This is a genomic window from Actinomadura opuntiae, assembly GCF_030283205.1.
Classification (GTDB): Bacteria; Actinomycetota; Actinomycetes; order Streptosporangiales; family Streptosporangiaceae; genus Spirillospora.
Genome location: NZ_JASNWF010000007.1, coordinates 1 through 56,784, shown reverse-complemented (window position 1 = coordinate 56,784; position 56,784 = coordinate 1). Strand labels below are relative to the sequence as shown.

At 71.7% G+C, this 56,784-nt stretch carries 49 protein-coding genes and 1 rRNA gene (1 of these 50 only partly in view); 18 read left to right on the top strand and 32 right to left on the bottom strand.

Annotated elements, in window-relative coordinates; all coding sequences use genetic code 11:
* The 4 genes from QP089_RS16280 to QP089_RS16265 all read right to left on the bottom strand — a co-directional run.
* Positions 1-420, bottom strand: the 5' portion of a protein-coding gene (locus QP089_RS16280; RefSeq protein ID WP_285912453.1) for an alpha/beta hydrolase. It extends 744 nt beyond the left edge of the window; only the first 420 of its 1,164 coding nucleotides appear in the window; the start codon lies at positions 418-420; its stop codon lies off the left edge, out of view.
* A gap of 110 nt (positions 421-530) precedes the next feature.
* The gene (locus QP089_RS16275; RefSeq protein ID WP_285912452.1) at positions 531-1,433 is read right to left on the bottom strand and encodes a LysR family transcriptional regulator; all 903 of its coding nucleotides are present in this window, start codon (positions 1,431-1,433) and stop codon (positions 531-533) included.
* A gap of 28 nt (positions 1,434-1,461) precedes the next feature.
* Entirely contained in the window at positions 1,462-1,932 is a 471-nt protein-coding gene (locus tag QP089_RS16270) for an OsmC family protein (protein WP_285912451.1), read from the bottom strand.
* 15 nt (positions 1,933-1,947) lie between these two features.
* Positions 1,948-2,574 carry a GntR family transcriptional regulator gene (locus tag QP089_RS16265; RefSeq protein WP_285912450.1) on the bottom strand — a complete coding sequence of 209 codons (627 nt, stop codon included), beginning with the start codon at positions 2,572-2,574 and terminating at the stop codon, positions 1,948-1,950.
* 110 nt (positions 2,575-2,684) lie between these two features.
* On the opposite strand from QP089_RS16265, the gene QP089_RS16260 reads away from it, so the two are divergent.
* Positions 2,685-3,602 carry a serine hydrolase gene (locus QP089_RS16260; RefSeq protein ID WP_285912449.1) on the top strand — a complete coding sequence of 306 codons (918 nt, stop codon included), beginning with the start codon at positions 2,685-2,687 and terminating at the stop codon, positions 3,600-3,602.
* A gap of 5 nt (positions 3,603-3,607) precedes the next feature.
* Here the strand turns inward: QP089_RS16260 and QP089_RS16255 are convergent, their stop codons facing one another.
* Entirely contained in the window at positions 3,608-4,318 is a 711-nt protein-coding gene (locus QP089_RS16255) for a hypothetical protein (RefSeq protein ID WP_285912448.1), read from the bottom strand.
* A gap of 81 nt (positions 4,319-4,399) precedes the next feature.
* Between QP089_RS16255 and QP089_RS16250 the strand changes: the two genes are divergently transcribed.
* On the top strand, positions 4,400-4,900 hold the full coding sequence (locus tag QP089_RS16250; RefSeq protein WP_285912447.1) for a MarR family winged helix-turn-helix transcriptional regulator: 501 nt from the start codon (positions 4,400-4,402) through the stop codon (positions 4,898-4,900).
* Positions 4,901-5,052: 152 nt separating this feature from the next.
* Here QP089_RS16250 and QP089_RS16245 read toward each other — a convergent pair whose 3' ends face one another.
* The 3 genes from QP089_RS16245 to QP089_RS16235 form a co-directional block, all read right to left on the bottom strand.
* A complete protein-coding gene (locus tag QP089_RS16245; RefSeq protein ID WP_285912446.1) occupies positions 5,053-7,857 on the bottom strand; it encodes a vitamin B12-dependent ribonucleotide reductase in 2,805 nt (934 codons plus the stop codon).
* A 119-nt stretch (positions 7,858-7,976) separates the two neighbouring features.
* The gene (gene nrdR / locus QP089_RS16240) at positions 7,977-8,450 is read right to left on the bottom strand and encodes a transcriptional regulator NrdR (protein ID WP_285912445.1); all 474 of its coding nucleotides are present in this window, start codon (positions 8,448-8,450) and stop codon (positions 7,977-7,979) included.
* Positions 8,451-8,720: 270 nt separating this feature from the next.
* Complete coding sequence (locus tag QP089_RS16235; protein WP_285912444.1) at positions 8,721-9,056, bottom strand: LysM peptidoglycan-binding domain-containing protein; 336 nt, start codon at positions 9,054-9,056, stop codon at positions 8,721-8,723.
* Between the two features lie 175 nt (positions 9,057-9,231).
* On the opposite strand from QP089_RS16235, the gene lexA reads away from it, so the two are divergent.
* Positions 9,232-9,930, top strand: a complete 699-nt coding sequence (gene lexA / locus QP089_RS16230; protein ID WP_285912443.1) for a transcriptional repressor LexA — start codon at positions 9,232-9,234, stop codon at positions 9,928-9,930.
* Between the two features lie 135 nt (positions 9,931-10,065).
* On the opposite strand, the gene leuS is transcribed toward lexA, so the two are convergent.
* On the bottom strand, positions 10,066-12,528 hold the full coding sequence (leuS, locus tag QP089_RS16225) for a leucine--tRNA ligase (RefSeq protein ID WP_285912809.1): 2,463 nt from the start codon (positions 12,526-12,528) through the stop codon (positions 10,066-10,068).
* Between the two features lie 381 nt (positions 12,529-12,909).
* On the opposite strand from leuS, the gene QP089_RS16220 reads away from it, so the two are divergent.
* Both QP089_RS16220 and QP089_RS16215 read left to right on the top strand, forming a co-directional pair.
* Positions 12,910-13,497, top strand: coding sequence for a lytic polysaccharide monooxygenase (locus QP089_RS16220; RefSeq protein ID WP_285912442.1), 588 nt, complete (start codon positions 12,910-12,912; stop codon positions 13,495-13,497).
* A gap of 162 nt (positions 13,498-13,659) precedes the next feature.
* Complete coding sequence (locus QP089_RS16215) at positions 13,660-15,204, top strand: long-chain-fatty-acid--CoA ligase (protein ID WP_285912441.1); 1,545 nt, start codon at positions 13,660-13,662, stop codon at positions 15,202-15,204.
* Between the two features lie 63 nt (positions 15,205-15,267).
* Here QP089_RS16215 and QP089_RS16210 read toward each other — a convergent pair whose 3' ends face one another.
* Positions 15,268-15,807 (bottom strand): MmyB family transcriptional regulator, encoded by a 540-nt coding sequence (locus tag QP089_RS16210; RefSeq protein WP_285912440.1) that lies wholly within the window; start codon positions 15,805-15,807, stop codon positions 15,268-15,270.
* On the opposite strand from QP089_RS16210, the gene QP089_RS16205 reads away from it, so the two are divergent.
* Complete coding sequence (locus QP089_RS16205) at positions 15,787-16,593, top strand: SDR family oxidoreductase (RefSeq protein WP_285912439.1); 807 nt, start codon at positions 15,787-15,789, stop codon at positions 16,591-16,593. The two genes, QP089_RS16210 and QP089_RS16205, sit on opposite strands and share 21 nt — an antisense overlap.
* Positions 16,594-16,598: 5 nt before the next feature.
* Here the strand turns inward: QP089_RS16205 and QP089_RS16200 are convergent, their stop codons facing one another.
* The 3 genes from QP089_RS16200 to QP089_RS16190 all read right to left on the bottom strand — a co-directional run bounded on the left by QP089_RS16200 (position 16,599) and on the right by QP089_RS16190 (position 20,757).
* Positions 16,599-17,858 carry a cytochrome P450 gene (locus QP089_RS16200; protein WP_285912438.1) on the bottom strand — a complete coding sequence of 420 codons (1,260 nt, stop codon included), beginning with the start codon at positions 17,856-17,858 and terminating at the stop codon, positions 16,599-16,601.
* A gap of 94 nt (positions 17,859-17,952) precedes the next feature.
* Positions 17,953-19,197, bottom strand: a complete 1,245-nt coding sequence (locus QP089_RS16195) for a cytochrome P450 (protein WP_285912436.1) — start codon at positions 19,195-19,197, stop codon at positions 17,953-17,955.
* Positions 19,198-19,365: 168 nt separating this feature from the next.
* Positions 19,366-20,757, bottom strand: coding sequence for an aspartate aminotransferase family protein (locus QP089_RS16190; protein ID WP_285912435.1), 1,392 nt, complete (start codon positions 20,755-20,757; stop codon positions 19,366-19,368).
* Positions 20,758-20,963: 206 nt separating this feature from the next.
* On the opposite strand from QP089_RS16190, the gene QP089_RS16185 reads away from it, so the two are divergent.
* Entirely contained in the window at positions 20,964-21,857 is an 894-nt protein-coding gene (locus tag QP089_RS16185; protein ID WP_285912434.1) for an alpha/beta fold hydrolase, read from the top strand.
* A gap of 38 nt (positions 21,858-21,895) precedes the next feature.
* Here QP089_RS16185 and QP089_RS16180 read toward each other — a convergent pair whose 3' ends face one another.
* Positions 21,896-22,774, bottom strand: a complete 879-nt coding sequence (locus QP089_RS16180) for an alpha/beta fold hydrolase (RefSeq protein ID WP_285912433.1) — start codon at positions 22,772-22,774, stop codon at positions 21,896-21,898.
* A 112-nt stretch (positions 22,775-22,886) separates the two neighbouring features.
* Between QP089_RS16180 and QP089_RS16175 the strand changes: the two genes are divergently transcribed.
* Positions 22,887-24,866: an AfsR/SARP family transcriptional regulator gene (locus QP089_RS16175; RefSeq protein WP_285912432.1), complete on the top strand. Its 1,980-nt coding sequence runs from the start codon at positions 22,887-22,889 to the stop codon at positions 24,864-24,866.
* An 8-nt stretch (positions 24,867-24,874) separates the two neighbouring features.
* Here the strand turns inward: QP089_RS16175 and QP089_RS16170 are convergent, their stop codons facing one another.
* The 5 genes from QP089_RS16170 to QP089_RS16150 form a co-directional block, all read right to left on the bottom strand.
* Positions 24,875-26,467 carry a RecQ family ATP-dependent DNA helicase gene (locus QP089_RS16170; protein ID WP_285912431.1) on the bottom strand — a complete coding sequence of 531 codons (1,593 nt, stop codon included), beginning with the start codon at positions 26,465-26,467 and terminating at the stop codon, positions 24,875-24,877.
* Positions 26,468-26,616: 149 nt separating this feature from the next.
* Positions 26,617-27,882 (bottom strand): SAM-dependent methyltransferase, encoded by a 1,266-nt coding sequence (locus tag QP089_RS16165; protein WP_285912430.1) that lies wholly within the window; start codon positions 27,880-27,882, stop codon positions 26,617-26,619.
* 91 nt (positions 27,883-27,973) lie between these two features.
* Positions 27,974-29,341 carry an FAD-binding oxidoreductase gene (locus tag QP089_RS16160; protein WP_285912429.1) on the bottom strand — a complete coding sequence of 456 codons (1,368 nt, stop codon included), beginning with the start codon at positions 29,339-29,341 and terminating at the stop codon, positions 27,974-27,976.
* Between the two features lie 217 nt (positions 29,342-29,558).
* Positions 29,559-30,071, bottom strand: a complete 513-nt coding sequence (locus QP089_RS16155; RefSeq protein ID WP_285912428.1) for a DUF1707 and DUF4870 domain-containing protein — start codon at positions 30,069-30,071, stop codon at positions 29,559-29,561.
* A 36-nt stretch (positions 30,072-30,107) separates the two neighbouring features.
* Positions 30,108-30,923, bottom strand: coding sequence for a polysaccharide deacetylase family protein (locus tag QP089_RS16150; RefSeq protein ID WP_285912427.1), 816 nt, complete (start codon positions 30,921-30,923; stop codon positions 30,108-30,110).
* A gap of 179 nt (positions 30,924-31,102) precedes the next feature.
* On the opposite strand from QP089_RS16150, the gene QP089_RS16145 reads away from it, so the two are divergent.
* The gene (locus QP089_RS16145; protein WP_285912426.1) at positions 31,103-31,474 is read left to right on the top strand and encodes a hypothetical protein; all 372 of its coding nucleotides are present in this window, start codon (positions 31,103-31,105) and stop codon (positions 31,472-31,474) included.
* Between the two features lie 630 nt (positions 31,475-32,104).
* Here QP089_RS16145 and QP089_RS16140 read toward each other — a convergent pair.
* From QP089_RS16140 to QP089_RS16130, 3 genes are all read right to left on the bottom strand, one after another.
* Complete coding sequence (locus tag QP089_RS16140) at positions 32,105-32,683, bottom strand: TetR/AcrR family transcriptional regulator (protein WP_285912425.1); 579 nt, start codon at positions 32,681-32,683, stop codon at positions 32,105-32,107.
* A 332-nt stretch (positions 32,684-33,015) separates the two neighbouring features.
* Entirely contained in the window at positions 33,016-34,023 is a 1,008-nt protein-coding gene (locus QP089_RS16135) for a DUF4192 domain-containing protein (RefSeq protein WP_285912424.1), read from the bottom strand.
* A gap of 66 nt (positions 34,024-34,089) precedes the next feature.
* Positions 34,090-34,587, bottom strand: coding sequence for a phosphoribosyltransferase (locus QP089_RS16130; protein ID WP_285912423.1), 498 nt, complete (start codon positions 34,585-34,587; stop codon positions 34,090-34,092).
* A 209-nt stretch (positions 34,588-34,796) separates the two neighbouring features.
* On the opposite strand from QP089_RS16130, the gene QP089_RS16125 reads away from it, so the two are divergent.
* Positions 34,797-36,857 (top strand): ATP-dependent DNA helicase, encoded by a 2,061-nt coding sequence (locus QP089_RS16125; RefSeq protein WP_285912808.1) that lies wholly within the window; start codon positions 34,797-34,799, stop codon positions 36,855-36,857.
* Between the two features lie 7 nt (positions 36,858-36,864).
* On the opposite strand, the gene QP089_RS16120 is transcribed toward QP089_RS16125, so the two are convergent.
* The 3 genes from QP089_RS16120 to QP089_RS16110 all read right to left on the bottom strand — a co-directional run bounded on the left by QP089_RS16120 (position 36,865) and on the right by QP089_RS16110 (position 41,452).
* Positions 36,865-38,076 carry a pyridoxal phosphate-dependent aminotransferase gene (locus QP089_RS16120; protein ID WP_285912422.1) on the bottom strand — a complete coding sequence of 404 codons (1,212 nt, stop codon included), beginning with the start codon at positions 38,074-38,076 and terminating at the stop codon, positions 36,865-36,867.
* 98 nt (positions 38,077-38,174) lie between these two features.
* Positions 38,175-40,685 (bottom strand): ABC transporter permease, encoded by a 2,511-nt coding sequence (locus tag QP089_RS16115; RefSeq protein WP_285912421.1) that lies wholly within the window; start codon positions 40,683-40,685, stop codon positions 38,175-38,177.
* Positions 40,682-41,452: an ABC transporter ATP-binding protein gene (locus QP089_RS16110; protein ID WP_285912420.1), complete on the bottom strand. Its 771-nt coding sequence runs from the start codon at positions 41,450-41,452 to the stop codon at positions 40,682-40,684. The genes QP089_RS16115 and QP089_RS16110 overlap by 4 nt, the downstream gene beginning before the upstream one ends.
* A 240-nt stretch (positions 41,453-41,692) precedes the next feature.
* Between QP089_RS16110 and QP089_RS16105 the strand changes: the two genes are divergently transcribed.
* The 4 genes from QP089_RS16105 to QP089_RS16090 all read left to right on the top strand — a co-directional run bounded on the left by QP089_RS16105 (position 41,693) and on the right by QP089_RS16090 (position 46,033).
* Positions 41,693-42,463, top strand: a complete 771-nt coding sequence (locus QP089_RS16105; protein ID WP_285912419.1) for a TetR/AcrR family transcriptional regulator — start codon at positions 41,693-41,695, stop codon at positions 42,461-42,463.
* 90 nt (positions 42,464-42,553) lie between these two features.
* Complete coding sequence (locus QP089_RS16100) at positions 42,554-43,555, top strand: AurF N-oxygenase family protein (RefSeq protein WP_285912418.1); 1,002 nt, start codon at positions 42,554-42,556, stop codon at positions 43,553-43,555.
* Positions 43,556-43,557: 2 nt separating this feature from the next.
* Positions 43,558-45,102: a flavin-containing monooxygenase gene (locus QP089_RS16095; RefSeq protein ID WP_285912417.1), complete on the top strand. Its 1,545-nt coding sequence runs from the start codon at positions 43,558-43,560 to the stop codon at positions 45,100-45,102.
* 118 nt (positions 45,103-45,220) lie between these two features.
* Complete coding sequence (locus tag QP089_RS16090) at positions 45,221-46,033, top strand: SDR family NAD(P)-dependent oxidoreductase (RefSeq protein WP_285912416.1); 813 nt, start codon at positions 45,221-45,223, stop codon at positions 46,031-46,033.
* Between the two features lie 48 nt (positions 46,034-46,081).
* Here QP089_RS16090 and QP089_RS16085 read toward each other — a convergent pair whose 3' ends face one another.
* The 4 genes from QP089_RS16085 to QP089_RS16070 all read right to left on the bottom strand — a co-directional run bounded on the left by QP089_RS16085 (position 46,082) and on the right by QP089_RS16070 (position 50,849).
* On the bottom strand, positions 46,082-46,789 hold the full coding sequence (locus QP089_RS16085; protein ID WP_285912415.1) for an SAM-dependent methyltransferase: 708 nt from the start codon (positions 46,787-46,789) through the stop codon (positions 46,082-46,084).
* 10 nt (positions 46,790-46,799) lie between these two features.
* Positions 46,800-48,467: an aa3-type cytochrome oxidase subunit I gene (gene ctaD / locus QP089_RS16080; RefSeq protein WP_285912414.1), complete on the bottom strand. Its 1,668-nt coding sequence runs from the start codon at positions 48,465-48,467 to the stop codon at positions 46,800-46,802.
* Positions 48,468-48,557: 90 nt separating this feature from the next.
* Positions 48,558-49,550: an NAD(+)/NADH kinase gene (locus QP089_RS16075; protein ID WP_285912413.1), complete on the bottom strand. Its 993-nt coding sequence runs from the start codon at positions 49,548-49,550 to the stop codon at positions 48,558-48,560.
* 66 nt (positions 49,551-49,616) lie between these two features.
* Positions 49,617-50,849, bottom strand: a complete 1,233-nt coding sequence (locus QP089_RS16070; protein WP_285912412.1) for an acetyl-CoA hydrolase/transferase family protein — start codon at positions 50,847-50,849, stop codon at positions 49,617-49,619.
* A 486-nt stretch (positions 50,850-51,335) separates the two neighbouring features.
* Here QP089_RS16070 and QP089_RS16065 point away from each other — a divergent pair, with 486 nt between their 5' ends.
* Entirely contained in the window at positions 51,336-52,535 is a 1,200-nt protein-coding gene (locus QP089_RS16065; protein WP_285912411.1) for a cytochrome P450, read from the top strand.
* 13 nt (positions 52,536-52,548) lie between these two features.
* The gene (locus tag QP089_RS16060; RefSeq protein ID WP_285912410.1) at positions 52,549-53,046 is read left to right on the top strand and encodes a 2-thiouracil desulfurase family protein; all 498 of its coding nucleotides are present in this window, start codon (positions 52,549-52,551) and stop codon (positions 53,044-53,046) included.
* Here the strand turns inward: QP089_RS16060 and QP089_RS16055 are convergent, their stop codons facing one another.
* Positions 53,047-53,685: a TetR/AcrR family transcriptional regulator gene (locus QP089_RS16055; RefSeq protein WP_285912409.1), complete on the bottom strand. Its 639-nt coding sequence runs from the start codon at positions 53,683-53,685 to the stop codon at positions 53,047-53,049. It abuts the gene before it with no gap.
* A 79-nt stretch (positions 53,686-53,764) separates the two neighbouring features.
* On the opposite strand from QP089_RS16055, the gene QP089_RS16050 reads away from it, so the two are divergent.
* Positions 53,765-54,478, top strand: coding sequence for an SDR family NAD(P)-dependent oxidoreductase (locus QP089_RS16050; RefSeq protein ID WP_285912408.1), 714 nt, complete (start codon positions 53,765-53,767; stop codon positions 54,476-54,478).
* A gap of 35 nt (positions 54,479-54,513) precedes the next feature.
* On the opposite strand, the gene QP089_RS16045 is transcribed toward QP089_RS16050, so the two are convergent.
* Entirely contained in the window at positions 54,514-55,458 is a 945-nt protein-coding gene (locus QP089_RS16045) for an AraC family transcriptional regulator (protein ID WP_285912407.1), read from the bottom strand.
* An 83-nt stretch (positions 55,459-55,541) separates the two neighbouring features.
* Between QP089_RS16045 and QP089_RS16040 the strand changes: the two genes are divergently transcribed.
* Entirely contained in the window at positions 55,542-56,378 is an 837-nt protein-coding gene (locus QP089_RS16040) for an NAD(P)H-binding protein (RefSeq protein WP_285912406.1), read from the top strand.
* A gap of 89 nt (positions 56,379-56,467) precedes the next feature.
* Here QP089_RS16040 and rrf read toward each other — a convergent pair.
* Positions 56,468-56,584: ribosomal RNA gene (gene rrf, locus QP089_RS16035) — 5S ribosomal RNA — on the bottom strand.
* Positions 56,585-56,784 lie beyond the last annotated feature (200 nt).

The following is a 56,784-nucleotide window of genomic DNA, read 5'->3' as shown; positions in this document are numbered from 1 at the left end:
GACCGTTTCGTGGTCGTCCAACTGGACGCGGTGCAGCACCGGCTGGTCGGGGGCGCCCGCCTCCCGGAGCACCTCGTCGACCACGTCCAGCGCGTTCAACGCGCGCGGGAACCCCGCGTAGACCGCGACGTGCTCGGCCAGCGCGAGCAGTTCGTGCGGCGCGACTCCCTGGTGGAGCGCCCCGCGCACATGGCTGGCCAGGCGCCGGTCGGCCCCGCCGAGGGCCGCCACGATCGCCGCGCTCGCCAGCTCCCGCTCCCGGCGGCTCAGCTCGGAACGCGCCAGCGGACCGCCGAACGCCCCTTCCAGCACCGTCTCGTACATCTGCGGAGAAACGCGGCGCACATCGGCGAACGCCTCCTCCGCCGGCACGCCGATCAAGCCCTCGTACGTCCTGCGCGCACGCTCGTCACGGTTCATCGTGAAGCTCCTCGTCCCAGTAGCCCCGCGCTGTGCGGAACACGTTGATCGTCGCGCGTCGGCTCATCAGATGTCCAAGACATAAAAGAGCTGTCGGTCAGATCTAGAACTTATGAACCGACGGACGCGAGTTCCGGATGGCGCTCCATGAAGGCGATGAAGGCCGCCAGCGCCGGGCCCGGCCGGCGCCCCGCCGGCCAGGCAAGCGACGGCGCCCAGGTCGGCTCGGGGTCGAGCCGGACGACACCGATCGGCAGCCCGGGCTCCTCGGCGACCGAGCGCGGCATGACGGCCGCGGCGAGCCCCACGCTCGCCATGGCCCGCGCGGTGCTGTACTCGCGGGTCTCGAACCGGATCCGCGCCGCCGCCCCGGCGTCCGCGAGGGCCGACAGCACGATCTCCCGGATCACCGACCCCTGCGGGTAGCAGACGAGGTCGATGCCGTCCAGGGCCGAGACCGGCACGCGGTAGCGGCCCGCCAGGGGCGCCGACTCCGCCGTGACGAGGACGAGCGGCTCCTCGCCGAGCGGCAGCGACGCGAGCCGGCGACCCTCCTCCTGCGGGGGCAGCCGGACGAGGGTCGCCGCGTCCAGCCGCCCTCCGTGCAGGCCCGCGACCATCTCCCCGGTGTTCATCTCGAGCAGTTCGACGACGACGCCGGGGAACTCGGCGGAGAACGCGGCCAGCAGTCGGGCCAGCCGCGCCGTCAGCCCGCGCGCGCCGCCCAGCCGGATGCGGCCGCGCGTCCCTCCGGCCCAGCCGCGCATCTCCTCGTCCACCGCCGCGATGTCGGCGAGGATCCGCTCGGCGTGCTCCAGCAGGGCCGCGCCCGCCGGAGTCAGTTCCACGCGGTGGTTGTTGCGCTCGAACAGGGCGACGCCGAGTTGCCGTTCGAGCTTGCGGATCTGCTGGGACAGCGCGGGCTGCGCTATCCGCAGCGCCTCGGCGGCGCGGGTGAAGTGCAGCTCGCGTGCGACGGCCCGGAAGTACTCGAGCTGGCGGGATCCGATCATCTCGCCAGCATCTCATCAGTCGGCCGCGTCAGACCGTCACCGTCTCGGGTTCGTGCCGGACCGGGAAGTTCATCGAGTTGGCGATGAAGCACATCTCGTGGGCCCGTGCGTGCACCTTCGCCACGTCAGCGACCCGCGCCTGATCCGCCAGCGTCACCTTGGGACGCAGCACGACCTCCTCGAACCGGCCCGATCCGTCCGGCGTCTCGACCATCGTTCCGTGCGGGCGGTCGGTGTAGCCCGTGACCACGATGCCGTCCTGCGCGCAGAGGGCGAGGAACCACAGCATGTGGCACTGCGACAGCGATGCGACGAGCAGTTCCTCCGGGTTCCATTTGGCCGGGTCGCCGCGGAAGGCGGGGTCGGCGCTGCCCGCTATCGGCGGCTTGCCGTCGGCCTCCACGTCATGGGACCTGTCGTAGGCGCGATAGGAACTCGTCCCGGAACCGGTGTCGCCCGTCCAGGTCACCGTCACCTCGTAGTGGTGGGTCTTCGGCATCGCACATCCTCCCTGTCAGACGAAAGCCGCGCCGGTGGCGCGGGCGTGCTCCGCGGCGATGCGCCCGGCGAGCTCCCGGTCGCCCGCCTCGATCGCGCGCAGCAGGCGGCGATGCCCGCCGGCGACCGTCTCCGGGCGGTCCGGAGCGGTGAGCGACTCGCGGGTGGAGACGATGATCCGATCCCACAGCCGGTCGAGGGTCTCCAGCGCGATCGGGTTGCCGGCCAGCTCGGCGATCCCGCGGTGGAACTCCCGGTTGAGCGCGACCGCCCGGTCGAGGTCGCCGGCCGCCGTGACCTCCTCGAGCAGCAGCGCGTCCCGCTCCAGATCGGCCAGCTCGGCGGGCGGGACGCGGCCGGCCCGCTGCCGGTCGGCGGCGAGTTCGGCGGTGAGCGCCTCGAGCGCGGCGCGCACCTCGTAGGCGTGCCCGAGCCGCTCCGCGCCCAGCGCGTTCACCACGACGCCCCGCCCGGTCCCCTGGACGAGCCCGTCGCTCTGGAGCCGGCGGAGCGCCTCGCGGACCGGCGTCCGGCTCACCTCCAGCGCCGCGCTCACCGACAGCTCGGTGAGCCGCTCCCCCGGCATGTACCGCCCCGCGACGATCAGGTCGCGGAGCCGCCGGTACACCACATCAGCCTGCACGGCACGCATTGTATGCAATGGATGCAGTGCATGCAATTCGGTTAACGGCAAGGCAACGGCCGGCTCAGAAGACTCGCGATCATGGATTCCGACGTCCCGTCCCCGCCGCCATGAGGCCGATCGCGCTCCTGGTCGCGGCGATCGCCGGCGCCGCCGCCATACTGGCGGCAGGCTCATCCGTCGTCGTCCGGGAGACGGTCCCGTCCCGCGCGCCGGCACCATCGCCCACCGGAAGTCCGATGCCCGCACCGTCCAGCCCTCCCGCGTTCGGCCGGTCGGAGCGCGCGGCCCTGACCCGCGCACTCGACCGCTACCTCGACCGCATGCCCGGCGACCTGTCGGTATCGGTCCGCGAAGTCGGCTCCGGCCTCGGCTACACCTACAACGGCGACCTGCGGACGGCGACCGCCAGCATCGTCAAGGTCGACATCGTCATCGCCCTGCTCCTGCGCGCACAGCGGGAGAAGCGCGTCCTCACCGCAGCGGAGCGGATGCTCGCCGAGAAGGCGATCAGGATCAGCGACAATGACGCGGCCAGCGCGCTGTGGAACGAGATCGGCGGGGCGTCCGGGCTGGCGGCCGCCAACCGAAGGATCGGCCTGCGCGACACGACCCCCGGTACGGGCGGGGCCTGGGGATCGACCACGACCGGCGCCGCCGACCAGGTCCGCCTGCTGGCCTCGCTCGTGTCCGGCCGCTCTCCCCTGCACGCGTCAGCCCGCCGCTACCTGCGGAAGCTGATGGCGGACGTGACGTCCGAGCAGGCATGGGGGGTGAGCGCCGCGGCCGGGGACGGGGCGGAGGTCGCGCTCAAGAACGGCTGGCTGCCCCGCGAGATCCACGGCGGGCGCTGGACGGTCAACAGCATCGGCCTGGTCCGCGACGCCGGCCGGCTGTTCCTGGTCGCGGCCGTCTCCGAGCGCGACCCGACGCTGGAGAAGGGAATCGCGGCCGTCGAGCACGCGTGCGCGAGCGTCGTCGCCGCCCTCGCCCGCGCGACCTCGTCCGGCCGCGCCTCCCAGCGGTAGCCCGGTCACGCCGGCGCCGACTCGTCCCGGGACCGCACCTCGTGGCGGGTGCGTGGCATCAGCGCGGCCGCGGCGATCAGCCACAGCAGGCCACCGAAGCGCACGACGGGGACGAGGAACGCGAATCCGGAACCCACCAGCGTCAGCGTCCCGACCATGCCGGCCAGGGCGATCGCCAGCCCGATCCACGCGACCGGCCGCGGCAGCAGTCCGGCCAGCAGTCCCGTCACCGACAGACCCGCGATGAGCAGCGCGAACGCCGCCGCGTAGCCGGGGCCGCCGGACAGGAACGACAGATCGGCCAGGGCCCGTGCGAGCGCCGGGCTCGCGTCCGCGGGCAGCCGGCCGCCGGCCCATCCGAACATCGCGCTGAGCGCGAGCATGGCGGCCGCGAGGATGCCGCCGGCCAGGGTGATCGCCGATCCCGGCGCGGTGATGCCCAGCGCGCGCAGACGCCGGTAGAGCGTCCCGGCGGCAACGATGAGCGGGAACGCGGAGCCGAGCAGCAGGAAGGTGCCCGCCTTGATGGCGGTGCCATGGTCCTGGGCGTACTTGAGCACCTCGGCGCCGGAGGCGTCGGGATGGGGCGTGGACCGGTTGGCCACCACGTAGGCGATGGTCAGCGCGGTGAAGACGAGGACGGGCAGCAGCAGCGGCGGCCCGGACTGCGGACGGCGGCCGGGTCGCGCGCCCGGCCGGACGGTCTCGGTGGTCATGGTCTCTCTCCCTCTCGACAGTTCGTATACGCTCGATAATGATTACAAAGTAGAACGATGTCAAGAGGCTACGATGTCGCCATGACCGCGAGCGCACCCGCGCCCCGGACGGGGGTCGCCTTCCTGCTGGCCCAGCTCGGAGCGCACGCCGCCGGCCTGTTCGCCGAACGGGTCGCCGGCCTCGACCTGACCCCCGCGCAGGCCGGACTGCTGCGCATGCTGGCCACCGTCCCCGGCCGCAGCCAGCGCGAACTCGCCGACGCCCTGGGCATGCCGCCGAGCCGGTTCGTCCCGTTCGCCGACGAGCTGGAGGAGCGCGGCCTGATCGAGCGCCGCCGGAACCCGGCCGACCGCCGGATCTACGCGCTGCACCTCACCGAAAAGGGCGAAGCGCTCCTGGCCGAACTCGCCCAGGTCGGCATGACCCATGAACAGCGGCTCTGCGAGGCCCTGACCCCGGAGGAGCACGACCAGCTCCTCGGGCTGCTGCGCCGCGTCGCCGACCAGCAGGGCCTGCGCCCCGACGTCCACCCCGGCTACCGCCGCCTGCAGCCCAAGCCGAAGAACAAGGCCAAGCCCTGACGCCGCCCTGAAACACCCGAGGGGACCCGGTCACCGACCAGGTCCCCTCGCACAACGGCGGTCATGCCGCCGGAAAGCCGAAGCGGGGAAGCCGGCGCAACGCCGACTCCCCCGCTCCGATCCGCCGATTCACGCCCCAAAGGCGTCCGGCGTCAGCTGCAGCCGCTGGTGGAGCCGCAGCCTTCGCAGACGTAGCAGCTGCCCGCCGGGCGCATCTTGGTGCCGCAGGTCAGGCAGAGCGGCGCGTCGGCGGTGCGGCCCTGGCGGCTCTCGATGACCTCCATCGAGGAGCGCGCCTCGGTCGCGGGCGCCGGGGCCGCCGGACGGGTGATCTCCGCCGACTGGGCGAGGGTCTCGTGCTCGATCGCCTCGTCCGCGTGCAGGGTCGCCGGGTCCTCGCCGTTGGCCTGCATCGCCCGCTCCTCGGCGGTGAAGATGCCGAGGCCCGCGCGCTCCTCGAAGGGCAGGTGGTCCAGCGCCAGGCGGCGGAAGATGTAGTCCATCACCGAGGTGGCCATGCGGATGTCGGGGTCGTCGGTCATCCCGGCGGGCTCGAACCGCATGTTGGTGAACTTCTCCACCCAGGTCTCCAGCGGCACGCCGTACTGGAGGCTGATGGAGATGGCCATGGAGAAGGCGTCCATCACGCCGGCGAGGGTGGAGCCCTGCTTGCCGAGCTTGAGGAAGACCTCGCCGACGCCGTCGTCCGGGTAGGACGAGGCGGTCATGTAGCCCTCGGCGCCCGCGACGGAGAAGCGGGTGACGGTGGCGGGCCGCTGCTTGGGCAGCCGCCGGCGGACGGGCCGGACCTCGGCCGGCGCGGCCTCGGCCTTGGGCTCCTCCTTCTTGCCAGCGGCCGACAGCGGCTGGCCGACCTTGCAGTTGTCGCGGTAGATCGCCAGGGCCTTCAGGCCGAGCCGCCAGCCCTCGAAGTACACCTTCTCGATGTCCTCGACGGTCGCCTGCTCGGGCATGTTGACGGTCTTGGAGATCGCGCCGGACAGGAACGGCTGGACGGCCGCCATCATCCGGACGTGCCCCATCGGGCTGATCGCCCGCTCGCCCATCGCGCAGTCGAACACCTCGTAGTGCTCGGGCCGCAGGCCCGGGGCGTCCACGACGTGGCCGTTCTCGCCGATGTACTCGACGATCGCCTCGATCTGCTCCTGCTGGTAGCCGAGCTTGCGCAGGGCGCGCGGCACCGTCTGGTTGACGATCTGCATCGAGCCGCCGCCGACGAGCTTCTTGAACTTCACCAGCGCCAGGTCGGGCTCGATGCCGGTGGTGTCGCAGTCCATCATCAGGCCGATGGTGCCGGTCGGGGCGAGCAGCGACGCCTGCGCGTTGCGGTAGCCGTGCTTCTCGCCGGCCTTCAGGCACTCCTGCCACTGCTTGGCGGCGGCGGCGTGGATCGACTTGTCCATGTCGTCGAGGCCGCGGATGCCGTCGTTGGCGGCGGCGTGCTTGCGCATGACCCGCTTGTGGCCCTCGGCGTTGCGGGCGTAGCCCGCGTACGGGCCGACGACGCCGGCCATCTCGGCGGAGCGGCGGTAGGCGACGCCGGTCATCAGCGAGGTGATCGCGGCGGCGAGGGACCGGCCGCCCTCGGAGTCGTAGGCGTGGCCGGTCGCCATCAGCAGCGCGCCGAGGTTGGCGTAGCCGATGCCGAGCTGGCGGTAGTCGCGGGTGGTCTGCGCGATCTTCTCGGTCGGGAAGTCGGCGAAGGTGATGGAGATGTCCATCGCCGTGATGATCAGCTCGGTGAGCTTGACGAACTTCGCGACGTCGAAGGTGCCCTCGCCGGTGAGGAACTTCAGCAGGTTGATGCTGGCGAGGTTGCAGGAGGAGTTGTCCAGCGACATGTACTCCGAGCACGGGTTGGACGCGGTGATCCGGCCCGACTCGGGGTTGGTGTGCCAGTCGTTGATCGTGTCGTCGTACTGGATGCCGGGGTCGGCGCACTCCCAGGCGGCCTGGGCCATGAGCCGGAACAGCTCCTTGGCCTTGACCGTCTCGACGACCTCGCCGGTCATCCGGGCGCGCAGCCCGAACTCGCCGTCGGACTCCACGGCGTGCATGAACTCGTCGGAGACGCGGACGGAGTTGTTGGCGTTCTGGTACTGGACGCTGCCGATGTCCTTGCCGCCGAGGTCCATGTCGAACCCGGCGTCGCGCAGCGCGCGGATCTTGTTCTCCTCGCGCGCCTTGGTCTCGATGAACTCGGCGACGTCGGGGTGGTCGACGTCCAGCACGACCATCTTGGCGGCCCGGCGGGTGGCGCCGCCCGACTTGATCGTCCCGGCGGACGCGTCGGCGCCGCGCATGAACGACACGGGGCCGCTGGCGGTGCCGCCGGAGGACAGCAGCTCCTTGCTGGAGCGGATCCGCGACAGGTTCAGGCCGGCGCCGGAGCCGCCCTTGAAGATGACGCCCTCCTCCTTGTACCAGTCGAGGATCGACTCCATCGTGTCGTCCACGGACAGGATGAAGCAGGCCGACACCTGCTGCGGCGACTTGGTCCCGACGTTGAACCAGACCGGCGAGTTGAAGCTGAACAGCTGGTGGACCAGCGCGTACTTCAGCTCGTGGTCGAAGATCTCGGCGTCCTGCTCGGTGGCGAAGTAGCCGTTGGCGAGCCCCGTCTCGACGTACCGGCCGACGACGCGGTCGACGAGCTGCTTGAGGCTCCACTCGCGCTGCGGCGTGCCGACGGCGCCGCGGAAGTACTTGGACGTGACGATGTTGACGGCGTTCAGCGACCAGAAGTCGGGGAACTCCACACCGCGCTGCTCGAAGTTGACCGAGCCGTCGCGCCAGTTGGTCATGACGACGTCGCGGCGTTCCCAGCGCAGCTCGTCGTACGGGTGCACGCCGGCCGTGGTGAAGATGCGCTCCACCTTCAGGCCCTTGCGCCCCCCCTTGCCGCGCCGTGCCGGGCCGCTGACCGTCTCCGTCATGACTTCCCCCTCCCGGGCCCTCCCGCCGGGCCCTGTCCAGGAACAACTCCGCCGCCGCCCGGGGCATGCCCGTGCGGTGGCGCCTTCACAATGTGTTCTCGTTTTTCCGGAAACCGCCCCTACCGGGGCGGGCCGGGCTCCCCCGAGGAACCGGCCTTCCGCAGCGCCTCGATCTCCTTGGCGAAGTCGTCCAGCGACTCGAAGCTCCGGTAGACCGAGGCGAATCGCAGATAGGCGACCTCATCGAGTTCACGGAGCGGCCCCAGGATGGCGAGGCCGACTTCGTGCGAGGGGATTTCCGCGGATCCCGACGATCTGATCGCCTCTTCGACCCGCTGCCCCAGCTTCGCGAGCGCATCCTCGTCCACCGGGCGGCCCTGGCAGGCCCTGCGCACCCCGGCGATGATCTTTTCCCGGGAGAACGGCTCGGTGACCCCGCTGCGCTTGGCCACCATCACGAGCACATTCTCCTGCGTGGTGAATCGCTTGCCGCATTCGGCGCACGCGCGCCGGCGCCGAATGGCGCCGCCGTCGTCGGTCGAACGGCTGTCGATCACTTTGGTGTCAGGGTTGCGGCAGAACGGGCAGTGCACGCCTTGTCCCTCCCCTGACGGAAACGAGTGACACCGACTGGTCGCCATATATAGGTGACTTACATCGGTGTGACTACTAGATGTTGTGGTCAACCGTACGGCTCGGCGCAGGACTGCGCAACCTGGTCCGGGGCCCCGGGAGCGGACGCGCGTCACATCCGGCGCGTAGATCCAGGTCACGTCGGACGATCGGATTCCGGGCCCGGGCGTGTCGCGGCGCCGGCGCCGGGGCGGCCCCCGCGCCGGCGCCGGAGAGGCGGGGCGGGCGGTTCAGCCGGCGGGCAGGACGAGCCGCTGGCCCGGCTGCACGGTGGGGTCGCCGCCCAGCCCGTTGAGGTCGATGATCCGCTGGACGGTGACGCGCGGGTCGGCGCCGGGGTCACAGTCCGTGGCGATGCGCCAGAGCGTGTCGCCGGGCTCGACGACGGCGGTCCGGACGTGCCCGGGACGCCCGTGGTGGGCGGTGCGGCCGCCCGCGAAGGCGCCCGTGCCGCCGTCCAGCCAGAGGGCGGCGAGCGTGAAGGCGGCGGCGAGGACGACGAGGACCGCGCGCCCGCGGCGGGTGAGTCGCAGCGGAGCGCGTTCCCCGGACGGCGAATCGGGCATCTCACCCTCCTGGACTTCGAATGAATTTTCGATCGAACGCCTGTACGATGTTGTACCGCAGCCCACCCGCGAAACGCGAGCACATCTTCGAACAATTGTTTGATCATTTCGTCCGGACGCGATAGCGTTCATTGACAAGGAGTGACGGATCGAGGCGCCCGGGAGGCGACGAGCGATGAGCAAGGTCCGGGAGCTGCCCGACGGGCCCATGGACGAGACGGGCCTGACCCAGCGGCAGCGCATGGTGCTGGAGGTGATCCGCGACTCCGTCCAGCGCCGGGGGTACCCGCCCTCGATGCGCGAGATCGGCGAGGCGGTCGGCCTGACCAGCACCTCCAGCGTGTCGCACCAGCTCCGGACCCTGCAGCGCAAGGGGTTCCTGCGGCGCGACCCGAACCGCCCGCGCGCGGTCGAGGTGCGGGTCCCCGGCGCGACGCCGGTGCGCACCGAGCCCGACTCCTACGAGGCGGTGGGCGGCCAGGAGACCGCGACGCGGCCCGCGCCGGCCTACGTCCCGCTCGTCGGCCGGATCGCCGCCGGCGGCCCGATCCTGGCCGAGGAGGCGGTGGAGGACGTGTTCACGCTGCCCAAGCAGCTCGTCGGCGAGGGCACGCACTTCCTGCTGAAGGTCACCGGCGACTCGATGATCGAGGCGGCGATCGCGGACGGCGACTGGGTCGTGGTCCGCCAGCAGCCGGTCGCCGAGCAGGGCGACATCGTCGCCGCCATGATCGACGGCGAGGCGACGGTGAAGACGTTCAAGCGCAGGGACGGCCACATCTGGCTGATGCCGCAGAACTCCGCCTACGAGCCGATCCCCGGTGACGAGGCGTCCGTGCTCGGCCGCGTCGTGGCGGTCCTGCGCAAGATGTAGCGCGCGGCGCGCCCGGCGCGATCACGGCGCGCCGTGCCGCGCGTCCGCCGTGCCGCGGGGACGGCGCGCGGACGGCACCGAGAGGCGGCCGCGGGGCTGGTCCCCGCGGCCGCCTCGGCGCGTCCCAGGCCGCCGCTAGCGCTTCGGGACGATGTTCACGATCTTCGGCGCGCGGACGATGATCTTGGCGATCTCCGCGCCGCCCAGCGCGTCCCGGACCTTCGCCGAGTCCAGCGCCAGCCGCTCCAGCTCCTCGCCGGCGATGCCGGGCGGCACCTCCAGCCGGTCGCGGACCTTGCCGGCCACCTGCACGACGCAGGTCACCGACTCCTCCACCAGCAGCGCCGGGTCGGCCTGCGGCCAGCCCGCGCGGATCACCGGCGCGGTGCGTCCCAGCAGCTCCCACGCCTCGTCGGCGGTGTAGGGCGCGAACAGCGACAGCAGCACCGCGATGGCCTCGGCGGCCTCGCGGACGGCCGGGTCGGCGGCGCCGGGCCCGGAGTCGATCGCCCGGCGGGTCGCGGTGACCAGCTCCATGATCCGCGCGATCGCCACGTTGAACCGCTGCGTCTCGACCATCTTCGTGGCCTCGTCGACGGTGCGGGCGGTGGCGCGGCGCAGCCCGGTGTCGCCGGACGCCGGGTCGGCGCCCGGCCGCGAGGAGACCTCGGCGGCGATGCGGTGCACCCGGGTCAGGAACTTGGACATGCCGTGCGGGGACACGTCGGCCCAGTCGATGTCGTCCTCGGGCGGGCCGGAGAACAGCATCGCCAGCCGGACCACGTCCACGCCGAACTCGCCGATCTGGTCGCCCAGGTCGACCAGGTTGCCGGTCGACTTGGACATCCCGCTGCCGTTCAGGATCACCTGGCCCTGGTTCAGCAGCCGGCTGAACGGCTCGGTGAAGTCGACCATGCCCATGTCGTACAGGACCTTGGTGAAGAACCGGCTGTACAGCAGGTGCAGGATCGCGTGCTCGACGCCGCCGGTGTACTGGTCGACCGGCATCCACTTGCGGACCTGCTCGACGTCGAACGGGCCGCCCTCGTAGCCGGGCGAGCAGTACCGGAAGTAGTACCAGGACGAGTCGACGAAGGTGTCCATGGTGTCGGTGTCGCGCTTGGCGGCGCCGCCGCACTTGGGGCAGTCGACGTCGACCCAGTCGGACGCGGCGGCCAGCGGCGAGGTGCCCTTGGGCGCCAGGTCGGCGCCGCGCAGGTTCTCCGGCAGCCGGACGGGCAGTTGGTCGTCGGGGACGGGGACCTCGCCGCACGCCTCGCAGTGCACGATCGGGATCGGGCAGCCCCAGAACCGCTGCCGGGACACCAGCCAGTCGCGCAGCCGGAAGTTGACGGAGGCGCGTCCGGTTCCGCGCTCGTCCAGCACCTCGATGATCTTCTCGATGCCGTCGGCCTTGCCCAGCCCGTCGATCGGGCCGGAGTTGACCAGCCGGCCGTCGCCGGGGGTGGCGATGCCGGTCTCGGCGGGGTCGGGCAGCCCGGTCTCCACCACGACGCGGACCGGCAGCCCGAACTTCAGCGCGAAGTCCAGGTCGCGCTGGTCGTGCGCGGGCACCGCCATGATCGCGCCGTGCCCGTACTCGGCCAGCACGTAGTCCGACGCCCAGACCGGCAGCCGCTCGCCGTTGACCGGGTTGACCGCGTAGCGGCCCAGGAACACGCCGGTCTTCTCGCGCTCGGTGGACAGCCGCTCGATCTCGCTCTCCCGGGAGACCTCCTCGCGGTAGGCCTCGAACGCGGCGCGCTGGTCGGGGTGGCAGACCTCCTCGGCCAGCGCGGCGTCGGCGGCGACGACCATGAAGGTGGCGCCGAACAGGGTGTCGGGACGGGTGGTGTAGACGGTGACGGGCTCGTCCCGGCCCTCGATCACGAAGTCGACGTCGGCGCCGGTGGAGCGGCCGATCCAGTTGCGCTGCATCAGCAGGACGCGCTCGGGCCACTTGCCCTCCAGCTGCGCCATGTCGTCCAGCAGCCGGTCGGCGTAGTCGGTGATCTTGAAGTACCACTGGGTCAGCACGCGCTTTTCGACCAGCGCGCCGCAGCGCTCGCAGTGCCCGCCGACGACCTGCTCGTTGGCCAGGACGGTCTGGTCCTTCGGGCACCAGTTGACGTGGCCGCCCTTGCGGTAGGCCAGGCCCCGCTCGTAGAAGCGCAGGAACAGCCACTGCGTCCACCGGTAGTACTCGGGGTCGGAGGTGTGCAGGCGGCGCGTCCAGTCGAAGGACGGGGCGTAGCGGCGGAACGAGGCGGCCTGCGTGTCGATGTTGGCGTAGGTCCACTCGGCGGGGTGCGAGTCGCGCTTGATCGCGGCGTTCTCGGCGGGCAGGCCGAAGGAGTCCCAGCCGATGGGGTGCAGCACGTTGTACCCGCGCTGGAACCAGTAGCGGGCGACGACGTCGCCGATGGCGAACGCCTCGGCGTGACCCATGTGCAGGTCACCGCTGGGGTAGGGGAACATGTCCAGCGCGTAGCGCCGTTCGCGGCCGTCGTCCTTCTCCTCCGCCGCGAAGGGGTCGAGCTCCGCCCACCGGGCCTGCCACTTGTCCTGAACCGCCCGTGGGTCGTACGTCTCGGTCAGGGGGGACGCCCCCCCTGTACCCCCCGCGGCTCCGCGGGTGGGGTCGTCGCTGCTCACGCTTCCGCTCCGGTCTCCATCTGGGGTTCACAGGGCCAACGGGCTCTCCGTCACATGAAACGGCCCCTCGCGCAGGAGGGGCCACCACGTCGACGTCGATGCGTCAACGTGGTCGTCGAAGGAGCAGCCTGGCCGACATACATCAAGAGTAGCGCAACCGCAAGCCTCGCGCCGGGGGCCTGCCGGGCCGGCGGGGGGTTGACGCGGCGGCGCCGATCGCCCATCCTCTCCAAAAGGAAAGTTTCCTATTTAATGGAGGCTCCGGCCGAGGCTCGCTCCCCGTCCCCTCACCCAGAGGGGACCACCCCCGCCAAGGAGACGCGCATGCCACGCAAGTCCACCCTCGCCATCGCCGCCGCCGCGGGCGCCGGCGCCACGCTCCTCACCGCCGCTCCCGCGCTCGCCCACGGCTACACCAACAGCCCGCCCAGCCGGGCGCTGCTGTGCAAGCAGGGCACCGTGAAGAACTGCGGGCCCATCCAGTGGGAACCGCAGAGCACGGAGGGCCCGAAGGGCTTCCCCCAGTCCGGCCCCGCCGACGGCACCCTCTGCGCGGCGGGCGACAGCCGCTGGGCCCCGCTCGACGACCAGCGCGGCGGCACCTGGCCCGCCACGAAGGTGGCCGCCGGGCCGTACACCTTCACCTGGCACCTCACCGCCGCCCACGCCACCACCTCGTTCCGCTACTTCATCACCCGCGACGGCTGGAACCCCACCCGGCCGCTCACCCGCGCGCAGCTCGACCTGACGCCGTTCCTGCAGGTCAACTACGGCGGCCAGCGGCCGGCGTACGACGTCAGCCACAGCGGGACGCTGCCCGCCAAGCACGGCCGGCACATGATCCTCGCCGTCTGGGACATCGCCGACACCGGCAACGCCTTCTACCAGTGCTCGGACGTCGACTTCGGCTGATCTGCGCGACGGCCGGACGGCCGTGACCGGCCACCCCCGCGGGCCGCCCCGCTCCAGGCGCCCGCACCCGTGGCCGGGCGGGACCGCGCGTCCCGCCTGGCCACCTGGTCATAGACTCCTCGGTGACAAACCGGCCGGTCACCGTTCCGCGCGAGGAGTGCCATGCTCAACCTGTCCGTGCTGCTGGAGGACGCCGCCAGGGAGACGCCCGACCGCGACGCCGTCGTGTTCGGCGACCTGCGGCTCTCCTACTCCTTCGTCGACCAGGTCGCGAACCAGGTCGCGAACCTGCTGCGGGCGCGCGGCATCGGACCCGGCGACAAGGTCGCGCTGTCCAGCCCCAACCTGCCGTACTTCCCGATGGTCTACTTCGGGGCGCTGAAGGCGGGCGCGGTGGTCGTGCCGCTGAACGTGCTGCTCAAGCCGCGGGAGATCGCCTACCACCTGGCCGACTCCGAGGCCAAGGCGTTCTTCTGCTTCGATGGGACGCCGCAGCTGCCGCTCGGCGAGACCGGCCACGCCGGGTTCCAGAACGCCCCCGGCTGCGAGCACTTCTTCCTGCTGCCGGCGAACCCGGCCGCGGCCGAGTCGCCGATCGAGGGCGCCGAACTGTTCTGGGCGGCCCTCACCGGCCAGTCCGGCACGTTCGAGACCGAGCGGACCGAGGGCACCGACACCGCGGTGATCATCTACACCAGCGGGACGACCGGGCAGCCGAAGGGCGCCGAACTGACGCACGGCAACCTGCTGATGAACGCGATGGTGGACGACACGCTGTTCGCGCGGACGCTGCACGACACCTCGCTGGTCACGCTGCCGCTCTTCCACATCTTCGGGCAGACGTGCGTGATGAACGTCGGGTTCTACCGGCGCGGCACGCTCGTCATGCAGCCGCGGTTCGACGCCAAGGAGGCGGTCGAGCTGATGGTGAAGGAGAAGGTGACCATCTTCGCCGGCGTCCCGACGATGTACTGGGCGCTGCTCAGCGACGACACCTCCGCCGAGGACGTCGCGGCGATCCGGGAGAACCTGCGGGTCGCGGTGTCGGGCGGCGCGGCGCTGCCGATGGAGGTCATCAAGGGCGTCCGGGACAAGTTCGGGATGAACGTCCTGGAGGGCTACGGGCTGTCGGAGACCTCGCCGGTCTGCTCGTTCAACCGCCCCGACCGGCCGACCAAGCCCGGCTCGATCGGGCTGCCGGTCTGGGGCGTGGAGATGAAGCTCGTCGACGACGGCTGGAAGGAGGTCGAGGGCGAGGGGCCCGGCGAGATCGCGGTGCGCGGCCACAACGTCATGAAGGGCTACTACAACCGGCCCGAGGCGACCGCCGAGGCGGTCAAGGACGGCTGGTTCCGCACCGGCGACGTCGCCCGCCGCGACGAGGACGGCTACTACTACATCATCGACCGCTCCAAGGACATGATCATCCGGGGCGGCTACAACGTGTACCCGCGGGAGCTGGAGGAGGTCCTGATGACCCATCCGGACGTCTCGCTGGCCGCCGTGGTGGGCGTCCCGCACCCGAGCCACGGCGAGGAGGTCAAGGCGTACGTGATCCGCAAGCCCGGCGCCGCGGTCACCGAGGACGAGCTCGTCGCGTGGGGCAGGGAGCAGTTCGCCAACTACAAGTACCCGCGGATCGTCGAGTTCCGCGACGAGCTGCCGATGACCGCCACCGGCAAGATCCTCAAGCGCGAGCTGCGCTGACCCGACGCACCGGAGGAGCCGGCCGCGTCCGGCGCGGCCGGGACGTCCGGCGCGACCGGCGTGTCAGTGCGCCACGAGCGCGACGGGGGCGGACTCCCGGAGCCGTTTGAGCGCCTCGTGGGACGGCGTGCCGGGGGCGGTGGTGTAGAGCACGACGCGCTGGTCGCGTTCCGGGACGTACAGGACGTCGCAGTGCAGGTCCAGCGGGCCGACCAGCGGATGGACCATGCGCTTGCGGCTGCTGCGCCTGATCCCGACCTCGCCGGCGTCCCACAGGCGGGCGAACAGCGGGCTGCGCTGCGACACCTCGGCGACCAGGGCGGCGATGCCGGCGTCGCCGGGGTAGCGTCCGGCCGCGGCGCGCAGGTCCGCGACCGACTCGCCCGCCAGTTCCGCCACGTACTCGTCGCTGCCGTACCGGTCGGCGACGGGGCCGGTGAACAGCCACCGGATCACGTTGCGCTCCCCGGGCGGCAGGGCGGCGAAGTCCGTCATCAGCGCCGCCGCCAAGGGGTTCCAGGCGAGGATGTCGTGGCGGGCGTTCAGCACGTAGGCGGGGGTGTCGTCGAGCCGTTCCAGCAGGTGCAGGATGCCGGGCGGCACCTCCTGGGACGGCGCGGCCGGAAGCTCCGGCGGCTCGCCCGCGAGATGGTGGAGGTGGCCGCGCTCATCACCGGCGCGAACAAGGGAATCGGGTTCGAGACGGCGCGCATTCTCGGTTCGGGTGGCAGGACCGTACTGATCGGTGCGCGTTCCGCAGAACGCGGCGAGAAGGCCGCGGCCGAGCTGGCGGGCGAGGGCATCGATGCCCGTTTCGTCCGCGTCGACGTCACCGACCAGGCGACCGTCCAGGCGGCCGCGGAATGGATCGACGCCGAGTACGGACGGCTGGACATCCTGGTCAACAACGCCGGGATCACCTCGACGGACGCCGCCGACCACGGCCGTTCGACGCCGCCGAGCCGGACGACGGTGGAACAGGTCCGGGAGACGTTCGAGACGAACGTGTTCGGGGTCGTCGCCGTGACGAACGCGATGCTGCCGCTGCTGCGCCGCTCCCCCGCCGGACGCGTCGTCAACGTCTCCAGCGAACTGGGGTCGCTGGCGCTGCACAGCGATCCGTCCGCGCCCGTCTACGGCACGAACCTGCTCCCCTACAACACGTCCAAGAGCGCGCTGAACGCGGTGACGGTCGCCTATGCGAAGGAACTGGCCGGCACGTCGGTCACGGTGGTCGCGGCGGCGCCCGGCTACTGCGCGACCGACCTGAACGGGCACACCGGTTTCCGCACGCCCGTCCAGGGCGCGACCGTGATCGCCGGAGCGGCGGCGGGCGGGGACGCCCCGAACGGCGCGTTCGTCGCCGAGGCCGGGCCCGTGCCCTGGTAGCGGGCTCAGAACTCGCAGGGCAGGTGCTTGATGCCATTGATGAAGCTGGAGTAGAGCCGTTCCGGCGGCGCGGTCGAGCGGATGTCCGGGAGCCGCCGGAACAGCTCGCGGAACATCACCGTGATCTCCTGCCGGGCCAGGTGCGCGCCGAGGCAGAAGTGCGGGCCCGCGGCGCCGAAGCCGAGGTGCGGGTTGGGGCTGCGGGTGATGTCGAAGGCGTCCGGGTCGGCGAAGACGGCCTCGTCGCGGTTGGCCGAGCAGTAGTACATGAGGACCTTGTCGCCGTCCTTGAACCGCTGCCCGTTCAGCTCGTGGTCGCGGGTGACCGTCCGGCGCATGAAGGTGACGGGGCTGGCCAGGCGGACGATCTCCTCGACCGCCGTCGGGGCGTACCGGTCGAAGTCGGACTTCCAGCGGTCGCGCTGCTCCGGGTTGAGAGTGAGCAGCTTCAGGCCGTGCGCGATGGCGTTGCGGGTGGTCTCGTTGCCGGCGACGACCAGCAGGATGAAGAACGACCCCAGCTCCTGGTCGGTCAGCGACTCCCCGTCGACGTTGCCGTGGACGAGGGCGGAGGTGAGGTCGTCGGCGGGCCGCTCGGCCCGCTCGGCGGCCAGGTCGCGGACCATGCCGCGCAGTTCCTCGGCGGCGCCGAGGACCGCCGCGGCGACCTCGGCGAAGTCCGGCACGTACTCGGGGTCGAAGGCGCCGATCACGGTGTTGGACAGGTCGAAGACCCGCCGGTACCGCTCCTCGGGGACGCCCATCAGATCGCAGATGATCGTCAGCGGCAGGCGGGCGGCGACCCCGGTGACGAAGTCGCCGCCGCCGGACGGCCGGAACTCCTCGATGATCCGCACGGCGGCCCGGACGATGTCGTCCTCGATCTTGGCGATCATCCGGTGCGTGAACGCGCGCGAGACGATCCGGCGCAACCGGGCGTGCCGCGGGTCGTCCATGTTGATCATCGAGCCGAAATACTCGAGGAACTCCGGCGGCGGGTCGAAGGTGCCCGCGATGTTGCCGCGCGAGGAGCAGAACACCTGCGGCGTCCGGCTGGCCTCGACGATGTCGGCGTGCCGCACCAGCGCGTAGTAGCCGGGCCCGGGCTCGGCGCCGATGAACGACATGTCCGGTTCGGCGAAGAACGGCGGCCGCTCCAGCGAGCGCAGCGCGGCGAACGCCGCGTTGCGCTCGCTCAGCGGCCGCGCCCAGAACTCCAGGTCGGACAGGTCGACGTCCTCGGGGCGGACGGTGCCGGTCGCCATGTGTCGCCTCCCGCGCCGGGCCGCCCCGCGTGGCGGCCCTCGCCGCCATCGTGACAAAGCGGGCACCGGCGTCAAGGGGGTCCGGCCCGCGGGCTCAGATCGTGTAGGGCAGCCGCTTGATCCCGTTGATGAAGTTGGACTCCAGCCGGTCGGGCTCGCCGGCCTTGATCCCGGGGACCTTGCCCAGCAGCTCGCGGAACATCACGGTGACCTCCCGCCGCGCCAGGTGGGCGCCGAGGCAGAAGTGCGGGCCGGGGCCGCCGAACCCGACGTGCGGGTTGGGGTCGCGCAGGATGTCGAACCTCTCCGGGTCGGTGAAGACCGACTCGTCCCGGTTCGCCGACCAGTAGTAGAGGACGAGCTTGTCGCCCTCCTTGATCTCGTGGTCGTTCAGCGTGGTGTCGCGGGTCGCGGTGCGGCGCATCCAGATGACCGGCGAGACGTACCGCACGATCTCCTCGACGGCGCCGGCGATGCGCCCCTCGAAGTCCTCGGTGAGCAGGGCGCGCTGGTCGGGGTTGCGGGTGAGCAGGTCCAGGCCGTGCGCGATGGCGTTGCGGGTGGTCTCGTTGCCGGCCACGACGAGCAGGATGAAGAACGACCCCAGCTCCTGGTCGGTCAGCGACTCCCCGTCGATGTTCGCGTTCACCAGCGCGGACGTCAGGTCGTCGGTGGGATCCTCGCGGCGGCGCCGGCCGAGCTCCTCGACCAGGCCGCGCAGCGTCTCGCCGGCGGTGAGCAGGGCGAGGGCGAGCTGCTCGGGGTCGCCGGAGGGGACGAACTCGGCGTCGTTGCCGGCGAGGATGACGTTGGTCGCGTCCAGGACGGTCTGGTACTGGTCCTCGGCGATCCCCATCATGTCGCAGATGATCTTCAGGGGCAGCCGGGCGGCCACGTCCGCGACGAAGTCGCCGCTGCCGTCGCCCGCGGCCACGCTGCCGACGATCTCGGCGGCGACCGCCTCGACCCGGTCCTCGAACCGCTGGATCATCCGCGGCGAGAAGGCCCGGGACACGATCCGGCGGATCTTGGCGTGCCGCGGGTCGTCCATGCTGATCATCGAGCCGAAGTACTCGTGCATGTCGCCGGGCATGTCCGGGATGCTGATCGCGCCGCGGCCCGAGCAGAAGTCCTGCGGGCGGCGGGACGCCTCGACGACGTCGGCGTGCCGGGTGAGGGCGTAGTAGCCCGGCCCCTGCGGCGCGATGATGATGTCCGGCTCCTCGAACCTGACGAGCTCGGGGTGCCACCGCAGCGCCTTGAACGCCTCGTGCCGCTGGTCGTGCGGGCGGCGCCAGAACTCCCAGTCCGTCAGGTTGATGTCCTCGACCCTGAGCACGTGCTATCACCTCGTCCGAACGTGATTCGGTTTACAAGCACTGTCTCAAAGTAAAGCGCGCGGGCGACACCGGACGGCGCGGTGACCCGCGTCACATCGCCGTGCCCGAGCCCCGACCGTACCGGACGTCCGGGCGCGCCCGCACCGCACCGGGCGCGCCCGGAAGGATCACAACCGCGCCCACGCCTCCGTCAGGACCGACCGCAGGATCTGCTCGATCTCGTCGAAGTGCGACTGGTCGCAGGTCAGCGGCGGCGCGAGCTGGACGACCGGGTCGCCGCGGTCGTCGGCGCGGCAGTACAGGCCCGCCTCGTACAGCGCCTTGTCGAGGAAGCCGCGCAGCAGCCGCTCCGACTCGTCCTCGTCGAAGGTCTCCCGGGTGTCCCCGTCCTTGACCAGCTCGATGCCGTAGAAGTAGCCGTCGCCGCGGACGTCCCCGACGATCGGCAGGTCGCGCAGCCGCTCCAGCGTCGCGCGGAACGCGTCGCGGTTGCGCATGACGTGGCCGAGGAGGTCCTCGCGCTCGAACAGGTCGAGGTTGGCCAGCGCCACCGCCGCCGACACCGGGTGGCCGCCGAAGGTGTAGCCGTGCGCGAACATCGTCGTGCCGTGCTTGAAGGGCTCGAACAGCCGGTCGGTGACGAGCATGCCGCCGAGCGGCGAGTACCCGGAGGTCACCCCCTTGGCGAAGGTGATGATGTCCGGCGTGTAGCCGAAGCGCTGCGCGCCGAACATGGTGCCGAGGCGGCCGAACGCGCAGATCACCTCGTCCGACACCAGCAGCACGTCGTGCCGGTCGCAGATCTCGCGGACGCGCTGGAAGTACCCGGGCGGCGGCGGGAAGCAGCCGCCCGAATTCTGCACCGGCTCCAGGAACACCGCCGCGACGGTGTCGGGCCCCTCGAACTCGATGGCCTCCTCGATCCGGTCGGCGGCCCAGCGGCCGAACGCCTCCGGGTCGTCGCCGTGCTCGGACGCCCGGTAGATGTTGGTGTTGGGCACCCGGAACGCGCTCGGCACCAGCGGCTCGAACGGCGCCTTCAGCCCCGGCAGGCCGGTCAGCGACAGCGCGCCGTGCGGGGTGCCGTGGTAGGCGACCGCGCGGCTGATCACCTTGTGCTTGGTGGGCTTGCCGGTCAGCTTGAAGTACTGCTTGGCGAGCTTCCAGGCGCTCTCCACCGCGTCGCCGCCGCCGGTGGTGAAGAACACCCGGTCCAGGCCGTCCGGGGCCAGCCCGGCGAGCCGCTCGGCCAGCTCGACGGCCTTCGGGTGCGCGTACGACCAGATCGGGAAGTAGGCCAGCTCGGCGGCCTGCTTGGCGGCGGCCTGCGCCAGCTCCTCGCGGCCGTGCCCGGCCTGGACGGTGAACAGGCCGGACAGCCCGTCGAGGTAGCGCCGGCCCGCCGCGTCGTAGACGTACGGGCCCTCGCCGCGGACGATCACCGGGATCTCGGCGCCGTCCTGCGACGCCGCGTGCCGCGCGAAGTGCATCCACAGGTGGTCGCGGGCCGCCTTCTGCATCGGTTCGTTCTGCTGGCTGGTCCTGTCCGGCTCCGTCATCACGCTTCCCTTGTCACGACCCGAGGACGCCGCACACAATGTGAGCGATCCAGTTGTCTCGATGCTAGGTGACAACGGAATTCGATGTAAATACGTATCTAGACACATGTATCCGTAGTGGTGCGGTCACGTGGCCGCACCCGGTCCGATCCGCGGCGGACGCGCCGGGGTAGCGTCGCCGCGGGACCAAGGAGGCGATCACCCGCATGGGCGACATCACGACCGGATCGGTCAGGGCGAACGGGCTGGAGTTCGGATACCTGGCGGCGGGCCCCGAGGACGGGCCGCTCGCGCTGTGCCTGCACGGCTTCCCGGACTCGGCGCACACCTGGCGGCACCTGCTCCCCGAACTGGCCGCCGCCGGCCACCGGGCGGTCGCGCCCTTCATGCGCGGGTACGCGCCGACGTCGGTGCCCGAGGACGGCGCCTACCAGGGCGGTGCCCTGGCCGCCGACGCCAACGCCCTGCACGAGGCGTTCGGCGGCGGCTCCGACGCCGTCGTCATCGGCCACGACTGGGGCGCCTTCGCCGCCTACGGCGCCGCCGCGGCGGCCCCCGGCCGCTGGCGCAAGGCCGTCGCCATGTCCGTCCCGCCCCTGGCGGTGATGGTCACGGCGTTCTTCGACTACGAGCAGCTCAAGCGCTCGTTCTACATCTTCCTTTTCCAGACGCCGTTGGCGGAGGCCGCCGTCAACCGCTCCTTCATCGAGGGCCTGTGGCGGGACTGGTCGCCGAAGGACTCCGGCTACGCCGCCGAGGACGTCGACCACGTCATGGACTGCCTGGCCACGCCGGACAACCTGGCGGCCGCGATCGGCTACTACCGCGCGATGCTCGACCCGTCCCGCCACGTCGAGCGCTATGCCGCCGAGCAGAAGGCGGCCTCCTCGGTGGGCGAGCGCCCCGTCCTCTACCTGCACGGTTCGGAGGACGGCTGCCTCGGTCCGGACGTCGTCGCCCCCGGAGGCGACCTCGGCGCCGTCCTGGCCGCCCTGCCGCCGGGGTCGCGCGCCGAACTCGTCCCCGGCGGGGGCCACTTCCTCCAGTTGGACCGTCCCGCCGACGTCAACCGCCGCATCCTCGGCTGGCTGGCCGACTGACCGGCTGGGCGGCTGGGCGGCTGGGGCGGCTGGGCGGCTCAGCGCGCCAGCAGGTCGCGGAGGGTCTTGGCGATCTCGGCGGGCGCCTGCTCGGCCATGAAGTGGCCGTGGTCGACCGTCCCGTGCACCAGGTCCGGCGCCCAGGCCGACCACAGCGCCCGCGCGTCGAAGCCGAGCGCGGCGCCCCAGTCCTGCTGCAGGACGGCGACCGGCATCCGCAGCCGGTTGCCGGCGTCCCGGTCGGCCTGGTCGTGCTCGATGTCGATACCGGCGGACGCGCGGTAGTCGGCGACGATCGACGGGACGGCGGCGCGGCACGCGTCCAGGTAGGCGGCCCGGACGTCGGCCGGGATCGCGTCCGGGCCGGCACCCCAGACGTCCAGGAAGTGGCCGAAGAACGGGTCGGCGGTCGCGGCGATCATCTGCTCCGGCAGGCCGGGCGGCTGCGCCATGAGGTAGAGGTGGAAACCGACGGCCGCGCTCACGCCGTGCATCGCGTCCCACATCTCCAGGGTGGGCAGCACGTCCAGGCAGGCCAGATGGGTGATCGTTTCCGGGTGGTCAAGGCCGGCGCGGAAGGCGACCAGGGCGCCGCGGTCGTGCCCGGCCAGCGCGAAGCGCTCGTGCCCGAGCGCGCGGGCGAGGGCGACGATGTCGGCCGCCATGGTCCGCTTGGAGTAGGTGTCCTGACTCTCCTCCGCCGGCTTGTCGCTCGCGCCGTACCCGCGCAGGTCGGGAACGATCACGGTGTGGTCGGCGGCCAGGTCGGCGGCGACGTGCCGCCACATCAGATGGGTCTGCGGGAAGCCGTGCAGCAGCACGACGGGGCTGCCCGAGCCGCCGACGGCCACGTTGAGGGACACGCCGTCCGCGACGGGGATCCGCTGGTAGTCGAAGCCGCTGATCGTTGTGGTCATGGTGTCGTCCTTCTCCTTTATCGGGTGTTGTCACCAGGTTGAGGGGCGCGAATGAGCATCCGGTCAGCGCGCTACCGTGACCAGGGGCGGCTTGCGGGGAAGGGCGAGACGGGTGGGGGTCGTGTTCGGGGTGCTGGGGCCGGTGACGGCCTGGGACGCGGCGGGCGCGCCGGTCGCCCTGAAGGGGCCGCGGCACCGCGCCGTGCTCGCCCGGCTGATCGTCGCCCGCAGGCGCGTCGTCCCGGTCGGCCTGCTGGTCGACGACCTGTGGGACGTCCCGCCGCCGGGCGCGGTGGGCGCGGTGCGGACGTTCGTGGCCGCGCTGCGCCGGGCGCTGGAGCCGGACCGCGCGCCGCGCACCCCGTCCCGGCTGCTGGTCACCGAAGGCCCCGGATACGCGCTGCGCGCGGAGCCGGACCAGGTGGACGCCTGGCGGTTCGAGCAGGCCGTGTCCGCCGCCGCCGAACTGCCGCCCGACCGGGCGCAGGCCGCGCTGGACGAGGCGCTGGGCTGGTGGCGCGGCCCCGCCTACGCCGACTTCGCCGACGAGCCCTGGGCCCGCGCGGAGCGCTCCCGGCTGGCCGAGCTGCGGTTGCACGCCGTGGAGCGGCGGGCGCAGGCGCGGCTCGACGCCGGGTTGGCCGCCGAGACCGTGCCGGACCTGGACGCGCACGTCAGCGAGCATCCATGGCGCGAATCGGGCTGGCGCCTGCTGGCGCTCGCCCTGTACCGGACGGGCCGGCAGGCCGACGCGCTGGCGGTGCTGCGCCGCGCCCGCGACATCCTCGCCGGGCAGCTCGGCCTGGACCCGGGTCCCGAGCTGCGGCGGATGGAGGCCGACGTGCTCGCCCAGGACCCGGGACTGGACCGCCAGGCCGAGCCGGAGTCGGCGGCGGCACGGCTGTGGACGCGGACGGCCGCCGACTACGACCGGACGGTCGCCGCGGGTGCCCGCACGCGGCTGGAGTCCACGGTCGGCCTGATCCGCGACCTGGCGGTGACCGGGGGCGCGGGGCTGGAGGCGGCACGGGGGCACCGGCTGGCGGCCGTCACCGCGGCGGAGGAGTTCGGCGACCCGGAGCTGACCGCCCGGGTGATCGGCGCCTACGACGTCCCGGCGATCTGGACGCGCAGCGACGACCCGGAGCTCGCGCGCCGGATCGTCGCGGCGGCCGAACGCGCCCTGGCCGGGCTGCCGCCGGGGCTCGCGCACGACGCGACGCGGGCGCGCCTGCTGTCCACGATCGCGCTGGAGATGCGCGGGACGCGCTCGCCGCGCGGCCCGGAGGCCGCGGCGGAGGCGGAGGCGCTGGCGCGGCGGCTGGACGATCCGGCGGTGCTGGCGTTCGCGCTCAACGGCGCGTTCATGCAGTCGTGCACGCGGGCGGGGCTCGCCGCCCGCAGGGACGCGATCGGCGCCGAGCTGGTCGGGCTGTCGGCCCGGCACGGCCTGGTGGCCTTCGAGATCCTCGGGCACCTCGTGCGGGTCCAGGCCCGCGGCGCGCTCGCCGACTTCCCGGCGGCGGACGACCACGCGGCGCAGGTCGGCCGGCTGGCCGAACGCCACGAACGCCCACTGGTCGACGTGTTCACGCGGTGGTACGCGGCGCTGCGGTCGGCCGCGTCCGGACGGGCCTCGGTGGCGGAGATGGAGGCGGCGTACCGGGCGGCTGCCGGGACCCTGGACGGCGCCGGAATGCCCGGCCTGTCCACCGGCCTGCTGCCGCTCGCGCTGTTGAGCGCGCGCATGCTCGGCGGCCGGAGCCCGATCGAGATCGACATGGAGGACGACTGGGGCCCGTACCGTCCCTGGGCCGAACCGCTCGCGCTGCTGAACGCCGGGCGGCGGGACGAGGCGAGGGCGGCGCTGCACGCCCTGCCCGAGCCGCCCGCCGACCTGATGTACGAGGCGATGTGCTGCCTGGAGGCCGCGGCCGCGCTGGACCTCGGCGACAAGCCCCTCCTGGAGCGCACCCGCGACCGGCTGCTGCCCGCCGCCGGGGAACTCGCGGGCGCGGGCAGCGGCCTGCTCACGTTCGGGCCCGTGGACGCGTGGCTCGACCGCATCGAGCGTGGCCTCGCGGCCGGTTAGCCGCGGGGCTAGAGGCGCTTGAGCAGTTCGTTCTCGACGACCGACTCCACGAGCAGTTCCCGATAGCCGACGTCATCGAACAGGACGGTGACGCGATCGCCTTCGCCCCCCACCACCTGCCCGTGTCCCCATTCGCGGTGCTCCACCTGTACGCCGGTGGGGAACGTCCGGTTGTCCGCACGCGCCTCGGCCCGTCCCGCCTCGCAGTTGTCGCACCGTCCGCAGCGCTTGTCGTAGCTTTCGCCGAAGTACCGCAGCAGAAAGCGGCGACGGCAATCGGTCAGCTCGCAGTAGCGGCGCATCATGTCGATACGCGTCCGTTCCACGTCGCGTCGCTGCTCCGCAAGGCGCGTCACCGCCGCGACCACGTCGTCCGTCCCGGGCGCGTCGCGGACGGGCCGGACGCGCTTGCCCAGCCGCACGGCATCGGCCTCTTGGAGCAGATCGAGGACGACGACGAGCCGGCGCAAGGAGACGCCGAGCCGCTTGGCCAGGTCTCGCCGGGTCGTCGGTCCCTCGTTCACCGCGCCGTACACATCGGCGACCATGTCCTCGTCCGGGAGGCCGCCGGTGAAGAACTTCGGCAGGGCCAGGTCGTCGGGCCGGTAGAAGCAGACCGCCTCGGCGCGCCCGCCGTCGCGTCCGGCGCGCCCGATCTCCTGGTAGTACGCGTCGAGCGAGCCCGGAACGTTCGCGTGGAGGACGAAGCGGATGTCGGGCTTGTCGATGCCCATGCCGAACGCGTTGGTCGCCACGACGATCCTCGTCGCGCCGTCCATGAAGGACGCCTGCACCTCATCGCGCTCGCTCTTGCGCAGCCCGGCGTGATAGGGACGGGCGCCGTCCAGCCGGTCGGCGTACCGGACGGCTTCCCTGCGTGTGCCCACGTAGACGATGCCGGGGCCCTCCCGCTCTTGCGCGGCCGCCACGACGGCGTCCGACTGCTCCTCCGCGTCCCGGAATCTGCGCACCGCGAGCCCGATCTCGGGCCGGTCGAACCCCCGGATGACCTCCACGGGATCGCGCAGCCCGAGCCGTTCGACGATCTCGGCGCGGACCGGCGGCGCCGCCGTCGCGGTCAGCGCCGCCACCACCGGACGCTCGGGGAGCGACTCCACGACCGCGCCCAGCCGCAGGTAGTCGGGACGGAAGTCGTGGCCCCACGCCGTGATGCAGTGCGCCTCGTCCACCACCAGGAGCGCGGGCGGCGCGCCCATGAGGAGCCGGCGCACGTCGTCGCGCAGCAACTGCTCGGGGGCCATGAACACGAACGCCGCCGCGTCCCCGGCCAGCGCCGCCTCCGCCTTCTCCCGCAGCCCGCGCCCCGTCGCCGCGTTCAGCACATGGGTCTCCAGCCCCGCCTCCCGCAGCCCGAGCGACTGGTCGCGCTGCAGCGACACCAGCGGCGACACCACCACGACCGGCCCGCCCAGCACGATCCCGGCGACGTCGTACACCGCCGACTTCCCGCCGCCCGACGGCATGACGACCAGCGCGTCACGGCCGCCGGCGAGCGCCTCCATCGCCTCGCGCTGACCCGGCCGCAGCCGCTCCAGACCCAGTGCCCGTCGCGCGACCTCACCGACGTCCCGTTCGTCCACGCCACCCCTGCTTCCCCGGAGAGAAGGGCACATGCGCACGGGCGGCGTCAGGCCTGGTCATACGAGAGGCCTGGTCATACGAGAAGGCGGCGGGCCGGCCGGTCACCCGGCCGATCCGCCGCCACCCGCTGGCGGGAGCGTCCGCCCCGTCACACGCCCCAGTCGGGACGCAGCGGCATGTGGCTGCCGCCGTTCTCGTCGAGCTTCACGCCCAGGGTCTGGTGCAGCTGGATCCAGTTCTGGTTGAAGCCCAGCACGCAGCCCGCCATGTAGACGCGCCACACCCGGGCCGTGCCCTCGCCGACCTCGGCGACGGCCTCGTCCCAGTGCTCGTCCAGGTTCCGGCACCATCCGGTGAGGGTCCGCGCATAGTGCTCGCGCAGGTTCTCCTGGTGCCGGATCTCGAAGCCCGCGTCGTTCATCTGCTGCTGGACGTAGCCCGGCCCCTCCAGCTCACCGTCCGGGAACACGTACCGGTTGATGAACCCGTTCTCCTTGCGCGGAGGCACCAGGTTGTTCGGACGGGTGATGGTGTGGTTCAGCATCCGCCCGCCGGGCTTCACCTTCCCGTACAGGAACGAGAAGTACGACGGCAGGTTCTTCTTGCCGATGTGCTCGGTCAGGCCGATGGAGCTGATGGCGTCGAAGCCCGTCTCGGTCACGTCGCGGTAGTCCATGTGCCGGACCTCCGCCAGGTCCGACAGGCCCCGGTCGGCGATGGCCTTCTGCGCCCACTCGGCCTGCTGCTTGGACAGCGTCACCCCGAGCGCCTTCACGCCGTACTCCTTGGCGGCGTGCATCACCATCCCGCCCCAGCCGCAGCCCACGTCCAGCAGCCGCATCCCGGGCTTCAGCCCGATCTTCTTGGCCACCAGGTCGTGCTTGTGGAACTGCGCCTCCTCCAGCGTCGAGTGCTCCTCGGGGAAGCACGCGCACGTGTAGGCCATGGACGGGCCGAGCACCCACTCGTAGAACGTGTTGGACACGTCGTAGTGGTGCGAGATGGCCTTCGCGTCGCGCCGCTTGGTGTGCCGCAGCCACGACGGGATGCGGCTGAAGGGCGCCTCCTGCGGCGGCGGGTCCAGCCGGCGGGACATCGCGGCGCGCAGCAGCGGGTCCTTCAGCACGCCCGCGACGACCCGCGCCTTGTCGCGCGGCGTCACGTCGCTGAGCACCTGCTGCATCGTCGTCAACGCCTCGATCATGTTCCCGTCGACGTCGATCATGCCGGTCACGTACGCGCGGGCCAGACCGAGCGCCCCCGGCGAATGCACGAGATAGGACACCGCGTAGGGCGAGCGGATGTCGAACCGGATCGGCGCGCCGGGAACCCCCGACCGCGAACCGTCGTACGCCGTGAACTCCACTGGCGCCTCAGCCCCGGCGAGCTGCTCGAAGACCCTGGCCAGCGTCATCTTGATCCTCCTGTCTCTTCGCCCCGGACGGGACGGCGATGGTCGACCGCCGGACCCTCCGGGGCCCACCCCCCGAAACCGCGGACGCAGGTCAGCGTCCGCGCACGCACTTGTCGTAGAGGTCCAGCAGCCGCTCGCCGGGGTCGTACTCCCCCTTGAGCCGCCGGTAGGTCTCCCCGTCGTAGTACCGCCAGAACTCGTCCCTGCCGTAAAAAGCGGTCGAGTACAGGGACTTGTGGCCGTCAAGCTTGGCGACCTCGCGCTCGATCAGCCGGTTGTGGTACTCGGGGATCTGACCGGGAGGAAGCCGGACCGTCCCCCAGAACCCGACGTTGACGTACGGGCGGCCGACCTCCAGCGGGTACAGCGGCCAGCGCTCCTTCGCGCGCAGCGGGCACAGCCAGATCGGGCTCATCCCCACCTTGCCGTGGAAGAACTCCAGGAACTCCGGCAGCCGCTCGACCGGCACCTCGATGTCCTGGATGACGTCCTCGCGGGGACGCAGCCCGCGCCACCGCTCCACACGCGCGATGATCTGGTACCGGCGGTCGTAGGCGACCATCTTGCGGTACACGTCGGAGCGCTTGTACTTGTCCGGCCACAACCGCCGCACGGTCGGGTTCTGCACGCCGAACGCGCCCGAGCACCAGAACCAGTCGGTGTCCCAGCGCCAGATGTAGTCGCGCACCGTCAGGAAGTCGACCGAGCGCTCCTGGATCGACCGGTAGTAGATCCCCTGGCCGGTGTAGTCGGAGGTGTAGGGCGCGTCGTCGGCGAAGAAGCCGAGCGTGATGTACTGCTCGCCCGCGCTGAACACCGTCCCGTCCACGAAGTCGACGGCCTCGCCCTCGAACTGCCCGGACTCGGTGATCTCGCCCATCGTCTTCGCGAGCTCCGCCGCGTCGCCGAACCGCAGGTGCCGCAGCCGGACGTACGGCCGCACCGGCCGCAGCTCGATCTTCAGCCGCAGCGAGTAGCCGAGCGTCCCGTAGGAGTTCGGGAAGCCGTAGAACAGGTCGGAGTGCTCGTTGTCGCGCGTCGCGGTGACGATCCGCCCGTCGCCGGTCAGCACCTCCATCTCCAGCACGCCCTCGTGCGGGAGGCCGTCGCGGAACGACGTCGACTCGATGCCGAGCCCGGTCACCGCCCCGCCCAACGTGATCGTCTTCAGCTGCGGGACGACCGTCGGCATCAGCCCGTGCGGCAGGGTCGCGTCGACCAGGTCCTCGTAGGTGGTCATGCCCTGGACCTGCGCGGTCCGCTCGTCCGCGTCGACGCTCAGCACCCGGTCGAAGCCCGACACGTCGAGCCCGGGGGCCGCCGAGGGGTCGCGCCACCGGAACAGGTTCGAGGTCTTCTTCGCCAGCCGCACCGGCGTGCCGGCCGGGATCGCCTCGTACGACCGCCGGAGGGCCTCCACCGCCCGCTGGTGATCGTCCTTGAGCGCAAGCTCCGTCATCTACCCCTCCCTTGCATAGTTAAGCCATGATCCCATGTACCGTCCACATAACCCGGACGTTAGGGTCATCACAGGTAGGGAGGGGAATAAAGGCACGTCGATGATCATCTGCGGTCCGGCTCCTCGGGACGCGGCCGCCCGGCGAGGCGGCCAACGTTCACTTTTCCCCCGCCGTCCGCGCCGACAAACCCGTCCGCGGTCACCGCGCCGGAGGCCGCTACTTCACCAGGCGCAGAATCCACGGATAGCGGAAGCCGCGCCCGGCGAGCGCGAACACCGCCGCGATGAGGGACAGTATCCACGTCACCGCGTACAGCGCTCCGCCGACCCCGAACGTGACGATCGTGATCAGCAGCAGGGTGACCTGGAGGTTCACCGCCTCCCGCGCCTGCCGCCTGATGTAGTCCGAGCGCTTGCCGCTCACCAGCATCAGCACCAGCGGGCCGACGAACAGCGTCGGCACCGCCACCGCGTGCGCCGCCGCGGCCAGCATCCGGTCCTCGCCGTTCGGTTCCGCGACCTGGAGCCCGCGCCCCCGCACCGGTTCCAGGTCGCGGGTCACCGCCGCGAGGTCGTCGCGCGTCTTGGACGTCATCGCCAGATGCGCGCGCATGTCGAACTCGTCGTGGTCGAGCCTGCCCTCGGCGTATGCGTCCTGAAGCCGCCGGACCACCTCGTCCCGCTCGGCGTCCGACACCCGCAGGGCCCCCACCGCGTAACTGCTGTCCATAGACCTCATGGTCGGCGCGGCGCCCGGCCGGCACCATCAGGGAAGTCCCTGATGGTCCCCTGACTTCAGCTGGACGTACTCCTCCCCGGGGGTGAGCGACCCGCCGAACAGCTCCGGCACCGTCACGAACGCGTAGCCCCTCGCCGCCAGCTTCTCAATGATCGACGGGACGGCGTCCACCGTCGTCGGGTGGATGTCGTGCATCAGCACGATGTAGCCGGGCCGCACCGCCTTCAGCACCCGCCGCTCGACGTAGCGGGTGTCGCGGTGCTCCCAGTCGAGCGGGTCGACCGTCCACAGCACCTGCGCCAGCCCCATCCGCCGCGTGATGGCGGTCAGCCGCTTCGACACCGACCCGTAGGGCGGCCGCAGCATGTCCGGCGTGATGCCGGACGCGCGCCGGATCGCCTCCTGCGTCCTGGTCAGCTCCGACAGGATCTTCTTCCTCGACGCCCTGCCGAGGTCGGCGTGGGTGTAGCTGTGATCGGCGATCTGGTGCCCGGCCTCGTGCTCGCGCCGCACCAGCTCGGGGTACTTGGCCGCCTGCTCCCCCACGATGAAGAACGTCGCCCGCACATGGTGCGCGGCGAGGATGTCCAGGAGCCTCCCGGTGCTCTCCGCGGGCCCGTCGTCGAACGTCAGCGCAACGCACTTGACCCGCCGGCAATCCACCCGCGCCACCGCACCATGCTGGGCGCCGGCGGAGCCGCGGTGCTTGGGCACGGGCGCCGGAGCGGACGCCGCGGCGAGCCCGACCCGCTGCGGGCCCGGGCCCAGCGTGCTCAACGCGCCGCACACGGTGGCCGCGAGCACGGCGGCCGCCGCCCGCCTGACCAGGATCGGCCCGTCCATCAACACCCCCCGCTGTTGATCTCCCAGGCCCGGCCAGTCTAGGGTGCTGTGCCCGGCTCGCCGGGGACGACCGCCGCTGTGTCGGGAACCCGGTGACGCCGGATGTTCGTTGTCCGCAGACACCCCACCGGTCCCGAACCCCCCGCTTCCGGGACCCGCACCGACGACAGGGACAGGCGATGAGGTTCCGGGACCGATTCGGCATCCGCAGGCACCGCGGCGCCACGGTGACCAAACTCGACCGCGAGGCGACGGACGCCGACATCGAGGCGCTGATCTCCTTCGCGCGCGACCGCCGCGGCGTCGAGTTCTACATCGAGCCGGAGACGTTCGCCACCGACACCACCGCGGTCGCGGTCGCCCACGACGGCGAGTGGACCCGCCGCCGCGTCGGCTCCCCCAAGGTCATCGGCAAGGTCGCCCGCGACCTCGGCGTCCCGGCCTACGACGTGCAGATCGTCGGTTACCCGCCGCGCATGCGCGCCTGGAACGAGCGCAACCGCGACCGCCGCATAGACCCCGGCACCCCCGGCCAAGCCGTCTCCCCCTAACCCCACCCCCAGAACCACGCCCTCCCACAAAGCCCCACCCCACCCAGCAACCACCCCCAGCGCGCAGACGTCACACAACAACCACCCCCCAAAGCAGACCCCCAAACGAACGCGAACGCTCACCTAGCGAGCGAGCGGCCGCCTACAAGCAGAGCGCCGAGCACAAGGGCGGACGGTCACCCGACGGGCGGCCAGTTCTCGAGCAGGCGGTGCCCAGGACACAGCGCCAGGAGACGTCCACATCGCACGCCAAGGCGACCAGCCAACGAGCGGCCATCTACACGCGGCCCCCGACGGGGAGGCTGGACGATCCACCGGCAGCCGCCAGCCATTGTGAGCAGGACGTCGAGGACGTCCAAGCGCGATGCCACGAGGCACTCTCAGCGCGCAGAGATGTTCGGTCGGCGACCTGTCACCTGCACGCAGAGCCCCCAGGGTGAGAGCGGGCGGTCAGCCGACAGGTGGCCAGTTCTTGAGCGGGCGTCGAGAACGCCCAGGGCACGATGCCAAAAGGCACTTAGCGCGCGTAGAGACGTTCGGCCGACGACCGTCACCTGCAGGCGGGGCGTCCAGGGCGAGGGTGGACGGTCAGGCGGTGGGCGGCTGGCTGCTGGCCGCGTGGGTGGATGGTTAGTCGGTGGGGGGCCAGTTTTTGAGCAGGGTGTCGAGGGCGTCCAGGGCGCTGTGCCAGGAGGCGTCCACGTCGCGGGCCGCGCGGGAATGGTCGAAACCGCCCGACTCCTCGAGGCTCACGTAGCCGTGGAAGACGCTTCCGAGCAGCCGCACCGCATCGGTCTGGGCCGGCTCTGGCAGGTCGTAGCCGCGCAGGATCGCCCGCATCATCTCCGCGTGCCGGCCCGCCGCGCTGGCGGCCGCCGTCTCCGGATCGAGCCGCAGGCGCGCCGCCGCGTACCTTCCCGGGTGCTCCTTCGCGTAGGTGCGGTAGGCGCCGGCGAAGGCGACCAGAGCCTCCTTGCCCGCACGGCCCGCGAGCGCGGCGGCGGCCTCGTCGGCGAGTTCCTGCAGGGCCAGCAGCGCCACCCTGGCCCTGAGGTCCTGCAGGTTCTTGACGTGCGAATACAGGCTCGCGTCCTTGACGCCGAATCTGCGCGCGAGCGCGGAGACCGTCACCTTCTCGAAGCCGATCTCGTCGGCCAACTCCGCCGCCGCCCGCGTGAGCCGCTCGGCGGTCAGCCCCGCGCGTGCCATCTGCCGCCCCTCCGGCCGCCCTCAAGAAGACCGACCATCTGCCTCACAGACCTAGGACTCTAGGCGACAGCCGTCGAGGACGGGACGCGCCTCTTCGGCGGCCGGACCGCGTCGGCCACGCGCGGGCCAACTCCAGGCCGCCGTAGTGGCCTGCCCCCCGTCCCGGAGGGGCAGGCCACTACGGCCCCCGCGCGCGACCGTCTGCATCAATCGTCTGCCGCGATGCTGGCCGGGGCGGCGGGCCGGGGCTTCTGTGGGTTGGCGTTGGCTGGTTCACTGGGGCGGCTCTTTCGGAGGGGTGGTGGTTTTCGCTTCTCGCGGTGGGGTGGGGGTCAGCTGGCCTCCTGGTCTGGTTCGTTGTAGGCGGTGGCCAGTTGGCGGGGGGTCATGCGCATGCGGGCCTTCGTGGGCGGGATTCCGGCGTCGATGACGCCGCGGAGCAGGACGGCCATGGAGTAGGCGGGGTCGGCTTCCAGGGCGCGTTCGAGGGCGACGTTGGCCAGGCCGCCGTCGCCGGCGGAGTAGGCGGCGTAGGCCAGCAGGGACGCGGGCGCCGGGACGTAGGGAGGTTCGACCCGGCGCAGGACGTCGCGCCAGAAGGCGATGTCGGCGGCGGGGGCGTCCTCGTCGATGCGGATCCAGGCCTCGTCGCGGACGCGCTGGTCGGTGAGCAGGAAACCGAGCCAGGCGACGTCGTCGTCGGTCGGGCGGATGCCGGCGCGCGACCGGGACAGGACGCGGGGGACGTGGTCGAGCCCCTCCTCCGTCGTGCGGGACCGGAACCGGGGCGCCGGTTCTCGGGCCCAGCGCAGGAAGCGTCTCTCGGCCCGTTCGGTGGCCCGGCGCATGGACTCGCGGTCGGGGCCTTCGAGGGGCTGGACGGAGCGGACGAGTTCGGCGCGGTCGGCGAGCGCGACGTGGCCCGCGAGGGTGGCCTGCGCGGCGATGAGGCTGGAGGAGATGTCGTAGGGGGTGCCCTCGGCCGGGCAGCAGCCGTCGGTGCAGGTCAGCGACCACCAGCGGCCGTCACCGATGCGGACGGACTCCAGCACGGCGAGGCCGGCGGCGGTGAGGGCGGCGGACATGACGCCGACGGAGTCGTCGACCTCGTCCGCCGGCCCGTAGCCGAGCAGGAGCACCTTGCGGAACCTGTTGCCCGACAGCAGCGCGGCGACGCGTTCGCCGGCCGCGGCGGGGGCCGGTAAGTCGAGCCGGATGGCGCATGTCCCCTGCGGGCCGTCGTACCCGATCACCACGAGGCTGCGGGACGGATGGAACCCCAGCAGGTACGGGACGGCGGCTATGGCGTCTTGGGCGGTGCGGATCACCAGTGCTGTCATGCCCTCGACACTGGCAGCGGGGCCGGGCGGGGTGAAACCCCGGCCGAAAATGTGGATAACTCCGGGTCAGGCGTCCAGGATCTGCTGCGGGCGGCTGACGACGGGGGGCTCGGTCGACCAGGGGAAGTTGATCCAGCGGTCGGTGTGCCGCCACACGTATTCGCACTTCACGGCGGAGTGCGGCTTCTCGTAGACGACGGCGCAGCGGACGTCGGCGACGTGGTCGGCGCAGAAGTCGCGGACGAGCTTGAGGGTCGCGCCGGTGTCGGCCACGTCGTCGGCGACCAGGACCTTGGCGCCGGACAGGTCGACGGCGTTCGGCACCGGCGGGAGCATCACCGGCAAGTCGAGGCGCTGGTCGACGCCGGTGTAGAACTCGACGTTCATCACGTGCAGGTTCTTGACGTCCAGGGCGTAACCGAGGGATCCGGCGACGAACAGGCCGCCGCGGGCGATGGACAGGATCAGGTCGGGCCGGTAGCCGCTGGCGGCGATCTCCCGGGCGAGCTCGCGTCCGGCGGTGCCGAACAACTCCCAGGTCAGGACTTCTCGTTCTGCAGACACGGCCCCTATCTTCGCCGACCCGCCCCAACGGGTGTTAACCAGGATGCGGCACAGCCCGTGCCGTTCGGGATGGCCGGGCACCGAAATGACCGCCCGGTCGGGCGGTTCTCGTGACGGCGGCCGGACGCGGTTGTCCGCCGCGGACGGTAGCGTTGGCCGACGTGCCCGCCCCAGATCTGCTGACCGGCAGCGATACCAAGATTCCGGACATGACGACCCTGCTGTCCGCCGCCGTCGAGGCCATCGGGGGCGCCGAGCGCCCCGGCCAGCTGACGATGGCGCAGGCCGTGGAGAAGGCCATCGCGTCCGGCGAGCACGTGGCCGCGCAGGCGGGCACCGGCACCGGCAAGTCGCTGGCCTACCTCGTCCCGGCGATCCGGTACGCGGTCGAGAAGCAGACCACCGTGGTGGTGTCGACCGCCACGATCGCGCTGCAGCGCCAGCTCGTCGACCGCGACCTGCCGAGGCTGGCCGAGGCGCTGAACCCGCTGCTCGGCCGGGAGCTGAAGTTCGCGATCCTCAAGGGCCGGCGCAACTACCTGTGCCTGCACCGGGTGCAGACGGGCGCGCCCGACGAGGACGAGGGCGGCTCGGGGCTGTTCGACCCGCAGCAGCTGTCCATGCTGGGACGCCAGGTCAAACGGCTGAACGAGTGGGCCGAGGAGACGACGACCGGCGACCGCGACGAGCTCGTCCCGGGGGTGAGCGAGCAGGCGTGGCGCCAGGTGGCCGTCACGGCGAAGGAATGCCTGGGCGCGCAGCGCTGCCCGCAGGGGACGGAGTGCTTCGCCGAGCTGGCGCGCGCCGAGGCGGGCGAGTCGCACATCGTGGTCACCAACCACGCGCTGCTGGCGATCGACGCGCTGGAGGAGTTCCAGGTCCTGCCCGAGCACGACGTGGTCATCGTCGACGAGGCGCACGAGCTGGTCGACCGGGTGACCTCCGTCGCGACCGGCGACCTGAGCGCGGCGGCCGTGGAGCTGGCTGCGCGGCGCTGCGGGCGGCTCATCGAGGAGGGCGTCGCCGACCGGCTCAAGGAGTCCGCGGAGGGCCTCGGCGTCCTTCTGGAGGATCTGCCCACCGGCCGCATGGACGTGCTGTCCCCCGCGCTGGGCAACACGCTCGCCGCCGTCCGGGACGCCCTGCACGCCTGCGTCACCGCGATCGGGCCGGAGAAGAAGGACTCCGATCCGGGCGACGCGGCCGCCCGCAAGGCCGCGCGGTCGTCCTTGGAGGATCTGCACGACACCGCCGTGCGGATGCTGGAGGCGTTCCAGCCCGAGATCTCGCAGCGGTTCGACGTGGTGTGGCTGGAGAAGCCGTTCGTCCAGGACGGGCGCCCGAAGCGTCCGCCGGCGCTGCATGTCGCGCCGATCGGCGTGGGCGGGCTGCTGCGGACGACGCTGTTCGAGCAGCGCACGGCCGTCCTCACCTCGGCGACGCTCACGCTCGGCGGGTCGTTCGAGCCGCTGGCGCGCCAGTGGGGGCTGCCGCCGCTCGGTGAGAACGCGCCCAAGGACGCTCGCACCGCGGCCGAGGGCCTCGCGCGGACCGCGACCGACGACAAGGACGAGAAGGACGACACGGAGATCGTCTGGTCCGGGATCGACGTCGGCTCCCCGTTCGACCACCCGAAGTCGGGCATCCTGTACGTCGCCCGGCACCTGCCGCAGCCCGGACGCGATGGCCTCGCGGACGCCTACCTCACCGAGATCACCGAGTTGATCGAGGCGGCGGGCGGCCGGACGCTCGGCCTGTTCTCCTCGATGCGGGCCGCCCGGCAGGCCGCCGACGAGCTGAAGGACCACCTGTCGCACCCGCTGCTGTGCCAGGGCGAGGACTCCACGTCCCTGCTGGTCAGGCAGTTCGCCGAGGACGAGCGGACCTGCCTGTTCGGGACGCTGTCGCTGTGGCAGGGGGTGGATGTCCCCGGTCCGTCGCTGCAGCTGGTGATCATGGACCGCATCCCGTTCCCGCGGCCGGACGACCCGGTGTCGTCGGCGCGGTCGCGGGCGGTGGCGGCGCGCGGCGGCAACGGGTTCATGTCCGTCGCCGCGACGCACGCCGCGCTGCTGCTGGCGCAGGGCGCGGGCCGGCTGCTGCGGTCGATGGACGACCGGGGCGTCGTCGCGGTCCTCGACCCGCGGCTGGCCACGGCCCGCTACGGCGCCTTCCTGAAGAACTCGCTGCCGCCGTTCTGGGCCACGACCGACCCGGACGTGGTGCGCGGTGCGCTGCGCCGCCTCGACGCCGCGGCGTCCGGGTCGTGACGGCCCGTCAGCGGCGGTAGGTGCTCAGGAAGTCGCCGATGCGGCCGATGGCCTCCTCGAGGTCGTCGGCGTACTGCAGGGTGACGACGCGGAAGTGGTCGGTGGACGGCCAGTTGAACCCGGTGCCCTGCACGACGAGGAGCTTCTGCTGTTCGAGCAGGTCGAGGGCGAACCGCATGTCGTCCTCGATCGGGTACATCTCGGGGTCGAGCCGCGGGAAGACGTACAGCGCGCCGTCGGGCCGGACGCAGCTGACGCCGGGCAGGTCGTTGAGCAGCTTCCAGGCGCGGTCGCGCTGCTCGCCGAGCCGGCCGGTGGGCAGGACGAGGTCGTCGATGCTCTGGTAGCCGCCGAGCGCGGCCTGGATGGCGTGCTGGCCGGGGACGTTCGGGCACAGCCGCATGTTGGCGAGGATGTCCAGGCCCTCGATGTAGGACTCGGCGTGCTCCTTCGGGCCGGACAGCACCACCCATCCGGCCCGGAACCCGGCGACCCGGTAGTTCTTGGACAGCCCGCCGAAGGTCAGGCACAGCAGGTCGGGGGCGAGCGAGGCGATCGGGACGTGCACCGCGTCGTCGTAGAGGATTCGGTCGTAGATCTCGTCCGCGAAGACGATCAGGTTGCGGCGGCGGGCGATCTCGACGATCTGGGTGAGCACCTCGCGCGGGTAGACCGCGCCGGTCGGGTTGTTGGGGTTGATCAGCACGAGCGCCCGGGTGCGGTCGCCGATCTTGGCCTCGATGTCGTCGAGGCTCGGCGCCCAGCCGGCGGCCTCGTCGCACAGGTAGTGGACGGGCGTCCCGCCGCACAGCGAGACCGACGCCGTCCACAGGGGGTAGTCGGGCGCCGGGATCAGGACCTCGTCGCCGTCGTTGAGCAGCGCCTGGAGGGTCATCACGATCAGCTCGGAGACGCCGTTGCCGAGGTAGACGTCCTCGACGTCCAGGCCGGTGACGCCGTCGTCCTCGAACCGCTGCACGATGGCGCGGCGGGCGGGCAGGATCCCCTTGGAGTCGCTGTAGCCGTGCGCGTCCGGCAGGTTGCGGATCATGTCCTGGAGGAGCTCGGGGGGCGCCTCGAACCCGAACGGGGCGGGGTTGCCGATGTGCAGCTTGAGGATGTTGTTCCCCTCGGCCTCCAGCTGCTTGGCGCGCTTCAGCACCGGCCCGCGGATGTCGTAACAGACGTTGGTCAGCTTGCCCGACTGGTTGACCTGCATGGACACACAATATCCGCGGCGCCCGGGCGCAATCCGCCCGGGCGCCCCGTCCGCGGGGGCCCGCGGGACGGGGCGCCGGGCCGGTCGGGGGCCCCGGATCAGGGGGCGGCGATCGAGGCGAGGATCGCCCGCCGCGCAGCACGGCGCGCGGGCCGGACCGCGGCGAGCGCCCCCGCGACGGCGCCGACCAGCGCGATCACCGCGAGCTGGACGGGCGGCGCCGCGAACGGGTCGCCCAGCGCGGCGCCGAGCCCCCAGCCGAGGAACACCCCGAGCCCGAGCCCGCCGGCGGTGCCGAACAGCGCGACGATCACCGACTCCCAGCGGACCATCGACCGGATCTGCGGGCGGGTCGCGCCGACCGCGCGGAGCAGGCCGAGCTCGCGGGTCCGCTCGTGCACCGACAGCGACAGGGTGTTGGCGATGCCGAGCAGCGCGACGATGATCGCGAGGGCGAGCATCCCGTAGACGACGGCGATGAAGCCGTTCATGTCGGCGGTCTGCGCGGCGATGAAGTCGCCGCGCGTCTCGACCTCCGGCGCGCCGTACGGCTTGGCGAGCGCGGTGAGCGTGTCCCGTGCGGACGCGACGGACGCGCCCGCCCTCAGTTGCACGAACGCGCGGGTGTCGAGCGGCTGCCGGGTGTGGGCGTCCCAGATCGTCCGGGGGACGAGGTAGTCGCCGGTCAGGTCGGTGGCCTCGTACACGGCGCCGACCGTGACCTGCTGGGTCGTGCCGTCGGCGAAGGTGAGGCCGACGCGCGAGCCGGGGCGCCACCCGCGGTCGTCGGCGATCTTCTTGGAGACCGCGAACGTGCCGGGGCCGGCGAGCGAGCCCTGCGCGACGTCCAGGTCCAGCACGCGGCCGACTGCGGACGGGTCGCCGACGGCGACGGTCGCGACGCGTCCGCCCACCCGCATGCCTCCGGTGCCGAGCCCCGCGACGGCGCGCACCTGCGGCAGCCGTCCCGCCTCCTGGACGAGCCGCGGGTCGAAGCCGCCGGTCTCGTTGCTCCCGCCGTCCACGACGAGCGGGCCCTTGAACGACCCGGCGACGCCGTCCTCCAGGGACGCGCGCAGCGAGCCGACGAACACGGTGAGCAGGGTGACGACGCCGACGCCGATCATCAGGGCGGTCGCCGCGCCGGCGGTGCGGCGCGGGCTGCGGGTCGCGTTGCCGCGGGCCAGGGCCCCGGGCACGCCGCGCAGCCGGGCGGCCGGTGCGCCGACGAAGGCGGCGACCGGACCCGCGACGGCCGGCCCGAGAACCACCATCGCGACCAGGCACAGCACGGCGCCCGCGGCGGCCATCGGCACCTGCCCGCGGGTGGCGCCGAGCACGACGGTCCCGGCGGCCACCGCCGCGAACACCCCGCCGACGATCACCCGGGTGTCGGACGGGCGGGACGGCTCCGCGGCGACCTCGCGCAGCGCCGCCAGCGGCGGCACCCGCGAGGCCCGCAGCGCGGGCCCGAGCGCCGCGACCAGCGTCACCAGCAGCCCGGCGGGGACCGCGACCAGCAGCGTGGTCGCCGAGACGGTGAGCCCCTCCATCGCGATCCCGATCCGGAACTGGGTGAACAGCAGCCGGAGCAGTGCGGCGAAGCCGAGCCCGCCGGCGAGCCCGGCGAGGGTAGCGACCGCGGCGATCACCAGGGCCTCGGCCCCGGCGACCGTGACGACCTGGCGGCGGCCCGCGCCGAGCGCGCGCAGCAGCGCCGACTCGCGGGTCCGCTGCGCCATGGTGATCGCGAAGGTGTTGTGGATGCTGAACGCCGCGACGAACAGCGCCACGCCGCCGAACGCGCCGAGCACGGTCCGGAACACCGTGAGGAAGCCGTCCTGTACGGCGGTCATGCCTTCGTCGACCTGAGCACGGTTGGTAACGGCCTCTGTATGGGCGGGCAATACGGGCCGTATGCGCGTGGCTAGTTCGTCTTGGCTCACCCCTCCGGCGGCGCGGACCGCAACGCTGCTGATGCGATCGGGTGTCTTCGCTACGTACTTGCGGGCGCCGTCGAGGCTGAACGCGGTGAAGGACGTCTCGCCGAACGCGTCCTCATTGCCGAACTTGCTGATGCCGACGACGATCACCGGGACGCGTTCGGGGGTGAGGACGGCCGTCCGGTCGCCCACCTTGAGATGGCCCTCGTCGGCGAACATCTTGTTGATGACGACCTCGTCCGGCGCGCGCGGCGCCCGTCCGGCGGCGAGCCGGTAGGGGTTGAGCTTCGGGTCGTTCAGCCAGTTCCCGGCCGTCCTCGGGCCGCGCGAGGGGATCGTCGTCCCGTCCTTGGCGAGCAGCTGCCCCGACCCCTGGATGACGGGTTCGGCGTTCGCGACGCCGTCCACCCCCCGGACCTTCTCCAGCACGTACGCCTCGATCGGGCCGCGGCTGCCCCACGGCTCGTCGCTCACCTTGGTGGCGTTGCGGACGCTGACGTCGCTCTTGCCGTAGGCGCCGGAGAAGTACCCGTCGATGCTGGACGCGAGCGTGTCGCCGAGGACGAGCGTGCCGGTCAGGAACGTCACACCGAGGAACACCGCCACCAGCGAGCCGGCCATGCGGCGCTTGCGGCCCCACAGCTCCTTGAACACGAGCCCCGTCATGACAGGTCCCGCATGCGGTCGAGCACCCGGTCGGCGGTGGGCGCGTCCATGACGTCGACGATGCGGCCGTCCGCCAGGAAGACGACGGCGTCCGCATAGCCTGCCGCGACCGGATCATGGGTCACCATCGCCACCGTCTGGCCGAGGTCGTCGACGGCGCCGCGCAGCAATGCGAGCACCTCGGCGCCCGTACGCGAGTCGAGGTTGCCGGTCGGTTCGTCCGCGAACACGATCTGTGGACGGGTGACCAGCGCGCGCGCCAGCGCCACCCTTTGCTGCTGCCCGCCCGACAGCTCCGACGGCTTGTGCGAGAGCCGCTGCCCCAGCCGCAGGACGCGCACCACGGTGTCGAGCCATTCCCGGTCGGGGTTCGTACCGGCCAGCGTCATCGGAAGGACGATGTTGTCCTTGGCGGTGAGCGTGGGCAGCAGGTTGAACGCCTGGAACACGAATCCGATGCGTTCGCGCCGCAGCCGCGTCAGGCGCCGGTCCGACAGCGACCCGAGCTCCTGGTCGCCTACCCAGACCTTCCCGGACGTGGCGCTCTCCAGGCCCGCCACGCAATGCATCAGCGTCGATTTGCCGGCGCCGGACGGGCCCATGATGGCGGTGAACCGTCCGGCCGGGAACGCCACGCTGACCTCGTCGAGCGCGCGCACCGCCATGTCCCCGGACCCGTACACCTTGGTGAGCCGTTCGGTGCGGGCGCCGCCCTTGGCCGCGTCCGCCTCGTTGTTGGTTCGTCTTGCCTCTGCTGCGTTTCCCATGCCGGGATCGTCGGGCGCCGGTACGGGCCGCGTCGTCCGGCTGCGAGAGGCACCGCCCCTACCCCGGACGCGGCATCCGCGCGGCCGCGCGTACCTCCGGTGCGGCAGCCGGGCCGGGCCGGCTACCCCGGCGGCGGTACCTTTCCGTCGCAAGATCAATAAGACGGGTCGTCCAATTGTGATGCGGGCAACATACAAGCAGGCTTGCTTGCTTGTAAGTGGACTCGTACCGTCGGAGTCGTGTCAGTGAGCAGCAGGCGGCGCCGGCGCCACGGCGGCCCGGCGCGCCGCACCCAGGAGGAACGCCGGTCGCGCACGCAGGCCCGGCTCCTCGAGGCCACCATGGAATGCCTGGTGGACCTCGGCTGGTCGGGCACGTCCACCACCGAGGTGGCCCGCCGCGCCGGCGTCTCGCGCGGGGCGCAGCAGCACCACTACCCGACCAAGATGGTCCTGGTCGCGGCGGCGCTGGAGCACCTCCTCGAGGCGCAGCGGCTGGCGTACGAAACGGCGTTCGCGGTCCTGCCGAAGGAGCGGCGCAACGTCACCGGCGCGCTCGACCTGCTCTGGGAGGTCTTCCGCGGCCGGCCCGCCAAGGCGCTGATGGAGCTGGCCGTCGCGGCCCGCACCGACGAGGAGCTGCGGCCGCTCTGCGTCGACCTGAACGAGCGCATCCTGCAGACCATCGCGGAGACCTTCGAGAAGCTGTTCCCCGCGAACACGCTGCCGCCCGACTTCACCGACACGATGCTGCGCGGCCTGTTCGCGATGTTCGTCGGGCTGTCCATCCAGAACGCCCTCGACGACGACTTCCGCGGCCACCAGGCCGCGGTGCTCCGCCAGGTCAAGGACATCGCCCAGCTGATCGTCCCCGAACCCGGCGCCCCCGCCCCCGCCCCCGCGGACGCGTCCGCACCGGAACCCGCGCCCGAACCCGCGTCCGGCACCGCGCCGGAGGCGGACGGCGGCGGCACGCGCCGGCCCGCGGCCCACGCCGCGGGCGCCTCCTAGCCACGACCTCCCGGTACGACCTCCGAACCACCGAACGCACACACACCCCCGGCCCCCGCAGGCCGCACCACCCCCGAGGGAGCGCCTCACATGCCGAAAGCCCCCACCGAGCTCGCCGACGAGGTCCGCGAGCAGGTCAAGGACCGGAAGTCCTACCTCGGCGTCGTCGACCGCCTGAACAAGGCGTCGGTCGACAAGCACTGGGAGGCCTACGCCGACATCCCGTGGGACGACCCCGACTTCAAGGTCGACAAGAACGACCCGCGCTGGGTGCTGCCGCAGTTCGACCGGCTCGGCGAGACCGAGTGGTACCGGTCGCAGCCGCCGCAGATCCAGTCGCAGATCGGGCTGTGGCGGGTCGCCACGGCGATGAAGATCGGCCTGCAGTTCGAGAACCTGCTCAAGCGGGGGCTGCTCAACTACGCCTACCGGCTGCCGAACGGCCGCCCGGAGTTCCGGTACGTCTACCACGAGACGACCGAGGAATGTCACCACGGGATGATGTTCCAGGAGTTCGTGAACCGGACGAAGATGCCGATCCGCGGCATGCCGCGCTCGCTCAGCCTCATCGCGCAGGCCGCCCCGTGGATCCCGCTCGTCAGCACCGAGATGTTCTTCGTGTTCGTGCTGGGCGGCGAGGACCCGATCGACTACGTGCAGCGCAAGTCCCTCAAGGGCGGGCACATCAAGCACCCGCTCGAGGAGACGATCATGAAGATCCACATCGCGGAGGAGGCCCGGCACATCTCCTTCGCCCGGCACTACCTCAAGCACCGGATCCCCAAGCTGCCCGCCGCGCGCCGCCGGATCCTCGGCTTCGCGACGCCGATCGTGCTCGGCGTGATGGCGCGGATCATGCTGTCCCCGCCCGGGCCGTTGGTGCGGCACTTCAACATCCCCAAGGACGTCGTCCGGCAGGCCTACAAGAACCCGGCCGCGCAGGCGGAGATCTCCAACTCGGTCGGCAAGATCCGCGACCTGATGGCCGAGCTCGGCGTCATCGACCCGGTGAACAAGCGGGTCTGGAAGGCGTTCGGCATCTGGGACGAGCCGGGCACCCGCCGCCCGGTCGAGCAGGCCGAGGCCGCCTGAGCATGGCCGGGACGAGCGACGCCGCCGTGGTGACGCCGGCGGCCGGGCCGGGCGGGCCCTACAAGGCCGTCATCATCGGGACGGGATTCTCCGGCCTCGGCATGGCGATCGGGCTGAAGAAGGCCGGCGTGCACGACTTCGTCATCCTGGAGAAGGCCGACGAGGTCGGCGGCACCTGGCGGGAGAACACCTATCCCGGGTGCGCCTGCGACATCATGTCGCTGCTGTACTCCTACTCGTTCGAGCCGAAGAACGACTGGTCCCGGATGTTCCCCAAGCAAGGCGAGCTGCTGCGGTACATCAAGGACATCGTCGCCAAGTACGAGCTGGAACAGCACATCCGGTTCGGCACCGAGGTCACCGCGGCCGAGTACGACGACGCCACCGACACCTGGCAGCTGTCGGTCGAGGGCGCGGGCGCCGGGCCGGGCGAGGTCGTCCGGGGACGGGCGCTCGCGGCCGGCATGGGCCCGCTGCACCAGCCGAACATCCCGGACCTGCCGGGCCTGGCCTCCTTCGAGGGGAAGACGTTCCACTCCGCCGAGTGGGACCACTCCTACGACCTGACCGGCAAGCGCGTCGCGGTCATCGGGACGGGTGCGTCGGCGATCCAGTTCGTCCCGCAGATCGCCAAGCGGGCCGGGTCGCTGACGGTGTTCCAGCGGACGCCGCCGTGGATCATGCCGAAGCCGGACCGCAAGGTGACCGCCGTGGAGAAGGCGCTGTTCCGGCGCGTCCCCGGCTTCCAGCGGAGCTACCGCAACGGCATCTACCTGCTGCAGGAGAGCTTCGTCCTCGGGTTCAAGAACCCGAAGCTGCTCAAGGCCGCCAGCTCGATCGCGCAGTGGCATCTGGCCCGCCAGGTGCCCGACCCGGAGCTGCGCCGCAAGCTCACCCCGGACTACACGATGGGCTGCAAGCGGACGCTGGTGTCCAGCGACTACTACCCGGCGCTGACGCGGCCCAACGTGGAGCTGACCACCGAGGGGATCGCCGAGGTCCGCGAGCACTCGATCGTCACCCGGGACGGCCGCGAGCACGAGGTGGACGCGATCATCTTCGGCACCGGGTTCCACGTGACCGACGCGTTCGAGAACGCGCGGATCGTGGGACGGAACGGGCTGAAGATCCAGGACGCCTGGAAGGACGGCATCGAGGCGCACCTCGGCGTCGCGGTGAAGGGCTTCCCGAACCTGTTCCTGCTGCTCGGGCCGAACTCCGGCCTCGGCCACAACTCGATGATCTTCATCATCGAGGCGCAGGTCCGCTACGTCCTGCAGTGCCTGGCGATGCTGGACGCGGCGGGCGGCGCCCGGATCTCGGTGAAGCCGTCGGTGCAGGACCGCTTCAACGCCTGGGTGCAGCGCAAGTCGCAGGGCGCGGTGTGGGTGGCCGGCGGCTGCGACAGCTGGTACCTGGACCGCAACGGCGTCAACCGGGCCGCCTGGCCCGCTTCGACCGTGGCGTACTGGCTGCGGACCCGGCGCCTCGACCCGAGCGACTTCCAGGTGGAGGGGCGCGAGGAGACGGCGGTCCCGGTTTCGTAGCGGGGTGAGTGTCGGCTCCCCCGCCGCACCCCGTAGAATCCCCGCAATTGAACGCAATATCCAATTAGCCGCGCGGCACGGCCCGCGCCGGCATCGAGCACCGAGCGGAGCGCGCAGAATGAGCATCGCGATCGTGACCGGAGGCGCGTCCGGCATCGGCCGTGCGATCGCCACGTCCCTGGTGGCGCGCGGCGACACCGTGGTCGTCAGCGACATCAACGCCGACGGCGCCGCCGCCGTCGCGGACCGGTTGAACACCCTCGGCAGGGGCAAGGCGTCCTCCGCCCCCCTCGACGTCACCGACGCCGAGGCCGTCACCGACCTCTACAAGCGCGTGAAGGCCGAGAACGGCAGCCTCGACCTGGTGTTCAACAACGCCGGCATCGCGATCGGCGGGCTGGCCGAGGAGCTGACCCTCGACCACTGGAACCGCGCGATCGACATCAACCTCAAGGGCGTCGTGCACGGCGTGCACGCCGCCTACCCGATCATGCTGGAGCAGGGCCGCGGGCACATCGTCAACACCGCCTCGCTCGCCGGGCTCGTCCCGATGCCGATCGGCATCCCCTACACCGCCACCAAGCACGCCGTCGTGGGCCTGTCGCTCGGCCTGCGCGCCGAGGCCGCCGGGCGCGGCGTCAAGGTCAGCGTGGTCTGCCCGAGCTTCGTCGACACCCCGCTGCTGCACAACGTCAACCCGGACCTGCCCGAGACGCAGCTGAGCGGCAACGCCACCGGCGACATCGCCAAGGCGTCGCCGCGCCTCTACACGGCCGAGAAGCTGGCGCGCGACGTCATGAAGGGCGTCGCCAAGAACCAGGCGCTCATCGTCGCGCCCGCGCACGGCCGCATCGCCTGGCGCGGCGTCCGCCTCAACCCGGCCGCGGCGGTGCGCGTCGCGCAGATCGCCGTCAGCCGCATCGCCAAGTAGCCGTTCCGCCGCCGCCCGCGTGCGCTCGCCAAGCGCGCGCGGGCGCCGTCATGTCCGGTCCTCCTGGCGCCGCTCAGCGGGCGCGGGCTCGTCCGTCCAGATGTTGTAGTAGCCGATGAACTCGAACATCCGGACGTCGTCTCCGAGCGGGACGGGCTCGCCCGCGAAGCGGTGGACGCCGACGCAGTGCCCGTCCTCTGAGGGTGACAGCCACCGCTCCTCGAAGCCGTGCTCCTCGAACCAGCGGCCGATCTGCGGCACCATGTCCGGCTCGCGGCGGTTGCGCGTCCAGATGACGTGCGCGCCGGGCCCGCACAGCCGCGGCAGCATGCCGATCGTCCGCTCGATGTCGGCCTCGGTGACGTTGCCGAAGATGCCGCAGGCGAGGACGAGCCAGGCCGGGACGGCGCCCGCGTAGGCGCCGGTCCAGGACGCGTCGCGCGTGACCACCTCGATGCCGTCGAGCCCGGCCGCCGCGGCGGCCGCGCGGGCGGAGGAGGTCAGGCCCTCGTCCAGTTCGACGAGCCGGGCGGTCACGTCGCCGCGGCGCGGATGGTCCGCCAGGACGCCGATCAGGTCGCGGCCCTCGCCCGCGCACAGGCTGACCGCCCGGAGCGGGCCGGGCGGCGCCCCGTCGAGCACCTCGCGGATCCGTTCCCGGACGGTCGCCAGCCGCCGCGACAGGTTCGACTCCGGGTCGTCGTAGGCGCCGTGCCAGGCCGCCCAGTCGGCCGCATTCTCCGTTTCCGGCTCCATACCGTCCAGGCTAGGACTCTTCGCCCGGCGCCGTCCCGGCTTCGACCTCGGCCGCCTTCGGATAGTGCAGGTCGAACGCGGGCCTTTCCGAGCGGATCCGCGGGATGGAGGTGAAGTTGTGGCGCGGCGGCGGGCACGACGTCGCCCATTCCAGCGAATTGCCGTAGCCCCACGGGTCGTCCGCCTGGACGCGGGTGCCGTGCCGGGCCGTCCGGTACACGTTGTAGATGAAGAACAGCGTCGATATGCCGAGCAGGAAGGCCCCGGCGCTGGAGACCCGGTTCAACGCCGCGAACTCGTCCGGATAGTCGGCGTACCGGCGCGGCATCCCCTCGGCACCGAGCCAGTGCTGGACGAGGAACGTGGTGTGGAAGCCGACGAACAGCGTCCAGAAGTGGACCTTCCCCCACGCCTCGTTCAGCATCTTCCCGGTCATCTTCGGCCACCAGAAATAGAAGCCGGAGAACATCGCGAACACGACCGTGCCGAAGACGACGTAGTGGAAGTGCGCCACCACGAAGTAGGAGTCCTGCACCTGGAAGTCCAGTGGCGGCGAGGCCAGGATGACGCCCGTCAGCCCGCCGAACAGGAACGTCACGAGGAATCCGACGGCGAACAGCATCGGCGTCTCGAAGCTGAGGTTGCCGCGCCACATCGTCCCGACCCAGTTGAAGAACTTCACCCCGGTCGGCACCGCGATGAGGAACGACATGAACGAGAAGAACGGCAGCAGGACCTGGCCCGTGGTGAACATGTGGTGCGCCCACACCGACATCGACAGCCCGGCGATCACGATCGTGGCGCCGACCATCCCGAAGTAGCCGAACAGCGGCTTGCGGCTGAACACCGGAATGACCTCGGTGATGATCCCGAAGAACGGCAGCGCGATGATGTACACCTCGGGATGACCGAAGAACCAGAACAGGTGCTGCCAGGTCAGCGCGCCGCCGTACGCCGCGTCGAACACGTGCGAGCCGAACCGGCGGTCCGACTCCAGGCACAGCAGCGCCGCGGCGAGGACCGGGAACGCCATCAGCACGAGCAGGCTCGTCAGCAGCACGTTCCAGGTGAAGATGGGCAGCCGGAACATCGTCATTCCCGGCGCCCGCATTCCGATGATCGTGGTGATGAAGTTGACGCCGCCGAGGATCGTCCCGAATCCCGACAGCGCGAGCCCCATGATCCACATGTCGCCGCCGACGCCCGGCGACCGCAGCGCGCTGTTCAGCGGTGCGTACGCCGTCCAGCCGAAACTCGCCGCGCCGCCCGGAGAGATGAACGACGCGAACACGATCAGGCCGCCGAGCGCGAACAGCCAGTAGCTCAGCATGTTCAGCCGCGGGAACGCCACGTCGGGCGAGCCGATCTGCAGCGGCATCACCACGTTCGCGAAACCGACGAACAACGGCGTCGCGAACAGCAGCAGCATCACCGTGCCGTGCATCGTGAACAGCTGGTTGTACTGCTCGTTGGAAACGATCTGCAGGCCCGGCGAGGCGAGCTCCGCCCGGATCACCATGGCCATCAGGCCGGCCAGCAGGAAGAACAGGAACGAGGTGATCAGATACAGGTGCCCGATCACCTTGTGGTCGGTGGTGGTCAGCCAGGAAACCAGTACCGAGCCCCGGGGGCGTCGCGCGGCGGGCGCCTCCGGGAGTCGACGGCCGAGAAGGACCATGCCGGGCTCCCAATCGACGGGGGATGCCCATTACTATTCGCCGGGGCCCGGGGTGATGCAAGACGCCTTTGCGCCTTCACCGAAAAGCGATCAGTCCGGTGGTCCGGGCTCTTGGCCGGAGTCGGACGTGGCGACCGATTGCAGGTGCGCGGCCGTGATCTGGGCGTGGCGGCGCACCTCGGGCGGGATGAGGTCCAGCAGCTGGTCGGGGCGCAGCGGCAGGTCGAGCAGGCTGAGTTTGACCCGGCTGCGGCTGGCGTGCGTGGTCTGGGACAGCCTGACGACCTGTCCCGCCTCGGGACGCATCGTGGTGGTCAGCCAGTCGGCGTGCCCGAGGTCGACGGCGGGCGTCCCGTCGATGTCGACGGTGACGGGCGCGCTGTCGGCCGCCACGGCCAGGTGGACCTGGTCCGCCGGGCCGAGCACGACGGGCCTGCTGATGCCGGACATGGGCGCGACCGGGGTGATGACCTGGGCGCCCGAGGACGGCGACAGGATCGGCCCGCCGGCCGCGTAGTTGTACGCGGTCGAACCGGTCGGCGTCGAGACCACGACCGCGTCGGCGCGGTAGTAGCCGTACTGCTGGCCGTTGACGCTGAGGTCGAGGGAGACCGCGCCGGAACGGGACGGCCGTCCCAGCACCACGTCGTTGAACCCGGACGGCGCGGCGAGGCACGCCCTGTCGGTGTCCACCCACAGCGCCGGATGCGGCTCGATGGTGAAGTCGCCGTCGGCGAGCTGCGCCAGCGCCGCCGGAAGGCTCACCGGTTCCACCTCGGTGAGGAACCCGAGGTTGCCGTGGTTGACGCCGAGCACCGGAACGGGCCGGTCGATCACCAGCCGCATCGCGCCCAGCATCGTCCCGTCGCCGCCCAGGGCGATGAGACCGTCCACCTGCTCGACGAACCGGTCCTCGGGCACGACGTCCACCCCGGCCGGCACCCGGCGCGCGTCGGCCTGGCGCACCAGCACCCGCGCATGCCGCTCCTCGGCGCAGGCGAGGATCGTGGCGATCGACTCGTCCACGGGCCGGCTCGGATGCAACACCAGACCCAGCGTGCTCACCTGCGGTTCGTCCCCCATGGACCCAGCCTACGAACATCGGCGGCCGGGCCGGGTCAGGCGCGTCCGCCGCCGGCCGTCCTCTCCTCAGCGCAGCGGGAAGCCGAGCTCGCGGCCCTGCTCGCGCAGTTCGTCCCGGACGGACGGATGGGCGACGTTGTCGATGATCTGCTGCGCCTGGGAGACGGCGTCGTTGCCCCAGACGGTGGCCGCGCCCTGCTCGCTGACGATGTAGCTGTGCTGGAACGAGGTGACCGGGCCGGTGAGGCGCGCGATGACGGTGGAGACGTCCGCGCGGGGATGCCAGGACGGCAGGGCGATGATGGCGTGCCCGCCCGGGGAGTGCAGCGCGCCGACCACGAAGTCGGTCTGCCCGCCGAACCCGGAGTAGATCACCCCGTGCACGCGGCTGGCGTTGGCCTGCGCGTACAGGTCGACCTGGAGCGCGGAGTTCACCGAGACCATGCGCGGGCGGCGGGCGATGAGGCCGGGGTCGTTGGTCTTCTCGGTGCGCAGCATCCGGACCCGGTCGTTGCGGTCGGCCCAGTCGTAGAGCTCCCGGGTGCCGAAGGCGAACGACGCGGTGATCGGCGAGCCGGGGTCGAGCGCGCCGGCCTTCTCCAGCGCCAGGACGCCGTCGCTGAACATCTCCGACCACACGCCGAGCCCCCGCCGGCCGAGGAGCGAGGCGAGCACCGCGTCGGGGACGGCGCCGATGCCGAGCTGGAGGGTGGCGCGGTCGGGGACGAGCCCGGCGACCCGCTCGCCGATCTCGTGGGCGATCTCGCCGGGCGGGCGCGGCGCCGGGGTCGCGAGCGGCTCGTCGACCTCGATCGCGTAGTCGATCTCGTCGGTCGCCAGCACGGCGTCCCCGAACGTGTAGGGCATCTGTGGGTTGAGCTGGGCGACGACCAGGCCGCCGCAGGCCCGGACCGCCTCGATGGCGGCGGGCAGGATGTTGACCTCGATCCCGAGCGAGACGGTCCCGGCCGCCGGCGGCGTGGTCTGCACGATCACCACGTCCGGCGGCAGCGACTCCTTCAGCAGGTTCGGCACCAGCGAAAGGCGCGACGGGAAGTACCGCAGGTTCGCCTTGCCGCGCATCCCGGCGCCGACGAACGGCGTTTCCAGGTCGACGCCGTTCCGATCCGGCAACCGCCCCTGTGCGTTGAGCATGAACAGCCGGTATTCGCCGAGCGCACCGTCCAGGATCTCCAGGGCGTGACGTGGCGCGGCGAAGTTCCCGCCGGCCACGATCCGCGGACGTCCCGGCAGGCCCGCCAGGACCCGAGCCAGGTGCTGCTCTGACACAACGCGCATGAAGGTTCCCTTCCAAGGTGCCGCGGCCCACGCCGGCAGATCATCCCCAGCTCATCATGGTGGTGCAGGAGCCCGTGTCCGCCCCCGCCGGGGCACGCCAAGGCCGCCGCTGCCGAGGTATCGGACGAGACGGTCCCGCCGGAGCGGTGTTTCCGACAAGGCTTTCACTCGGAGCACCGGCGCTTTTCCGGTCTGCCGCGCCGATATCCTGGCGATTGTCGCCGAGAGCACGGTTCTCATCCGATTGCGCGACGTTCCCGCCCTCGCCGGGAAATCACTTGTCGATCGCGGTCGTTATATGGCATTCAGCGCCGCCCATTGTGCGGCGCCATAATTCCTTCCGAGGCAGCGGTAAGTGCCCGTGAAGGCAAGGGTGCACTGGCATATCGGCGATGTCTCAAAGTGGTGACCGGGGCGATTATCGGCACAGCGGACTCGCGCGTTGGACGATCCCCCGATCCCCGGATGCGTCACCTTGGAGCAGCTGTGCCGAAGCTTCCAGAATTCCCGTTCCCGTCCGACCGCGCCCTCCGGCCGTCCCCGCTGCTCGGCGACGCGCGTTCCGGCGGAGCGCCCGTCCGCGTCCAGCTCGTGTTCGGGGATCCCGCCTGGCTCGTCACCCGGTACGAGGACGCCCGCACCGTCCTGAGCGATCCGGCGTTCGGCCGCGACCACGACCGCGCCGGCATCCCGGCCGACCGCGTGGCCCGCATGACCCCCGTCGACCCGACCAGCGGGACGCTGCTCACCGAGGACCCGCCCGACCACACCCGGCTGCGCCGGTTCGTGTACCGCACGTTCACGCCGCGCCGCGTGGAGGGGCTGCGCCCCGGGACCCGGCGGATCGCCGACCGGCTCCTGGACGCGATGATCGGCTCGGGCGCCCCGGCCGACCTCGTCGAGGGGTTCGGGCTCCCGCTGCCCATCCAGGTCATCTGCGACCTGCTCGGGGTCCCGGTCGCCGACCGGGCCCGCTTCACCGCGTGGACCGACGCCCTTCTCAGCACCAGCGAGATGACCGCCGACGAGGTCATGGCCTCCATCGCCGAGATGAACGGCTACCTCGCGGATCTGGCGGCCGAGCGGGTGGACCGCCCGACCGACGACCTCATCGGCTCGCTGGTCCGCGAGCGGATCGAGGGCGACCGCCTCAGCGACGACGAGCTGAACAACCTGCTGCGCGCGGTCCTGGGGGCGGGGTTCGAGACGACCGCCTCGCAGATCCCCAACTTCGTCTTCCTCCTACTGGACAGCGGCGACTACGCGCGGCTGGCCGCCGATCCCGGCCTCGTGCCGACGGCCGTCGAGGAGCTCCTGCGGTACGTGCCGCTGATCGCCCAGGGGTCGCTGACGCGGTTCGTGCTGGAGGAGACGGAGCTCGGCGGGGTCCGGCTGCGCCCCGGCGAGCAGGTCCTCGTGGAGCTCGCCGCCGCCAACCGCGACGCGGCGGTGTTCTCCGAGGCCGAGACCCTGGAGCTCGACCGCGAGAGCAACCCGCACATCGCCTTCGGGCACGGCCTGCACCGCTGCCTCGGCGCGTCCCTGGCCCGGATGGAACTCCAGGTCGCCCTTGCCGCGCTGACCGAACGGCTTCCCGGTCTCCGGCTCGCCGTGCCCGCCGATCAGGTGCCGTGGCACACGGGCCGGTTCGTGCACCGTCCGCGGGAGCTCCTCGTCAGCTGGTGAATAGGCTGGAGGCGTGGAGCGCATACTGGTCAGTTCCTGCCTCGTGGGACGGCCCGTCCGGTACGACGGCGCCGCCAAGCCGGTCGCCGCCGGGCTCTTCGAACGGTGGCGCGCCGAGGGCCGCCTCGTCCCGTTCTGCCCCGAGGTCTCCGGCGGCCTGCCGGTCCCGCGCCCGCCCGCCGAGCTCGTCGGCGGCGACGGCGCGGCCGTGCTCGACGGCACCGCCCGGGTCGTCACCGATGCCGGCACCGACGTGACGGCCGCGTTCGTGCGCGGCGCCCGCCTCGCGCTCGCCGCCGCCCGGCGCGCCGGCGCCCGCGTCGCGCTCCTCAAGGAGGGCAGCCCGTCCTGCGGCGGCGCCCGCGTCTACGACGGCACGTTCACCGGCACGTCGATCTCCGGCAGCGGCGTGACGGCGGCCCTTCTGCGCCGCGAAGGCGTCCACGTCTTCGGCGAGGACGATCTGCAAGCCGTCGAAGCCCTCCTGACGGAGCTGGAAGCCGCGTCCTGATCAGGCGCCCGGAGGCGGCCCGTCCATGAACCCTGCCATCTGTTCCGGGGTCAGCGCCGGGACGGGCAGCGGATGGGCCGCATCGGCGCGCAGACCGTCGAGCACGAACCCCAGGAACCGGCGCCACACGTCGGGCCCGGCGTCCTTTGACTCGCGGATGATCTGGGACGTCGCCCACATGAGCGGCATCACGTCCGAGGTCTCGAAGTCGCCGCGCAGCCGTCCCGCCTCCTTGGCCCGCTCGACGATCCGGGCCAGGTGCGCGAAACCGCGATGGCAGGCCTCGCTCAGCTCGGAGGCGAGCGGGAAGCGGCGCGCGAGCACGTCGTTGAGGCCGCGGTCACCGGCCTGCAACGCGACGAGGCCCTCGACGAACGCGACGAACCCGGCCCAGGGATCGGGATCGGCCAGGGCCGTCTCGGCGAGCCGGTCGAGGGCCGCCAGCCGGGCGGGGAAGATCGCGTCGAAGAGGTCCTGCCGCGCCGGGAAGTGGTTGTAGAGCGTTCCGATGCTGACCCCGGCCCGGCGCGCGACCTCCTCCAGCGGAGCGTCCAGCCCGCGCTCGCCGAACACCGCGGCGGCCGCGTCCAGCAGCTTGTCGCGGTTCCGCGCGGCGTCCGCCCGCCTCGTCTTCGGCATGGGCCCATCCTATGAACTTGAGGGCACCCTCGACTTCTCTGCTAAGTTGAGGGCATCCTCAAATTCAGGAGGTTCCGTCATGACCACCGTCGTCATCGGCGCCGGCCCCGGGCTCGGCCTGTCGATCGCGCACCGCTTCGGCCGCGAGGGGCACGCCGTCGCTCTCGTCTCCCGCAACGGCGGCCGCCATCCCGGCTATCTCGCCTCGCTCGCGTCCGCCGGCATCGAGGCCACGTCCCACCCGGCCGACGTCCGGGACCGCGACGCCCTGCTCCGGGCCCTCGACGAGATCACGGCGCGGCACGGCGCGATCGACATCGTCTACTACGGCCCCGGCGCGGCCGACCCGGCCGCCCTTCCGGTGCCCATCACCGAGACCGACGTGCCGACCGCACGGGAGGGGATGAGCTGGGTGTATCCGGCGATCGACACCGTCGGCGCGGTGCTGCCCGGCATGCTGGAACGCGGGGACGGCGGGCTGCTGTTCGCCGGCGGCCTCAGCGCGGTCGTCCCGATGCCGATGATCGGGAACCTGGCGCTCGCGTCCGCGGCCCTCCGCAACTACGCCGTCACCCTGAACGCCGCGCTGGCCGGCGAGGGCGTGTACGCGGGCACGCTCACCATCGGCGGCCTCATCGAACGCGGCGACATCCACCGCATGGCCACCTCGGACCCCGACCGGCTCGGCGACATGACCGTGCGCACGCTCGACCCCGACAAGCTCGCCAACGCCGCCTGGGACCTCTACAGCAAGCGCGACCGCGCCGAAGCGGTCTTCAACGTCCTCACCTGAGGCGCGCTCGGCGGCCGATGTGGCCGTGCGTTCCATCAGCGGGCTTGGCGCCGCCACAGAGAGGGGCTGGTGCCGCGGGTGCGTTTGAACGCCACGCTGAACGCGAACGCGTCCTCGTAGCCGACCTCGCGGGCGACGGTGGCGACGGTCGCGTCGGTGTCGCGGAGCAGGTCCGCCGCCAGCGTCATCCGCCAGCCGGTCAGGTAGGTCAGCGGCGGCTCGCCGACCAGCGCGGCGAAGGACGCCGCGAACGCGGCGCGGGACATGCCGACCTCCGCGGCCAGCGCGCCGACCGTCCAGCGGCGGGCCGGATCCCCGTGCACAAGCCGCAGCGCCTCCCCGACGGCCGGATCCGACAGCGCCCGGTACCAGGCCGGAAGCGCCGACCCCGGCCCGGCGCACCAGGCCCGCAGCGCCAGGACGACGACGAGGTCCAGCAGCCGGTGCAGGACGGCGTCCTGGCCCGGCTCGTCGCGGGCGACCTCGGCGGCCAGCAGGTCGAGCGCCGGCCGCGTACGCGGCCCGGCCGGTACGACCGCCAGCGGCGGGAGCATCGCCAGCAGGCGGTCCCCCACATCGCCATGGAGTTCGCAGACACCGCGGAGCATGGTCGTGCCGCCAGGACGGCCGTCCCCGTAGGTTCGGGGAGCGGTGTTCCAGCCCGTCCAGTCCACCGGTTCGCCTCCGTCGAGACGGTACTTCCTCCCCTCCCGGATGACGACCTCGGGCCGGGTGGTGGGACTGTCGGCGATCGTGTAGCCGGTCTTCGCACCGATGAGGGCGATGTCGCCCGCCGCCAGGCGAGCCGATGAGGTATCGCCGTCATCGAGCCGGACCGACGCGTCACCGCCGAGCACCGTCACGACCGTGAGCGGGGCGGCGTCGGCGAAGGACAGCGCCCAGGGCGACCGCTGGATCAACTGCCTCACCAGAGTGTTCCTGGCCCGAGCACGGTGCAGGAGGTCGCTCAGAACGTCCACTCCGCCCACGCTAGACGTTCACAAATGAATCCGCGACGTTCTCCCATGGATCGTCCAGTGGCAGGTGCGGTTCGCTGATGGGCATGGACGACATCCTCATCCTCGGTGCCACCGGCAAGACCGGCCGGCGCATCGTCCGGCGTCTCAGGAGCGCCGGACGGACGGTGCGCGCGGCATCCCGCACCGCCGGCGATATCACCTTCGACCTCAACGACCCGGCGACCTGGACGGCCGCCCTCGACGGCGTCACCGCCGTCTACCTGCTGGAGCCGAACCGCAGCCCGCACCCGGACGGCCAGGCTCCCCTGCCCCGGTTCGTGTCCCAGGCGGTCTCGTCAGGGGTGCTGCGGCTCGTGCTGCTGTCCGCCTACGGCGTTGGGGACGCCGGCGACGAGAATCCACTCAAGGCGGTGGAGCAGGCCGTCCGCGACTCCGGCGCGGAGTGGACCATCCTGCGCCCGGGCTGGTTCGCGCAGAACTTCAGCGAGTCGTTCTGGCGCCCGGGAATCCTCAGCGGAACGCTCACTCTGCCCACCGGGGACGGCCGCACGGCGTTCATCGACGCCGAGGACATCGCCGAAATCGCCGCATCCGCCCTGACCGACGCCCGGCACGCCGGCCGGATCTACCAGCTCACCGGCCCGCGCGCGATCAGCGTCGGCGAGGCCGTAGAACTCATCGGCAAGGCCACGAGCCGGACGATCCGCCACGTCGACGTGGCTCCGGAGACGTTCGTGGAGTATCAGATCGCCGCCGGCGTGCCGGCCGATGCCGCCCGCTTGCTGACGAGCCTGCTCGTGGCCGTCCGCGACGGTCACGGCGCCGAAGTCTCCGACGGCGTCCAGCAGGCCCTCGGCCGACCGCCCCGAACCTTCGAGGATTTCGTCTCCGAAGCCGCGGCCACGGGCGCCTGGGACTGACCTCACCACCGCCCGGCGGCCGCTGAACCAAAAGACCCCACAAATGCGGAAGGCCCCGCCGAAATTCGGCGGGGCCTTCCATAATATGAGTCCGGCGGTGTCCTACTCTCCCACACAGTCTCCCATGCAGTACCATCGGCGCTGAAGGGCTTAACTTCCGGGTTCGGAATGGGACCGGGTGTTTCCCCTCCGCCATAACCACCGAACGACCAACCCCAACACCCCACCAGGGGGTGCGGGAAGACTCGTCCAAGCAACCAGGCTCGATCTTCACATATAAACTCACGGGTGCCCAGGTTGTTTTCTGGGAACCACACAGGGACGCGAACACCACACAGCGATTCATCTTGATCGTGCCGTGTGTTCAAGCCACTCGGCCTATTAGTACCGGTCGACTCCACACGTT

What these genes read in the sequence shown, in the direction of transcription:
- QP089_RS16275 (WP_285912452.1), bottom strand. Translation starts at nt 1,433, where the DNA reads ATGATCGGATCCCGCCAGCTCGAGTACTTCCGGGCCGTCGCACGCGAG.
- QP089_RS16270 (WP_285912451.1), bottom strand. Translation starts at nt 1,932, where the DNA reads ATGCCGAAGACCCACCACTACGAGGTGACGGTGACCTGGACGGGCGAC.
- QP089_RS16260 (WP_285912449.1), top strand. Translation starts at nt 2,685, where the DNA reads ATGAGGCCGATCGCGCTCCTGGTCGCGGCGATCGCCGGCGCCGCCGCC.
- QP089_RS16255 (WP_285912448.1), bottom strand. Translation starts at nt 4,318, where the DNA reads ATGACCACCGAGACCGTCCGGCCGGGCGCGCGACCCGGCCGCCGTCCG.
- QP089_RS16250 (WP_285912447.1), top strand. Translation starts at nt 4,400, where the DNA reads ATGACCGCGAGCGCACCCGCGCCCCGGACGGGGGTCGCCTTCCTGCTG.
- QP089_RS16245 (WP_285912446.1), bottom strand. Translation starts at nt 7,857, where the DNA reads ATGACGGAGACGGTCAGCGGCCCGGCACGGCGCGGCAAGGGGGGGCGC.
- QP089_RS16235 (WP_285912444.1), bottom strand. Translation starts at nt 9,056, where the DNA reads ATGCCCGATTCGCCGTCCGGGGAACGCGCTCCGCTGCGACTCACCCGC.
- lexA (WP_285912443.1), top strand. Translation starts at nt 9,232, where the DNA reads ATGAGCAAGGTCCGGGAGCTGCCCGACGGGCCCATGGACGAGACGGGC.
- QP089_RS16220 (WP_285912442.1), top strand. Translation starts at nt 12,910, where the DNA reads ATGCCACGCAAGTCCACCCTCGCCATCGCCGCCGCCGCGGGCGCCGGC.
- QP089_RS16215 (WP_285912441.1), top strand. Translation starts at nt 13,660, where the DNA reads ATGCTCAACCTGTCCGTGCTGCTGGAGGACGCCGCCAGGGAGACGCCC.
- QP089_RS16200 (WP_285912438.1), bottom strand. Translation starts at nt 17,858, where the DNA reads ATGGCGACCGGCACCGTCCGCCCCGAGGACGTCGACCTGTCCGACCTG.
- QP089_RS16190 (WP_285912435.1), bottom strand. Translation starts at nt 20,757, where the DNA reads ATGACGGAGCCGGACAGGACCAGCCAGCAGAACGAACCGATGCAGAAG.
- QP089_RS16185 (WP_285912434.1), top strand. Translation starts at nt 20,964, where the DNA reads ATGGGCGACATCACGACCGGATCGGTCAGGGCGAACGGGCTGGAGTTC.
- QP089_RS16180 (WP_285912433.1), bottom strand. Translation starts at nt 22,774, where the DNA reads ATGACCACAACGATCAGCGGCTTCGACTACCAGCGGATCCCCGTCGCG.
- QP089_RS16165 (WP_285912430.1), bottom strand. Translation starts at nt 27,882, where the DNA reads ATGACGCTGGCCAGGGTCTTCGAGCAGCTCGCCGGGGCTGAGGCGCCA.
- QP089_RS16160 (WP_285912429.1), bottom strand. Translation starts at nt 29,341, where the DNA reads ATGACGGAGCTTGCGCTCAAGGACGATCACCAGCGGGCGGTGGAGGCC.
- QP089_RS16155 (WP_285912428.1), bottom strand. Translation starts at nt 30,071, where the DNA reads ATGGACAGCAGTTACGCGGTGGGGGCCCTGCGGGTGTCGGACGCCGAG.
- QP089_RS16150 (WP_285912427.1), bottom strand. Translation starts at nt 30,923, where the DNA reads ATGGACGGGCCGATCCTGGTCAGGCGGGCGGCGGCCGCCGTGCTCGCG.
- QP089_RS16145 (WP_285912426.1), top strand. Translation starts at nt 31,103, where the DNA reads ATGAGGTTCCGGGACCGATTCGGCATCCGCAGGCACCGCGGCGCCACG.
- QP089_RS16140 (WP_285912425.1), bottom strand. Translation starts at nt 32,683, where the DNA reads ATGGCACGCGCGGGGCTGACCGCCGAGCGGCTCACGCGGGCGGCGGCG.
- QP089_RS16135 (WP_285912424.1), bottom strand. Translation starts at nt 34,023, where the DNA reads ATGACAGCACTGGTGATCCGCACCGCCCAAGACGCCATAGCCGCCGTC.
- QP089_RS16125 (WP_285912808.1), top strand. Translation starts at nt 34,797, where the DNA reads ATGACGACCCTGCTGTCCGCCGCCGTCGAGGCCATCGGGGGCGCCGAG.
- QP089_RS16120 (WP_285912422.1), bottom strand. Translation starts at nt 38,076, where the DNA reads ATGCAGGTCAACCAGTCGGGCAAGCTGACCAACGTCTGTTACGACATC.
- QP089_RS16115 (WP_285912421.1), bottom strand. Translation starts at nt 40,685, where the DNA reads ATGACGGGGCTCGTGTTCAAGGAGCTGTGGGGCCGCAAGCGCCGCATG.
- QP089_RS16110 (WP_285912420.1), bottom strand. Translation starts at nt 41,452, where the DNA reads ATGGGAAACGCAGCAGAGGCAAGACGAACCAACAACGAGGCGGACGCG.
- QP089_RS16100 (WP_285912418.1), top strand. Translation starts at nt 42,554, where the DNA reads ATGCCGAAAGCCCCCACCGAGCTCGCCGACGAGGTCCGCGAGCAGGTC.
- QP089_RS16095 (WP_285912417.1), top strand. Translation starts at nt 43,558, where the DNA reads ATGGCCGGGACGAGCGACGCCGCCGTGGTGACGCCGGCGGCCGGGCCG.
- QP089_RS16090 (WP_285912416.1), top strand. Translation starts at nt 45,221, where the DNA reads ATGAGCATCGCGATCGTGACCGGAGGCGCGTCCGGCATCGGCCGTGCG.
- QP089_RS16085 (WP_285912415.1), bottom strand. Translation starts at nt 46,789, where the DNA reads ATGGAGCCGGAAACGGAGAATGCGGCCGACTGGGCGGCCTGGCACGGC.
- ctaD (WP_285912414.1), bottom strand. Translation starts at nt 48,467, where the DNA reads ATGGTCCTTCTCGGCCGTCGACTCCCGGAGGCGCCCGCCGCGCGACGC.
- QP089_RS16075 (WP_285912413.1), bottom strand. Translation starts at nt 49,550, where the DNA reads ATGGGGGACGAACCGCAGGTGAGCACGCTGGGTCTGGTGTTGCATCCG.
- QP089_RS16070 (WP_285912412.1), bottom strand. Translation starts at nt 50,849, where the DNA reads ATGCGCGTTGTGTCAGAGCAGCACCTGGCTCGGGTCCTGGCGGGCCTG.
- QP089_RS16055 (WP_285912409.1), bottom strand. Translation starts at nt 53,685, where the DNA reads ATGCCGAAGACGAGGCGGGCGGACGCCGCGCGGAACCGCGACAAGCTG.
- QP089_RS16050 (WP_285912408.1), top strand. Translation starts at nt 53,765, where the DNA reads ATGACCACCGTCGTCATCGGCGCCGGCCCCGGGCTCGGCCTGTCGATC.
- QP089_RS16040 (WP_285912406.1), top strand. Translation starts at nt 55,542, where the DNA reads ATGGACGACATCCTCATCCTCGGTGCCACCGGCAAGACCGGCCGGCGC.